The organism is Streptomyces sp. L-9-10, from assembly GCF_004151105.1.
In the GTDB taxonomy this organism is placed as follows: domain Bacteria; phylum Actinomycetota; class Actinomycetes; order Streptomycetales; family Streptomycetaceae; genus Streptomyces.
In genome coordinates, this window is sequence record NZ_PHRF01000127.1 from 1 (window position 1) to 50885 (window position 50885).

Genomic DNA, 50885 nt, shown 5'->3' on the forward strand with positions numbered 1-50885 from the left:
CAGCGTCGACAGATCGTTCCCGAACGACGCCGTCTCCGACGTGAACCGGTCACCCGTCAGCTGCATCCCATCACCCGAATCACCCGCGAAACGGATGATGACCCGGTCCAGACGACGGACTTCCTTCTCGCCTGCGCCCTCCTGGACGGACGCGGGGGCGCGATGGTCACCGACGGCGCGATCGCTTTCGCTCGCGTCGCCGGCTCCATCGGCCTGCTGGGCTGGGCTACTGACCTGGCTGGTCACTGAACTGGACCTCCCTCGGGCGGCGGCTCGGGACCGGCCGGCCGCCCGGCAGTCCCCGAGGCCACCCTACGTCGGTAAGGGTCGCCTTCCCTTGACCGATCGAATACTGGACGCCAGTTTGAGGCATCCTCGAGTATTGATTTGTCGCTATTTGCCCGCCCCTGGTCGATTCGGGCAAGTCGTTCCGCCCTCATCCTTTGGTTCTAGGGCTTTCGTCCCACGGCGCACCCCGCAGGTGCGGCTGACAGGGCGACAGACAGGGCGATAGACAGGGCGATAGACAGGTTCTTCCCCGGTCAGGACCTCAGATAGGTCAGCACGGCCAGCACCCGGCGGTGATCCCCGTCACTAGGGGAAAGCCCAAGCTTCAGAAAGATATTGCTGACGTGTTTCTCGACCGCGCCATCGCTCACGACCAGCTGCTTGGCGACCGCGGAGTTCGTCCGCCCCTCGGCCATCAGCCCGAGGACCTCGCGCTCGCGGGGCGTCAGCCCCGCCAGCACGTCCTGCTTCCGGCTCCGGCCCAGCAACTGGGCGACGACCTCGGGGTCCAGCGCGGTCCCGCCCCTGGCCACCCGTACGACCGCGTCCACGAACTCCCTGACCTCGGCCACCCGGTCCTTCAGCAGATAGCCCACGCCCCGGCTGCTGCCGGCCAGCAGCTCCGTGGCGTACTGCTCCTCGACGTACTGCGAGAGCACCAGCACCCCGACCCCCGGATGGTCCCGGCGCAGCCGCACGGCGGCTCGTACCCCCTCGTCGGTGTGGGTCGGCGGCATCCTCACGTCCGCGACCACCACATCCGGCAGCGCGCCCTGGTCCGCGAGATCATCCACGGTCTTGATGAGCGCTTCCCCGTCACCGACACCGGCGACGACATCGTGGCCGCGGTCGGTCAGCAGCCGGGTCAGGCCCTCCCGAAGCAGCACTGAGTCCTCGGCGATGACGACCCGCACTCTGTCCTCCACGATGCAGTAGCCCCCAAAGATGAGATCTGTCCCCTGTGTCCTCCAGCATCCCAGTATTCGGATCGCTCCGCGCCCACCTGCCAGGAAAAACGGGACCGGCGCCCCGCGAGAGCCTGTCCCACGCAGCCCCGCCTGTCCCGCTTCAGCCCCGCCTGCCCCGCGTCAGCCACGCCAGGGCAGCTCCGCCGTCACCGTCGTCGGCCCCCCGGCCGGGGAATCGATGACCAGGACCCCGTCCACCGCGTCCAGCCGGTCCGTCAGCCCGGCCAGACCGCTGCCCGCCGTCCTGTCCGCCCCGCCCCTGCCGTCGTCCGTGACCTGGAGCATCAGCCGGTCCCGCGTCTGCCACACCTCCACCGTCGCCCGGGTCGCCCTGGCGTGCTTGCTGATGTTCTGGAGCAGCTCGGAGACCGTGAAGTAGGCGATCCCCTCGATCGCGGCGGCCGGCCGGTACGGGAGATCGACCTCCACCTCCACCGGGACCGTGCAGCGGGAGGCGATGGCCGAGAGCGCCGCGTCCAGTCCCCGGTCGGTCAGCACGGCGGGATGGATGCCGCGTGCCAGATCGCGCAGCTCCTGGAGCGCCGTCTTCACCTCGCCGTGCGCCTCGCCGACCATGCGCGCGGCGGCCTCCGGGTCCTCCGCCAGCTTCTCCTTCGCCAGCCCCAGATCCATGGCCAGGGCCACCAGCCGGGCCTGCGCGCCGTCGTGCAGATCGCGTTCGATGCGGCGCAGGTCGGCGGCGGCCGTGTCGACCACCACCCCCCGGTCCGACTCCAGCTCCGAGACCCGGGTGGCCAGCCGGGACGGGCCGAGCAGCCCGGTCACCAGCAGCCGGTCCACGGTCGTCAGGGCCCGTATCAGCCAGGGGGAGAAGAGCACCAGCACCAGCCCCACCACGGAGGTGGCGGCGATCTCGACCGGCGAGTCCAGAAAGTAGCCCTCCCCCGTGCTGTCGCTGTAGATCGCGATACCCGACTGGTCGAGATGGCCGGCGAACACCCCGTGCCACAGCGGGTACGAGAACAGTCCCCAGCCCACGGTCCAGAACGTCAGGGACACCACGAACGCGAACAGCGCCCACGGGAAATGCAGGATCGCGTAGAGCAGATGGCGCCAGGACACCCCGCTCTTCAGCACCGCGCCGACCCAGGACATCAGCCCGCTCTTCGCGCCACGGGCCGGTGCCGGATCCGGCACATCGAGCCCCAGCAGCGCCCGCGCCCGCGCCCGCTCCAGCATGCCGAAGCCGCGGCACCCGGCCAGCCCCACCGCCAGTACGGGCACGCCGAGGAAGGTGACCAGCAGTCCCGCTCCGAGCACGATCGTCGCGATCGCGTAGCCGAACAGCACCGTGCTGATCGGCATGCTGAGCAGCAGATAGCCGAACTCGCGCCAGGCGCGTCCCTCGAACGGGGCGCGCAGGGCCGGCGGAATGAAGTGGGGCCGCGACTGCGATCCGTAATCCAGGGCCATGGGTGGGGTCCGTTCTGCGAGCGGGCTGAGGGACAGGGAGGAGGGGAGCAGGGTGCCTGCTTCCCTGTACTCCATGCTCGCGGGGCCGCGGCGCCCGCACCATGAGGGCGGTCTCAGTCTTCACCCTGGGGTTTTCCCCACCCCCGGGGTGCGGCCGCGCCCGCCCCGGGGCCCCGGTCAGCCCTTTCCGCGCCGCCGCCAGGGCAGCTCCGCCGTGACGATCGTCGGCCCGCCGGCCGGGGATTCCAGGACGAACAGACCGTCGACCGCGCCGAGCCGCTCGGACAGCCCGGACATGCCTGTACCACCGTCCAGCCGCGCGCCCCCGCGCCCGTCGTCCTGCACCTGGATCAGCAGCCGGTCGTCCCGCCGCCACACCTCCACCGACGCCGTCCGCGCCGCACTGTGCTTGCTGACGTTCTGGAGCAGCTCGGAGACCGTGAAGTACGCGATGCCCTCGATCGCCTCCGCGGGCCGCTCGGCCAGATCCACGGTCACCCTCACCGGGACCGTGCAGCGGGAGGCGATGGCCGAGAGCGCCGCGTCCAGCCCGCGGTCGGTGAGCACGGCCGGGTGGATGCCGCGCGCCAGATCGCGCAGCTCCTGCAACGCGAGCTTCACCTCGCCGTGCGCCTCGTCCACCATGCTCGCCGCCGTCGCCGGGTCCTCCAGCAGCTTCTCCTTGGCGAGGCCCAGCCCCATGGCCAGGGCCACCAGCCGGGCCTGCGCGCCGTCGTGCAGATCGCGTTCGATACGGCGCAGGTCGGCGGCGGCCGTGTCGACCACCACCCCCCGGTCCGACTCCAGCTCCGCGATCCGCCGCTCCAGCTCGTCGGAGGGCGCGAGCAGCGCCCGCACCATCGTCCGGTCGACATTGCCGAGCCCGCGCGCCACATAGGGGAGGACCGGCCAGAACGCGACGAGACCGGTCAGCGTGACGGCGAACGTCAGCACACCCCAGGGCAGCCGGATGAACTCGTACAGCACGGTCCGCCAGGCCACCGGATCCTTCAGCCCGGCCCATATCCGGCCGAGAAGCCCGTCGGGGCGCCGGCCCGGCCCGTGCAGCGGACTCGGCTCGTCGATCCGTACCCCGAGCAGCCGGCGCGCCCGCGCCCGCTCCGCCCGGCCGAGCAGCCGCGCCCCCGCGAGCCCGCAGACCAGCCACGGCAGCCCGATCACCGTCACCGAGAGCCCCGCACCGGTGGAGACCGTGACCACCACATAGACGAAACCGACCAGCGAAGCCGGAAGGTTCACCAGGAGATGCGCGATCTCCTTCCAGGTGTGCCGGTCGAAGGCGAAGCGCACGGGCGGCGGACGATCATCGTCGGGAAGGCTGCTGCTCACGGTCATAAGGACCAAGCCTGCACGGAGCGGATGGCGCGCGCCATGGGGTGGCTCGGCCAGGCGAAGTAGGGATAACCCCACTATGCGGGACGCGGCTGCTTACCAAGTCTTTAACAGGGCCTAGACTCCCGTCCGTACAGATCGTCGAAACACATCGTCGTAGAAGTCGAAGAAACTGCTACGAGTCAGGGAGCGAGGGGCGGACGTGTCGCAACCGACCGTTCTCGCGTCGGACTACTTCCAGAGCTATTCGGTGGTCGGACTGCTCGCGGTGGTCGGCGTGCTGTTCGTCGCCGTCGCCTTCGGGGCGGGCCGGCTGCTGCGGCCGGTGGTGCCGACACCGGAGAAACTGCTCACCTATGAATGCGGTGTGGACCCCGTGGGCGAGGGCTGGGCCCACACCCAGGTCCGCTACTACGTCTACGCGTTCCTCTATGTGATCTTCGCCGTCGACTCGATCTTCCTGTTCCCCTGGGCGACCGTCTTCGCCGCCCCCGGCTACGGGGCCACGACGCTGGTCGAGATGTTCATCTTCCTCGGCTTCCTGGCCGTAGGACTGCTCTACGCATGGAAGAAGGGCGTCCTGGAATGGACGTGACCCCCGCTCCCGCACCCGGACTCCTGCCGATCGTGTCCGCCGGAACCGGGAACGCGACCGAAGGCGACAACGCGACCGGAGGCGGCAAACGGCTCGGTGTGCTCTCCCGGCTGGCGCCGCAGCCCATGAAGGTCGTCCTCAACTGGGGCCGCCGCTACAGCCTCTGGGTCTTCAACTTCGGACTCGCCTGCTGCGCCATCGAGTTCATCGCCGCCTCCATGGCCCGGCACGACTTCATCCGGCTCGGAGTGATCCCCTTCGCCCCCGGGCCGCGCCAGGCCGACCTGATGGTCGTCTCCGGCACCGTCACGGACAAGATGGCGCCCGCCGTGAAGCGGCTGTACGAGCAGATGCCCGAGCCCAAGTACGTGATCTCCTTCGGCGCCTGCTCCAACTGCGGCGGCCCGTACTGGGACTCCTACTCCGTCACGAAGGGCGTCGACCAGATCATCCCGGTCGATGTCTACGTACCGGGCTGCCCGCCCCGCCCCGAGGCGCTGCTCCAGGGCATCCTGAAGCTCCAGGAGAAGATCGCCCGCGAATCGCTCGGCGAGCGCTACGCCTCGGCCGGCCGGCCCTCGGCCGCCGCACTGCGCAGCGGACTGGTCACCCCGCCACCGCCGCCGGCCCCGAAGCCGGGGGAGGGCGCTTCGTGAACGCGCACGACGACGATGCGAACGCGCACGACGGCGATATGGGCGATATGAACGCGCATGACGATGACGTGAACGCGTACGACCGGCTGCCGGACGCCGCCGCCGAGATCTTCGGCGAGGGGGCCACGGCCGAGCGGGCGTACGACCTGCTGACGGTCGATGTCCCCGCCGAGTCCTGGATCCCCGCCCTCGGAACCGCCCGCGACCGGCTGGGCTGCACCTACTTCGACTGGCTGAGCGCGGTCGACGAGCCGGGCACCGGCTTCCGCGTCTGCGCCCATGTCGTCGCCCTGGAGGGCGGTACGGTCCGCCGGCTGCTGGTCCGTACGACCGTCCCGCACGACGCGGCCGTCCTGCCCACGGCCGTCGGGGTCTACGCGGGCGCGGGCTGGCACGAGCGCGAGACGCACGAGATGTTCGGCGTCTCCTTCTCCGGCCATCCTCATCTCGTTCCCCTCCTTCTCCCCGAGGAGTTCGAGGGGTACCCGCTGCGCAAGGACTTCGTCCTGGCGGCCCGCGTCGTCAAGGCATGGCCGGGTGCGAAGGAGCCGGGGGAGTCCGAGCACGGCGGCCCCAAGCGGCGCCAGATGCTCCCGCCCGGTGTCCCCGACCCGAACGAGTGGGGCCCGCTCAAGGGGCAGTTGCCCCCGGCCCCCGCCCGACCCGCCCGCGGGGCACGCGCGGCAGGTGCCGGAGGCGCGGCTGCCCGCGGCGCGACGGGCGACCGCCCGGTCCGCCGCGCGCGCAGCGTCACGCAGGGCTCGGCGAGCCAGCAGCCGGAGGGCACGACTCCGGACGCGCCATGGCGCAAGCCCCCTCCGAGCCAGAACCCTGAGACCGAGAGCCCTGAGACCGAGAGCCCTGAGACCGAGAGTCCCGAGACCGAGAGTCCCGAGACCGAGAGTCCCGAGACCGAGAGTCCCGAGAGCGACCGCCGCCCCGAAGGAGACGCGTGAACGACGTACTCGACGTCGCCCTCCGGCTGGTCGTCGTCTTCGCCGTGTTCCTGGTCGTTCCCCTCGTCGTCGGCCAGACCGAGCACAAGGTGATGGCCCATATGCAGGGCCGTCTCGGCCCCATGCACGCGGGCGGCTTCCACGGCTGGGCCCAACTCGTCGCGGACGGGGTGAAGTTCGCGCAGAAGGAGGACGTGGTCCCGGCCAACGCCGACCGCCGTATCTTCCAACTCGCCCCGGCCGTCGCCCTTCTCCCGTATCTCCTCGTACTGGTCGCGATCCCCATCGGTCCCAGCGAGGGCGCGGTCGGCCAGGTCGTCGACGCGGGCATCTTCTTCGTGCTCGCCGTGATGGGCATCGGGGTGCTCGGCTCGCTCATGGCGGGCTGGGCCTCCGCCAACAAGTTCTCCCTTCTCGGCGGCCTGCGGACCGCCGCACAACTGCTCGCGTACGAGCTGCCGATGCTGCTCGCCGCCGCCTCCGTCGCGATGGCGGCCGGCACCGTCTCCCTGCCCGGCATCCTCAACGCCTTCGAGTGGTGGTGGCTGCCCTGGCAGATCGTCGGTGCCCTGGTCTTCTTCGTCGCGGGTCTCGCGGAACTCCAGCGACCGCCCTTCGACATGCCGGTCGCCGACTCCGAGATCATCTTCGGCGCCTACACCGAATACACGGGCCTGCGCTTCGCGCTCTTCCTGCTCGCGGAGTACGCGGGCATCGTCGTCCTCTGCGGACTGACCACCGTCCTCTTCCTGGGTGGCTGGCACGGCCCGCTCGGCGCCGAAGGACTCGGCTGGGTCTGGACGCTCCTCAAGACGGCCGTGCTCGCGTTCGTCGTCATCTGGCTGCGCGTGAGCTACCCGCGGCTGCGCGAGGACCAGTTGCAGAAGCTCGCCTGGACCGTTCTCATCCCCCTCGCCCTCGCGCAGATCGCGCTCACCGGCATCGTGAAGGTGGCGATCAACTAGTGGCCCCCTCGTTTCCCGGCTCCGGCCTGGCCAAGGGCCTGGCCGTCACCCTGCGGACGATGACCAGGAAGACCGTCACCCACCAGTACCCGGAGACGCAGCCCGAACTTCCGCCCCGCACCCGGGGCGTGATCGGACTGTTCGAGGAGAACTGCACGGTCTGCATGCTCTGCGCCCGTGAGTGCCCCGACTGGTGCATCTATATCGACTCCCACAAGGAGACGGTCCCGGCCGCCGTCCCCGGTGGCCGCGAGCGCAGCCGCAATGTCCTCGACCGGTTCGCGATCGACTTCGCGCTCTGCATGTACTGCGGTATCTGCATCGAGGTCTGTCCTTTCGACGCTCTCTTCTGGTCGCCGGAGTTCGAGTACGCGGAGACGGACATCCGTGAGCTCACCCACGAGCGGGACAAGCTCCGCGAGTGGATGTGGACGGTGCCCGCGCCGCCCGCCCTCGACCCGGCCGCCGAGGAGCCGAAGGAGCTCGGCGCCGCCCGCAAGACCGCCGAGAAGCTGGCGACGGCGGCGCAGCGGGAGCGGGAACAGGAGGCGGGCGAGTGAGCCTCGCAGCGCACGGCTTCCTGTCGCCCAGCGGGGTCGAGATCGCCTTCCTTCTCGTCGGTCTGGTCACCTTCGGCGCGGCCCTCGTGACCGTCACGACCAAACAGCTGGTGCACGCCGCCCTCTGGCTGGTCGTCACGCTCGGCGGTCTGGCCGTCGAATATCTGCTGCTCACGGCGGAGTTCATCGCCTGGGTGCAGGTCCTGATCTATCTCGGTTCCGTGGTGGTCCTCCTCCTCTTCGGGCTCATGCTCACCAAGGCGCCCATCGGCCGCTCCCCGGACGCCGATTCGGGCAACCGCCCGGTCGCCCTCGCGGTCGCCGTCGTCGCGGCCGTGTCCCTGGTCTGGGTGGTCGTCGACGCGTTCCATACGACCTGGATCGACCTGGACGGGCCGGCCCAGGGCTCCACCGAAGTGACCGGCCACTTCCTGTTCCGCAACTGGGTGCTGCCCTTCGAGGCGCTCTCCGTGCTCCTGCTGGCCGCACTCGTCGGCGCGATCGTGCTCTCCCGCAAACGCGACGCGACCGCGAAGAACAGCGCCGCGAAGGGCAGCAGCGCCACGAAGAACAGCGCCACGAAGGGCAGCAGCGCCGCCAGGAACAGCCGTAGCGGTAAGGAGCAGCGCTGATGCATCTCGCCTATCCCGCCGTGCTCGCGGCCCTCCTGTTCTGCACCGGGCTGTACGGAGTACTCGCGCGACGCAACGCGATCCTCGTCCTGATGTCCGTCGAGCTGATGCTCAACGCCGTCAACCTCAATCTGGTCGCCTTCGACGTCTGGCTCCGCGACACCCTGCACGCCGGCCAGGCGCTCACCCTCTTCGTCATCGCCATCGCCGCCGCGGAGATCGGCATCGGCCTGGCGATCGTCCTGATGGTCTACCGCAACCGCGGCACCTCGGACATCGACAGACTCCGCGACACCGCGGAAGGCCCCGACAGCCCCGGGGGTGCCGGGCCGGAAGCGACCGACACCGCCCCGGCGCAGAAGGCTGAGGCCACCGCGTGACCACCACGACCCTCGCCGTCCTCGTCCCCCTCCTGCCCTTCCTGGGCGCGGTCGCCGGGCTGCTGCTCGGCCGCGTCGCGCCCGGGTTCGTACGCCCGCTGGCCATCCTGCCGACGCTTGCCGCCGCGGCGTTCGCCATCGCCGTGGCCGTACGCCAGGGCGGCGGCGACGGTGATGGGAAGGCACCGCTGGACGCCGCGACCCAGCTCACCCCCACCGGCTCGGTCCCCATCGACCTCGCCCTGCACATCGACGGCTTCGCGGCCCTGGTCGCCGTCCTCGTCGGCGTCGTCGCGTCGTGCGTGCAGATCTACTCGACGGGCTATCTGCGCGGCGACGCGCGCTACCCCTCGTACGCGGCCCTGGTCTCGCTCTTCACCTCCGCCATGCTGCTCGTCGTCTACTCCGGCGATCTGATGGTGCTGCTGGTCGGCTGGGAGATCATGGGCATCTGCTCGTACTTCCTCGTCGGCCACTACTGGGAGACACCCGAGGCGCGCGCGGCCTCCCTCAAGGCCTTCCTCATCACCAAGCTCGGCGATGTCCCCTTCCTGATCGGGCTGTTCGCGCTCGCCTCCGACGCCGGGACGTTCCGCATCACCGGCGTGCTGAAGACCGTCGCCGACGGCGGCCTCGACCACCCCACGCTGATCGCGCTGCTGCTGCTCGCGGGCGTGGCCGGAAAGTCCGCGCAGTTCCCGCTGCACACCTGGCTGCCCGACGCGATGGCGGGCCCCACCCCCGTCTCCGCGCTGATCCACGCCGCGACGATGGTCGCCGCCGGTATCTACTTCGTGGCCCGGCTCCTCCCCGTCTTCGCCGCCTCGGCCGCCGCCCTGGTGGTGCTCGCCGTGATGGCCGCGATCACGATGGTCGGCTCGGCGCTCGCCGCCCTCGCGCAGGACGACATCAAACGCGTCCTCGCCTACTCGACCATCGGCCAACTCGGCTATATGTCGGGCGCCCTGGCCGTGGGCGACCGGGGCGCGGCCGTCTTCCACCTCATCGCGCACGGCGCGTTCAAAGCGCTCCTCTTCCTCGGCGCCGGCGTGATCATCCACGCCGCCGGCACCAACTCACTGGCCGCCATGTCCCGGATGCGCGGCCTCGCGCAGCGCATCCCGGACGCCTACTGGACGGTGACGGTCGCCCTGCTCGCGCTCGCCGCGATCCCTCCCTTCGCCGGCTTCTTCTCCAAAGAGTCCGTCCTCGTCGCCGCCGAGCACACGGCCCTCGGCGAATCCGGCGGCGCCGCCCCGGGGGCCGCCGGCTGGACCGTACTGATCGCCGGACTGCTCACCGCCCTCCTCACCGCCGCCTACGCGGCCCGCCTCTGGCTGCTGGCCTTCCGCGGCCGGGGCGCCGAAGTCCCCGACTACGGCAAGCAGCCCCTCGCCATGAACGCCGTCCTGTGGGTGCTCGCCATCCCCTCCATCGGCCTGGGCCTGGCCATCGGCTATCTCCCCGGCTGGTTCGACGGACACAGCCTCGCCCCGAACCTCACCACCTCCGTCCTGGGCACGGGCGTCGCGCTCGTCGGCGGCCTGCTCACCTACGGCTGCTGGCGGCACACCTCGGCGCTGGCCTCCCGCACGCCGATCGGGGCCGTCGTCTCCCACCCCGATACGGAGCCCGCCCTCGCGGAGAGGGAGGCCATCGAGATCCACACCCAGGTGTACGGCTCCATCGCGGGCGCCCCCGACCCCGCGGACCCCGCCCGCCTCCTGCTGGGGCCGCTCCACCGCCACGCGGCGGTCGGCTTCCACGTCGACGCCGTCTACCACCGTCTGTTCGTACGCCCCGTCCTGGCAGCCGCCCAGCTGGTCCGCTTCCTCGACCGCGAGGTCGTCGACACGTACGTACGCGCCGCGGGCACCGGCACCGGCTGGCTCGGCGCCGCCGTACGCCGCGCCCAGACCGGGAACGTGCAGACCTACCTCAGCGCCCTGCTGGCCGGCTCCGTCGTCCTGGCGATCGCCGCCGTACTCGTCGCCGCCGGAGCGTGAGCCGTGATCGATATCAGTGAGTCCGTGATGCAGTTCCTTCTCGCGTTGATCGTCGTCGGGCCGCTCATCGGGGCCGTCGCGGCGCTCCTCCCGGCCCCGCCCGGACTGCGCGGCAAGAGCCCCGACCAGGCCGTGCTGCGCCACGGCGTGACCGTGACCGGCGCGATCCTCCTCGCGACGATCGTCCTGGCACTCGGCTTCGACCATGACCAGCCGTCAAAGATGCAGGCCACCACGGACATCAGCTGGATCGCGGCACTGGACGTGCGGATCCATCTCGGCGTCGACGGCATTTCCCTCCCCCTTCTGGTCCTGACCGCGCTGCTGACCTTCCTGTGCGCGCTCTACAGCTACTTCAAGATGCCTCCGGGCCCCTCTCCCAAGGGGTTCGTGGCCCTGCTGCTCGTGCTGGAGTCCGGCACGCTCGCGACCTTCGCCGTCCTCGACCTCCTGCTCTTCTTCCTGGCCTTCGAGATGGTGCTGATCCCGATGTACTTCCTCATCGCCCGCTGGGGCGGCTCGGAAGGCGTCACCGGCGGCAGGCAGGCCGCCGCCTTCAAGTTCATCCTCTATACGCTGCTCGGCTCCGTGGTCATGCTGCTCGGCCTGCTGCTGATCGGTCTCAACGCGGGCACATTCGACATGGTGGCACTCGCCACTGACAACGGCCGCGGGCTCAGCACATCCGTGCAGCTCATCGCCGTTCTGGCGATCGGCCTCGGCCTCGCGGTCAAGACCCCGATGTGGCCGCTGCACAGCTGGCTGCCCGACGCCCACACCGCCGCCCCGACCGTCGGCTCGGTGCTCCTCGCCGGCGTTCTGCTCAAAATGGGTACGTACGGCTTCGTCCGCATCGTCCTGCCCATCGCCCCCGACGGCATGCGGACCTTCGCGCCCTACCTCGCCGCCTTCGCCGTCGTCGGCATCATCTACGGCTCCCTGGCCTGTCTCGCCCTGGCCAAACAGGGCGCGGGCGGCGACCTCAAACGGCTGATCGCGTACTCCTCCGTCGGCCACATGGGCTTCGTCCTGCTCGGCATCGCGACCATGACACCCACCGGCGTCAACGGCGCGCTCTTCGCCAACATCGCCCACGGCCTCATCACCGGCCTGCTGTTCTTCCTGGTCGGAGCGGTCAAGGAGCGGTACGGCAGCGCCGACCTCGACACCCTCGCCGGAGCGACGGGCGCCGCGCTCTACGGCCGCGCCCCCCGCCTCGGCGGGCTGCTCGCCTTCGCGGCCGTCGCCTCGCTCGGCCTGCCCGGCCTCGCCGGGTTCTGGGGCGAGATGCTCGCGATGTTCGGGGCCTTCGACCCCGCGGAGGGCCTGAGCCGCCCCGCCTTCCTCACCTTCATGGTGATCGCCGGCTTCGGCACGCTGCTCACCGCCGCGTATCTGCTGATCGTCGTACGCCGCGTCTGCATGGGCGCGCAACCGCACGAAGCGCCGCGAGAGGCCCCGCGGGAAGCTCAACAGGACGAAGCGGGGGCAGGAGCGCCGGAACCGGCGCGCTTCGCCGACGTCCGGACCTATGAGTTCGCCGCCTGGACCCCGCTCGTCGTCCTCACCGTCCTCGCCGGACTCTGGCCCGCGGTCCTGCTCGGCCTCACCGACCCCGCCGTGCAGAAGCTCCTCGCAGGAGGCAAGTCGTGAACGTGGCCGCCGAGAGCGCCGCCACCGGCGCCAGCCTCGTCCAGTCGATCGACTGGCTCGCGATCGCGCCCCCCACCCTCACGGCGGTGGCCGCCCTGATCGTGCTCGTCGCCGATCTCTTCGTACCGGAGCACCGCAAGCCGCTCCTCGGCGGTATCGCGATCGCCGGTCTCGTCGCCGCGCTCCTCACCCTCCTCCCGCTGCGCGCCGGCGACCGCTCGACGTTCTGCCTCACCACCGAGGCCGACGTGTGCAGCTACACCGCCGACCACTTCGCCCTGGTCATCCAGCTGCTGGTGCTCGGCGGCGCGCTGCTCACCGCGCTGATCTCGCTCCACGACAGCAGGAAACTCCCCGTGGGGGAGTACTGGTTCCTGCTGCTCGCCTCGGCCGCCGGCGCCGCGCTGCTGCCCGCCTCGCGTGATCTCGCCACCCTTGTCGTCGCCCTCGAAGTGGCCTCGCTGCCCGCGTTCGCCCTCGTCGGACTGCGGCGCGGCGACCGGCTCTCCTCCGAGGCCGCGCTGAAGTTCTTCCTCTCGTCGGTGACCGCGACCGCCGTGATGCTGCTGGGCGTCAGCTTCGTGTACGCCGCGACCGGCACCCTCCACCTCACCCGGATCGCCGCGGAACTGGGCCATGTCCCCGGCCAGCTGGACACCCTCGCCAAGGTGGGCGTCGCCCTCACGCTCGTCGGCTTCGCCTTCAAGACGGCCGCCGCACCGTTCCACTTCTGGGTCCCCGACACCTATGTGGGCGCGCCCCTGCCCATCGCCGCGTACCTCTCCGTCGTCGGGAAGGCGGTCGGCTTCTCCGGCCTCATCCTGGTGACCGTCATCGCGTTCCCCACGTACCGGGACGTGTGGGGCCCGGTCCTCGCGGTCATCGCCGCGCTCACCATGACCCTCGGCAATGTGGCGGCGGTACGGCAGCCGGCCACCCGCGCGCACAGCGCGGTACGGCTGCTGGCCTGGTCGTCCGTGGGCCAGGCGGGCTACCTCCTGGTACCGATCGCCGCCGCGGCGTACGAGGGCGGGGACCGGATCGGGTCCACCGTCGCGTACGCCCTGATGTACGCCGTCGTGAACCTCGGCGCGTTCGCGGTCGTCGCGCTGGTGGCCCGTACGCGGCCGCTGAACCGCCTCGCCGACTACCGGGGCCTCTACGCGCGGCGGCCCCTCGTGGCCCTCGCGATGGGCTTCTTCCTGCTCTGCCTCGCCGGGCTGCCGCCGGGCATCATCGGCCTGTTCGCCAAGGTCACGGTCTTCTCGGCGGCCGTCGACGCGGGCCTCGGCTGGCTGGCCGTCGTCATGGCCGCCAATGTGGTGATCGCGCTGTACTACTACCTCCAGTGGACGGCGGCCCTCTTCCGCGCGCCGGAGCCCGAGGCCGCGAGCGCGGGTCCGGAGGCCGGTACCGGCAGGGCGCAAGCCGGCGGCGTGACTCCTCGGACCCCCGGCGTGGCCCCGGTGGGCGGAGGGGACGAGGTGGCCGTCGGCCGGCCCCCCGCGGCCGTCACCGTCGCGATCGCGCTCACAGCCGCCGCCGGTGTCGCCCTCTCCGGGGCGCCTCAGCTCGTCCTGCGCTTCGCCGGTACCAGCCTGTTCTGAGCCCACGCCGGCCCCCTGGGCGGCCCACGCCCGCGCCCCCTCCCGCACCACCGCCACCCGGACGGCGTACGCCCCTGTCCGGCGGAACAAGGGAACCCGTGCCGCCCGCCTGGCGTTGACCAGTACGGAAGGGTCCACTGAAGAGTGGAGCAGCACCAGCAAAGGGTTCCCCTGCCGCACCACTTGGAGGGCGTACCGTGCACCGCCGGCACAACGGGCTCAGGACCGCCGTACTCCTCGGGGGACTGTCCGCACTCATCATCGCGATCGGCAGTTTCTTCGGCAGTACGGGCCTGATCGTCGCGCTCGTCGTGGCGATCGGCACGAACGCGTACGCCTACTGGAACAGCGACAAGCTGGCCCTGCGCGCCATGCGCGCGCGCCCCGTCAGCGAGTTCGAGGCACCCCAGCTCTATCGCATCGTCCGTGAGCTCTCGACCGCCGCCCGCCAGCCCATGCCACGGCTCTACATCTCGCCCACCCAGGCCCCCAACGCGTTCGCCACCGGCCGCAACCCGCGCAACGCCGCTGTCTGCTGCACGGAAGGCATCCTCCAGATCCTGGACGAGCGCGAGCTGCGCGGAGTCCTGGGCCATGAGCTGAGCCATGTCTACAACCGGGACATCCTGATCTCGTCCGTCGCCGGAGCCCTCGCCTCAGTGGTGATGTTCCTGGTGAACTTCGCCTGGCTGATTCCTTTCGGCCGGTCGGACGACGACGACGGCCCCGGGATCTTCGGAATGCTGCTGATCATGATCCTGGGCCCGCTCGCGGCCTCGGTGATCCAGCTGGCGGTGAGCCGCTCGCGGGAGTACGAAGCCGACGCGTCGGGCGCCCAGATCACCGGCGACCCGCTCGCTCTGGCCAGTGCGCTGCGTAAACTGGACGCGGGGACGAAACAGCTTCCGCTGCCTCCCGAGCCACGGATCGAGACCGCGAGCCACATGATGATCGCGAACCCCTTCCGTCCCGGGGAGGGGGTCTCGAAGCTGTTTTCCACGCACCCGCCGATGGCGGAGCGCATCGCCCGACTGGAACAGATGGCAGGTCGCCGACCATGAAGACAATCCTGAACGTCATATGGCTCGTTCTGTGCGGCTTCTGGATGTGCCTCGGGTATCTGCTGGCGGGCGCGCTGCTCTGCGTCACGATCATCGGCATCCCCTTCGGGGTGGCCGCGTTCCGTATCGGTTTCTACGCCCTGTGGCCCTTCGGCTACCGGGCGGTCGACCGCCGCGACGCGGGCGCGCCCTCCTGCGTGGGCAATGTGCTGTGGCTGGTTCTCGCGGGCTGGTGGCTCGCGCTCGGCCATATCCTCACCGGCATCGCCCTCTGCGTCACGATCATCGGAATCCCGCTGGGCCTGGCCAACTTCAAGCTGATTCCGCTCTCGCTGATGCCGCTCGGCAAGGAAATCGTCCCCACCGACGAGCCGTTCGCGGCCCGCTGACCGCCCGCTCGCCCGCCCGCTCGCCCACTCGTCCGCTTGTTGTGCGCTTGCTGTGCGTTTGCCGTGATCCGTCGGAAGTGTTCTGAACTGTCCGCCAGGTGCAACCGCCACCCGCCTGTACCGCGTCTTCCTGGGCACGACTGTTTGAAGGCGTGAAGGGCAGGTTCAAGGCATGGGTGTCATCAGCTGGATCATTCTAGGACTTCTCGCCGGGGCCGCCGCCAAGATCCTCCTCCCGGGCCGGGACCCGGGCGGACTGATCGGTACGACCCTCATAGGCATCGCGGGCGCCTTCATCGGCGGCTGGATCTCGGCCCGTTGGCTCGACCATCCCATCAGCAAGGAGTTCTACGACGGGCCGACCTGGATCTCCGCCATCGGCGGCGCTCTTGTCCTGCTCGTTCTCTACCGGCTCCTTTTCGGCCACTCCCGCTCGCGCTGACGCCGCCCCGCCCGGGTCTCGCGTCGCCCCGCCGACAGCCGCCGGCCGTCCCCCGGTCCCGCGCCGCCCGCCGGCTCCGCTACGCGAGACCGGTCTCGCGCAGGGTGATGTTCAACCGCCCGCTGTGCAGACCCGTGGCCGGGCCGGCCGTACCCGGCCAGACCTTGGGCACCCCGTGGTAAGCGAACCGCGACGGTCCCCCGAAGACGAAGAGGTCCCCGGAGGAGAGTTCGACGTCCGTGTACGGCCGCCACCGGCTCTCCGTATTGCCGAAGCGGAAGACACACCGGTCGCCGATGCTCAGGGACACCACCGGCGCCCCCGACTTCTCGTCCTTGTCCTGGTGCATCCCCATCTTCGCGGCGCCCTCATAGAAGTTGATCAGCGCCGTGTCCGGGGTGTACGCCGCACCCGCCGCCGGATCGCCGTACGCCTCGACCACCGCCTCGCGCCCCAACTCGACGAGCCAGTCCGGGAACTCCGCCACCCGCGCGCCGTTCACATCGCCCGCGGTACGGGTGTACGCGTACGGCTGCCAGTGCCAGCCCACGCAGACGGTCTGTACGGACATCACACCGCCGCTCGGCAGCACCGTGTGCCGGATCGGCACCGGCCCCCGCGCCCAGCCCCGGCAGGCGTCCACCAGCTCCCGCTGCCGCGCCTCGGACAGCCAGGAGGGCACATGCACGGCGCCGGGAGCGACGACGGCTCGCGGCCTCGGGAACAGTTCCCCGCTCATCACACGTCCCCGCTCATCCCGCCGGCGCGTCCTTCATCCCACCAGCGCGCCCTCCAGGCCGAGAAGCCGCTCCTTGCGGTCCACTCCGCCCGCGTACCCCCGCAGCGCCCCGTCCGCGCCGATCACCCGATGGCACGGCCGCACGACAAGCAGCGGATTCCGTCCGATCGCGGTCCCCACGGCCCGCACCCCGGCCCCGGCCGCGCCGACCTGACCGGCGATCTGCCCGTACGTCATGGTCGCGCCGTACGGAATGGCGTCCACCGCCTGCCAGACCCGCCGCTGGAAGTCCGTACCGCTGTCCGCGTACTCGATCCGGAACCGCGTCAGCGTGCCCTCGAAGTACGACCTGAGCTGCCCGGTGATCTCCTCGAACGCCTCGGGCGCCCGGACCCATCCGTCCTGGACGACGGCCGCGCCCTTCTGCCCCGGCAGGGAGAGCGAGGCGAGCGCGACGCCGCCCTTCGCGGTGGCGGACTCCTCGCCGACGAGCAGCAGTTCGCCCAGGGGGCTGTCCATCGTCGTGTACATGGTCCCGGTCATCACTCGTTCCTCTCCTCGCAGAGCGTTCAACCGCCCACGCGTCGCGTTCGGCGGTCGCGTTCAGCCGCTACGAGTAACGAGTCTCCGCCCCCCTGACCACCGGCGCTGGCGGAATTCGGACAGCACGCCCGGCCGGTGGCGTCCGGGGCGGGAACGGAGCGCCCGCCCCGCGCCCGTGCCTCCTACGTCACCGGTCGGTCCCACGTCACCGGTAGTTCACGAACTGCAGCGCGAAGTCGAAGTCCTGTCCCTTGAGCAGGGAGATCACGGTCTGCAGGTCATCGCGGCTCTTCGAGCTGACCCGCAGTTCGTCGCCCTGCACCTGCGCCTTGACGCCCTTGGGGCCCTCGTCGCGGATGATCTTCGCGACCTTCTTGGCGTTGTCCTGGGAGATGCCTTCCTCGATCGACGCGAAGATCTTGTACTCCTTGCCGGACAGCTGGGGCTCGCCCGCGTCCAGCGCCTTGAGCGAGATCCCGCGCTTGATCAGCTTGGACTGGAAGACGTCGAGGATCGCGCTGACCCGCTCCTCCGAGTTCGCCTGCATGAGGATCTTCTCGCCGGACCAGCCGATCGAGGCGCCGACGTTCTTGAAGTCGTAACGCTGCGAGATCTCCTTGGCGGCCTGGTTGAGGGCGTTGTCGATCTCCTGCCGCTCGACCTTCGAGACGATGTCGAAACTGGAGTCGGCCATGTCCTGTGGCTCCTTGTGATCGGTGCTGTTCGGGTGCTCATCGCATGCTCGCTGCAACGACCGGACACCGCCGGTCGCTGGCGTAAAGCCTAGTCACCCACACCCGACTCGAGTGCTGATCAATCCGGTGGCGGAGCACCCCCGCGCATCGGGTATCGTTTACGTCGTTGCCACGGAGCACCGCCCACAGCGGCCTCTCCATCAGGCGACAACATCCCATGGCGGTGTGCCCGAGTGGCCAATGGGAGCGGACTGTAAATCCGTCGGCTTAGCCTACCCAGGTTCGAATCCTGGCGCCGCCACGCGATAAAAACGGCCCCTGGTTTGCGGAAACGCGCACCAGGGGCCGTTTTCTCGTGGGGTCGGCGTGACGCGTGCGAATGGCCCTTGCCCCACGTCTCCGTTTGGCAAGGGCCACTCTCATGTCCGGCCGCCGGGCCGTACCGCTCGTCCAGGCCGCGCTACTCGCCCGGGGCCGCGTCGGCGAGCCGGAACGCCAGCTCCGTCTCCCAGTTGGCCGGGTCCGGTTCCACCCGCGGGTCGGTCTTGTACGACTCCAGCCGGCAGCCCCAGTGCTCCACCCCGTCGACGACGGTCATGTCCCACTCCAGCCCCTCGTGCTCCGCCCACTCCCGCAGCGCTCGGGTCACCGCCAACAGCCCGTCGAAATGGCCGAGGTGAGTGATCGTCGCGTAGTGGCCGGCGGGCAGCGTCCCGACGCGGATCTCGCCCTCCGGCTCCGGGGTCGACACCAGCGGGACGCCGGCCTCCACCTCCGACTCGCCGTCCATGTCGATGGTGCGGTAGCGGAAGAACGGCGCTCCGGCCATCTCGAGGCCCTGGCCGAGCACCCAGCCGATGAGCTCGGGCAGCCGGTCGGCGAGCGTCGGGAACTCGTCCATCCGCACGGATTCTCCGATGGCGACATACGGCTGCTCGCCCCGTCGGACGATCTTCGGCAGGCTCACGGGCTTGCTCCGGTCCATGTCCTCAACCACGCTCTCCACGCTCAGGTCCTCGTTCATGGGAGCAAGGACCGCCCCGGGCCACGGAACTCATCGCCCGCCCGCCGCCCGCACCGCCTCGGCCACCGGCACCGTCCCGCCGATCAGGTCCAGCGTCCGCCCCGCGGTCCCCGGGGTCCCCAGCAACTCGGCCAGTACCGCCGCCACATCGTCGCGCGGCACCGGCCCACGCTCCGTGGACTCCGCGAGCCGCACGAGGCCCGTCCCGGGGTCGTTCGTCAGCATCCCCGGCCGCAGGATCGTCCAGTCGAGCCCGGACTTGGACCGTACGTACGCGTCCGCCGCGCCCTTGGCCCGCAGATACGCGTCGAAGACCTCGTCGCCCCGGTGATCCGGGTTCGCGCCCATGGACGAGACGACGAGGTGACGGCGTACGCCCGCGCGCTCGGCGGCGTCCGCGAAGAGGACCGCCGCGCCCCGGTCCACCGTCTCCTTGCGGGCCGCTCCGCTCCCGCTGCCCGCGCCCGCGGCGAACACGGCCGCGTCCGCGTCCTTCAGTACCGCGGCCACCTCCTCGACCGAGGCCGACTCCAGGTCCAGGACGACCGGTTCGGCGCCGGCGTCGCGCAGATCCTCCGCCTGCGCCGGGTCGCGGATGATGCCCGCGGCCTCGTGTCCGCGCGCGGCGAGCAGTCGCTCCAGCCGCAGCGCGATCTGACCATGTCCTCCGGCAATCACGATTCGCATGCTCACGACCGTACGTCCGGGGGCCGTTCGCCGCTGACCCGCCATCCCGCTCAGGGACCGGGGTTGCCCAGGACGGACCGTCCCTGCCGGGGCAGTTCCAGCGCGACGGCCGCCGCCGAGTCGCAGTACTCCCGTACCGCGCTCGTCCGCGCCACCACCCGCCCGCGGTGGATGACGATCCTGCTGTACGCGAGGGACAGCGCGCCCTCGATCCGCTCCCCGCGTACCGCCAGCAACTCCGCGGGAAAGCCCGCCTCGACCCGTACCGCGGGCAGCCCCATCGCCGCCCGCGCGGCCCCGCTCACCGCGTCGTACGCGTCCGCCGCCCGCATCCCGCCCTGTGACGCGAGCAGATAGGCGGCCTCCAGCGGATCCCCGCGCCCGACCGGATTCGACACGTCCCGCAGCGCCCCGCTGCCCGCCGCGATCCGCACCCCGGCCGCCCGCAGCAGCTGCACGGGGGCGACGCCGCGCTCGGCGCCCGGCAGCCCGGAGCCCCATGGGTCCGCGCCGGGCGGTTCCGCGGCACGCCGGTCCGCGCCGCCGCGCCGGTCCGTGTCCACCCGCTCCACATCCGCGCGCTCCACGCCCCCGCAGCCGCCCTGCGGCAGACAGACCACGGTCACGCCGGCCGCCGCCAGCTGGCCCGCGGCCCGCGCGGCCGTCTCGGCGGGCAGCCTGGCCAGCCCCGCGCACGGCCCGAGCGTCACCCCGGGCCGCAGGCCGCCCGCCATCGCGGCGAGCCGGGCGAGCCGGGCCGGATCGTCACCGTCCGTATGCAGGTCGACCGGGCAGCCGTGCTCGGCCGCGATCCCCAGCACCGCTTCCGCGTACCCGGCCGGATCCGGGTCCAGGTCGGGGCAGCCGCCCACCACCCCCGCGCCCATCTTCACCGCGTCCCGCAGCATCGCGAGCCCGTCGGCGCCCGCGAGACCCGTCAGCAGGCGCGGTACGGCGACGGCGGTCAGATCGGCGAGACCGCGCAGCGAACGGCGGGCCTGGAGCACCGCCTCCATGCGGCCCAGCTCCTGCGCGTCCCCGATCCGTACGTGGGAGCGCAGCGCGGTCGCGCCGTGACCGAGCTGGAGCAGGGCGGCCTCGGTGGCGCGGCGCTGGACGTCCTCGGGCGAGTAGGAGCCCGGTCCGTCGGGGGTGAGCGCGGTGAGGGCGGTGTCACTGTGGGCGTGCGGCTCGGCCGGAGCGGGGAGCAGCAGATAGCCGGCCAGATCCAGCCGGGTGCCGTGCGCGGCGAGACTGCCCGCCGTGCCCACGGCCTCGATCCGGCCCGAGCTGAGCCGTACGTCCACGGTGCGGCCGTCGGTGAGACGGGCGCCGCACAGGACGAGCGCGGTGGTGTCGGCCGGGGCTCCGTCGGACGGCTGCGGCTGCGGCTGCGGCTGGCTGTCGGGCATCGGGCTCCTGGTGAGGGCTTTCTGGTCGGACTCCGGCGTGCAAGATCACGCAGCGTGAGTCGAGCCTAGGGGCGCCTCGGCCGGCGTTCGAGGAGGAGCGCAATAGTCGTACCGGCGAGCCCACCAGTGGCGTACGGGACACCGCGGGACGCGTGGGGTGAGGGGCGGGAAAACGGATTTGGGCGATCGGCAACCGACCGTGTAATGTCTTCATCGCTCGCCCCAATAGCTCAGTCGGTAGAGCGTCTCCATGGTAAGGAGAAGGTCTACGGTTCGATTCCGTATTGGGGCTCAGATGTTCGGTGATCCTCGCCTTCGGGCGAGGAGATCCAACATCGAAGCGGTGTAGCTCAGTCGGTAGAGCAAGCGGCTCATAATCGCTGTGTCACCGGTTCAAGTCCGGTCACCGCTACACAAAGTAGCCGATTGTGGGGTCGGTCCTTCGATCGGCTACTCTTTTCTGCGTTCATCCGTTCATCCGTTGTCCGTCCAAGGAGCACTCACGTGGCTGCCACCGACGTCCGCCCGAAGATCACGCTGGCCTGCGTGGAGTGCAAGGAGCGGAACTACATCACCAAGAAGAACCGGCGTAACAACCCGGACCGTCTTGAGATGAAGAAGCACTGCCCGCGCTGCAACTCGCACACCGCGCACCGCGAAACGCGCTGAATCAGGCTCGTATGCGAGGCCGTCCCCGGTTGGGGACGGCCTCGTGTCGTTTCCTTGTCTACATCAGGGTCTCCAGCAGGCCTGTGGTCCTTTACATCAGGAGGGAGCGAGTCAGTGGCGCTCGATCAGTCCTTCGTGGGGCGGAGCTATCCGCCCACCGCGCCGTACGAAGTCGGCCGGGAGAAGATCCGCGAGTTCGCCGAGGCGGTGGGCGACCCCAATCCGGCGTACACCGATCTGGAGGCCGCCAAGGCCCTCGGGTACTGCGATGTGATCGCGCCGCCGACCTTCGTGTTCGCGATCACCTTCAAGGCCGCGGGTGAGGTCATCGCCGATCCGCAGCTGGGTCTGGACTACAGCCGTGTGGTGCACGGCGACCAGAAGTTCGCGTACACCCGTCCCGTACGGGCGGGCGACCGGCTGAGCGTCACGTCGACCATCGAGGCGATCAAGTCCCTCGCCGGGAACGACATCATCGACGTCCGCGGTGAGGTGCGCGACGAGGCGGGCGAGCACGTCGTGACCGCGTGGACCAAGCTGGTGGCGCGCGCCGCCGAGGGGGCGTGAGGCCGGTGACCGCGAAGATCGGTTACGACGAGGTCGAGATCGGTACGGAGCTGCCGGCCCGTAGCTTCCCCCTCACGCGCGCGACGCTGGTGCGGTACGCGGGCGCCTCCGGGGACTTCAACCCGATCCACTGGAACGAGAAGTTCGCCAAGGAGGTCGGGCTGCCGGACGTCATCGCGCACGGCATGTTCACCATGGCCGAGGCGATCCAGGTGGTGACCGACTGGGTGGGCGACCCGGGAGCCGTCGTCGAGTACGGGGTCCGCTTCACCAAGCCGGTCGTGGTGCCCAATGACGACCGGGGCGCGCTGATCGAGGTCAGCGCGAAGGTCGCGGCCAAGCTGGAGGACAACCGCGTCCGGGTGGATCTGACGGCGATGAGCGCGGGGCAGAAGGTGCTGGGCATGTCCCGCGCCGTTGTCCGGCTCGCCTGAGTGATCAGACCTGTACCCGGCTGAGCGATCACTGTGTAAGGGCGCCCGCGATGAGCGGGCGCCCCTTGCGCTTGACATAGGTAGTGATTGGTCAATAACTTAATCTCCATGGTCAGGATGAGTGCGGAAGAGCGACGCGAGAGTGTGATCCGCGCGGCGGTCGCGGAGTTCGCCAGGGGCGGCTACCACGGCACCTCCACGGAGGCGATCGCCCGCCGGGTCGGGGTCTCGCAGCCGTATCTCTTCCGGCTCTTCCCGAACAAGCAGGCCATGTTCCTCGCCGCCGCCGAACGCTGTCTTGCGGACACCACGCGCGTCATGACGGAGGCGTCGGAGGGGCTGGAGGGCGAAGCGGCCCTGCATGCCATGGGGAACGCCTACCAGCGGCTCATCGCCGATGATCCCCAGAAACTGCTGATGCAGATGCAGATGTATGTCGCGGTGGCGACCGCCGAGGCCGCGGGCGACCACGAGTTCGGCGACACGGTACGGGCCGGCTGGCAGACGCTCTGGGACACGGTCCATCTGGCGCTCGGGGCGGACGTGGACGAGACCACGACGTTCCTGGCGTACGGGATGCTGATCAACACCCTCGTCTCGCTGGGCTTCCCGTCCGGTCATCGCATCTGGTCCGGCTTCCACGACGAGGCCCGGCCGTCCGAGGGCTGAACGCCCGCCGGGGGAGTGCCGGCGCTTCCGTATGTCCAGGAAAGTTAGTCATCAATAACTAATAAGTGTCATGCCCAACAGGGGGAGAACAATGAGTCAGCCACCGACCGGCGGGTCCAGAGCCATCTGGACCCTCGTCATCACCGGCGTCGCCGGCTTCATGGCGGCCCTGGACGTGCGGGGCTGGTGGCGCTCGGCGCGCTGGCGGCCCTCCTCATCCCGGGGCGTGGCGCCCGGCGGGTGCCGGTGGTCACGGAAGTGAAGAAAGAAGCGGACGAGCGCGAGCCCGCGGCCGTCTGATGTCGGGCCACTGCGATCGCAGTGGCCCGTACCCTTGTCCCGTGCAGGAACTCCACGACGCCCCCCTCGCCCCACTGACCACCTTTCGTCTCGGCGGCCCGGCGACCCGCCTGCTCACGGCGGTCACCGACGACGAAGTGACCGCCGCCGTGCGCGAGGCGGACGACGCCGGTACGCCGCTGCTGATCATCGGCGGCGGCAGCAATCTGATCATCGGGGACAAGGGCTTCGACGGCACCGCCCTGCGCATCGCGACCAAGGGCTTCTCGCTCGACGGCACCACGCTGGAGCTGGCCGCCGGGGAGATCTGGAGCGACGCCGTCGCCCGTACCGTCGAGGCGGGCCTGGCCGGCATCGAATGCCTCGCCGGGATCCCCGGCTCGGCCGGCGCCACGCCGATCCAGAACGTCGGCGCGTACGGCCAGGAGGTGTCGAGCACCCTCACCGACGTCGTCGCCTACGACCGCTCCACCGGGCGGACGGTCACGCTCACCAACGCCGACTGCGGCTTCTCGTACCGCCACAGCCGGTTCAAGCAGCACCCGGAGCGCTGGGTCGTGCTGCGTGTCCGCTTCGCCCTGGAGGACGCGCAGGGGCTCTCCGCCCCCCTCAAGTACGCCGAGACGGCCCGCGTGCTCGGGGTCGAACCCGGCGACCGCGTCCCGGCGGAGACCGCGCGGGACACCGTCCTCAAGCTGCGGGCCGGCAAGGGCATGGTGCTCGACCCCGAGGACCACGACACCTGGTCGGCCGGCTCCTTCTTCACCAACCCGATCCTGACCGACCGGGAGTACGCGGAGTTCGTCGCGCGCGTACGGGCCCGCCTCGGCGACGAGGTGACGCCGCCCGGCTTCCCGGACGGGGAGGGACGTACGAAGACCTCCGCGGCCTGGCTGATCGACCGGGCCGGTTTCACCAAGGGGTACGGCAGCGGCCCGGCCCGTATCTCCACCAAGCACACCCTGGCCCTCACCAACCGGGGCGCGGCGACCACCGAGGATCTGCTCGTGCTCGCCCGGGAGGTGGTGGCCGGGGTCCGGGAGGCGTTCGGGATCACGCTGGTCAACGAGCCGGTGACGGTCGGCGTCAGCCTCTAGTGGTCTGTCTGGCCGGATAAACCGCGCGTCAGTCGGCCAGCCAGCCGTCGATGCCCGTCAGCAGCTTCTCCCGTACCTCCCGCGGCGCCGCCGAACCCCGTACCGACTGCCGTGCCAGCTCGGCCAGTTCGGTGTCGCTGAAGCCCTGGTGCCGACGGGCCAGCTCGTACTGGGCCGCCAGCCGCGAACCGAACAGCAGCGGGTCGTCCGCGCCCAGCGCCATCGGGACCCCGGCGTCGAACAGCGTCCGCAGCGGGACGTCCTCCGGCTTCTCGTAGACGCCCAGCGCGACATTCGAGGCCGGGCAGACCTCGCAGGTCACCCCGCGCTCCGCGAGCCTGCGCAGCAGCTTCGGGTCCTCCGCCGCGCGGACGCCGTGCCCGATACGGGCCGCCCGCAGATCGTCCAGGCAGTCCCGTACGGACGCGGGCCCGGTCAGCTCACCGCCGTGCGGCGCGGCGAGCAGCCCGCCGTCCCTGGCGATCGCGAAGGCCCGGTCGAAGTCCCTGGCCATCCCGCGGCGCTCGTCGTTGGAGAGCCCGAAGCCGACGACCCCCCGGTCCGCGTACCGGACGGCGAGCCGGGCCAGGGTCCTGGCCTCCAGCGGATGCTTCATACGGTTCGCCGCCACCAGCACCCGCATCCCCAGGCCGGTGTCCCTGGACGCGGTGTCCACGGCGTCCAGGATGACTTCCAGGGCCGGGATCAGTCCGCCGAGATGGGGGGCGTACGAGGTGGGGTCGACCTGGATCTCCAGCCAGCCCGAGCCGTCCCGTACGTCCTCCTCGGCCGCCTCGCGCACGAGCCGCTGGATGTCCTCGGGCGTGCGCAGACAGGACCGGGCGATGTCGTAGAGCCGCTGGAAACGGAACCAGCCGCGTTCGTCGGTCGCGCGCAGCCTGGGCGGTTCGCCGCTGGTCAGCGCCTCGGGGAGATGAACGCCGTACTTGTCGGCGAGTTCGAGCAGCGTCGTGGGCCGCATCGAACCGGTGAAGTGCAGATGCAGATGAGCCTTGGGCAGCAGGCTGAGGTCGCGGGGGCGGGTGGTGCTCTCCATTCGTAGATCCTGCCGCATGCTCGCGCCGACCGGCAGCCACTTTCCCCGATCGAGATCTTGTCCGAACGCAAAAACGGGCCCCCGGCGGTAAGCCGGGGGCCCGCGCACCGACTCATGTGAGTCGGTGGGGGAACGTCAGTCCGTGGCCTCGCCCAGCAGCTTCTGGAGCCTGCCGACGCCCTCCGCCAGGTCCTCGTCGCCGAGCGCGTACGACAGCCGCAGATAGCCGGGCGTACCGAACGCCTCTCCGGGGACGACCGCGACCTCGGCCTCGTCCAGGATCAGCGCGGCCAGCTCGACCGACGTCCGCGGGCGCTTGCCACGGATCTCCTTGCCCAGCAGGGCCTTCACCGACGGGTACACGTAGAAGGCACCCTCCGGCTCCGGGCAGACGACGCCGTCGATCTCGTTCAGCAGCCGCACGATGGTCCGGCGGCGCCGGTCGAAGGCGGCGCGCATCTCGGCGACCGCGGTGAGGTCACCGGAGATGGCGGCGATCGCCGCGGCCTGCGAGACATTGGCGACATTGGACGTCGCGTGCGACTGGAGGTTGGTCGCGGCCTTGACGACATCCTTGGGGCCGACGATCCACCCCACACGCCAGCCGGTCATCGCATAGGTCTTGGCCACACCGTTGACCACGATGCACTTGTCGCGCAGCTCCGGCACGACGGCCGGCAGCGAGGTGAAGGCGGCGTCGCCGTACACGAGATGCTCGTAGATCTCGTCCGTCATCACCCACAGCCCGTGCTCGACGGCCCAGCGGCCGATGGCCTCGGTGTCGGCGGCGCTGTAGACGGCGCCCGTCGGGTTGGACGGGGAGACGAAGAGGACGACCTTCGTACGCTCGGTACGCGCGGCCTCCAACTGCTCGACGGAGACGCGGTAGCCGGTGGTCTCGTCGGCCACGACCTCTACCGGGACACCGCCGGCCAGCCGGATCGACTCGGGGTACGTCGTCCAGTACGGAGCCGGGACGATGACCTCGTCGCCCGGGTCCAGGACGGCCGCGAACGCCTCGTAGATCGCCTGCTTGCCGCCGTTGGTCACCAGGACCTGGGCGGGCTCGATCTCGTAGCCGGAGTCGCGCAGCGTCTTCGCGACGATCGCGGCCTTGAGCTCGGGGAGCCCCCCGGCCGGCGTGTAGCGGTGGTACCTGGGGTCGCGGCACGCCTCGACAGCGGCCTCGACGATGTAGCCGGGCGTCGGGAAGTCGGGCTCGCCGGCGCCGAAGCCGATCACCGGACGCCCGGCTGCCTTCAGTGCCTTGGCCTTGGCGTCCACGGCCAGGGTCGCGGACTCGGAGATCGCGCCGATACGGGCGGAGACCCGGCGCTCGGTCGGAGGGATTGCAGCGCTCATGGGCCCATGGTCCCAGACCCGAAACCTCCCTGGCACACAGGTTTCGCTGGGTGGACACATGGGTGGACGGAGAAGAAAGACCGCCGCGCGGGACGCGGACCGCGACCGTCGTGGGGGAAGCTGTTCGACGCGGGGGCCGCGACCACGTACACTCACTCGTCGTTGGCCCTCAGCCACCAGGTCCGTACCGGGCACTCCGTGCATCCGGTCGGATGCGGTAGGTTGGGGAAAACGCAAAGGGTCGTAGCTCAATTGGTAGAGCACTGGTCTCCAAAACCAGCGGTTGGGGGTTCAAGTCCCTCCGGCCCTGCTACACACATCTTCGCCAGGATGTGTGCGCATGTACGTACATTGAATGCATCGCCGTGCGGCTCCCCCGGGCGCGGCACGGCCACGACCCGGAATCAGGTGAGAGAGCGTGACGGACGCCGTGGGCTCCATCGACAAGCCTGATGCTGACGACGAGTCCGCCGAGTCGAAGAAGCCCCGCAAGGGCGGCAAGCGCGGCAAGAAGGGCCCTCTGGGCCGTCTCGCGCTCTTCTACCGTCAGATCGTCGCCGAGCTGCGCAAGGTCGTCTGGCCGACTCGCAACCAGCTGACTACGTACACCACCGTGGTGATTGTCTTCGTCGTCGTCATGATCGGTTTGGTGACCGTGATTGACTATGGCTTCCAGCAAGCAATCAAGTACGTCTTCGGCTGATCCCGCGAGGGCGCCCCGCGCGGCGCCCCTTTCGCGTGTTCCACCCATTGAGCCAGGAAGAAGCAGCCACCGTGTCTGACCCGAAACTGAACGACGCCAGCGAGTCGGTGGAGTCCCACGAGGACGAGACCGGCATCGTCGAGGCGGCGGACGCTGTCGAGCCAGACCAGGCCGAAGCCGCTGATGTCGCCGCGGGCGAGCCGGCCGAGGAAGCCGCGCTCCACATCGAGGACGACGAGGACGACCCCGCGGAGGACGGCACCGACGAGTCCGCCGCCGACGCGGACGAGGACGAGGCCGAAGAAGAGCCCGAGGCTCCCGCCGACCCGGTCGCCGCCCTCCGTGAGGAACTCCGAGGGCTGCCCGGCGAGTGGTACGTGATCCACACCTACGCGGGCTACGAGAAGCGCGTGAAGGCCAACCTGGAGCAGCGCGCCGTCTCGCTGAACGTCGAGGAGTTCATCTACCAGGCCGAGGTCCCCGAGGAAGAGATCGTCCAGATCAAGAACGGCGAGCGCAAGAACGTTCGCCAGAACAAGCTCCCGGGCTACGTCCTGGTGCGCATGGATCTGACGAACGAGTCCTGGGGCGTCGTCCGCAACACCCCCGGTGTCACCGGCTTCGTGGGCAACGCCTACGACCCGTACCCGCTGACCCTGGACGAGATCGTCAAGATGCTCGCGCCGGAGGCCGAGGAGAAGGCCGCCCGTGAGGCCGCGGAGGCCGAGGGCAAGCCCGCTCCGTCCCGCAAGGTCGAGGTCCAGGTGCTGGACTTCGAGGTCGGCGACTCGGTCACCGTCACCGACGGTCCGTTCGCCACGCTCCAGGCGACCATCAACGAGATCAACGCCGACTCGAAGAAGGTCAAGGGCCTGGTCGAGATCTTCGGCCGCGAGACCCCGGTCGAGCTGAGCTTCGACCAGATCCAGAAGAACTGAGCCCAGCGGGCGGTGTGCGCCTCGGCGCCCGCCCGCGACAGCAGCTTCCGACAGGTCAGACAGGCTCATACAGCTGTCTGACCTGTCGGTTTTTGGCCGCGCAGCTATACCCGTTATCGTTGTGCGGTATGCCTCCATCCGGATGACCGGACGGCTGGCTGAAAACTCTCACTAGGACCCGGAGAGAGCAATGCCTCCCAAGAAGAAGAAGGTCACGGGGCTTATCAAGCTCCAGATCAGCGCCGGCGCGGCCAACCCGGCTCCGCCGGTCGGCCCCGCGCTGGGCCAGCACGGCGTCAACATCATGGAGTTCTGCAAGGCCTACAACGCCGCGACCGAGTCGCAGCGTGGCATGGTCGTGCCGGTGGAGATCACGGTCTACGAGGACCGCTCCTTCACCTTCATCACCAAGACGCCGCCGGCCGCCAAGCTGATCCTCAAGGCCGCGGGCGTGGACAAGGGCTCAGGCGAGCCGCACGTCAAGAAGGTCGCGAAGCTCACCCGCGACCAGGTGCGCGAGATCGCCACCACCAAGATGCCCGACCTGAACGCCAACGACCTGGACGCCGCCGAGAAGATCATCGCCGGCACCGCCCGTTCCATGGGCGTCACGGTCGAGGGCTGACCCAGCCGGGCAAGCCCCAGTGGCAGGGCCATGCGCGGCCCGGACCACGACCTCCACACCTGATGAACCACCAGGAGACGAAGTGAAGCGCAGCAAGGCTCTCCGCGGCGCGGACGCCAAGATCGACCGGGAGCGTACGTACGCCCCGCTCGAGGCGGTCCGTATCGCCAAGGACACCACCACCACCAAGTTCGACGGCACCGTCGAGGTGGCCATGCGGCTGGGCGTCGACCCGCGCAAGGCCGACCAGATGGTCCGTGGCACCGTGAACCTTCCGCACGGCACCGGCAAGACCGCCCGGGTCCTGGTCTTCGCGACCGGTGACCGTGCCGAGGCCGCGCGTGCCGCGGGCGCCGACATCGTCGGCGCCGACGAACTCATCGACGAGGTTTCGAAGGGCCGTCTGGACTTCGACGCCGTCGTCGCCACCCCGGACCTCATGGGCAAGGTCGGCCGCCTCGGCCGCGTCCTCGGCCCGCGTGGTCTGATGCCGAACCCGAAGACCGGCACCGTCACCCCCGATGTCACCAAGGCTGTGAACGACATCAAGGGCGGCAAGATCGAGTTCCGCGTCGACAAGCACTCGAACCTGCACTTCATCATCGGCAAGGTCTCCTTCGACGAGACGAAGCTGGTCGAGAACTACGCCGCGGCGCTGGAGGAAGTCCTCCGTCTCAAGCCGTCCGCCGCCAAGGGCCGCTACATCAAGAAGGCGACCCTGGCCACGACGATGGGCCCCGGCATCCCGCTGGACGCCAACCGCACCCGCAACCTCCTCGTCGAGGAGGACCCGGCCTCCGTCTGACACTGACGGCGGCCCGCGGGTCTCGCGTACGAAAGCCGGTCCCCGCGCCTCTCCGGAGGCGCGGGGACCGGCTTTGTCCGTACGGTCCCGTCCGGACGATTTGGCACGCGACGTGTCCTTCCCGTAGTCTTCCCCGGAAGCCAAAGACCGCTGGTCGTTGCCGTGTGCTCGTAAGAGGGTGCGGCGGCCGAAGGATCCGCTAGCTGCGGACGACCTGCGCAGGTGACTGTGGACAGCTCCCGGATTCCATTCGGTCGAGCTACGCCCCGTGCGCCTGCGCCGGGGCGTTTCGTTTTGCCCAGCCCCTTCTGAGCGGTCCTCATCACCCGGAAGGAGGCCGACGCTCATGGCAAGGCCCGACAAGGCTGCCGCGGTAGCCGAGCTGACGGACAAGTTCCGCAGCTCGAACGCCGCCGTGCTGACCGAGTACCGGGGTCTCACCGTGGCGCAGCTCAAGGAGCTGCGTCGTTCTCTCGGTGAGAACGCCCAGTACGCCGTGGTGAAGAACACGCTGACCAAGATCGCGGCCAACGAGGCCGGGATCAACACGCTGGACGACCTCTTCGCGGGTCCGACGGCGGTTGCCTTCGTCACCGGTGACCCGGTGGAGTCGGCGAAGGGTCTTCGTGACTTCGCCAAGGACAACCCGAATCTCATCATCAAGGGCGGCGTCCTCGATGGTAAGGCGCTGAGCGCCGATGAGATCAAGAAGCTCGCGGACCTCGAGTCCCGCGAGGTTCTGCTCTCCAAGCTGGCAGGTGCCATGAAGGGCAAGCAGTCGCAGGCTGCCTCGCTCTTCCAGGCGCTTCCGTCGAAGTTCGTCCGCACCGCGGAAGCGCTTCGCGTCAAGAAGGAAGAGCAGGGCGGTGCCGGTACGCCGGCTCCCGCCGAGGCCGAATCCGAGTAATCACGCTCGCTCGGTCGCAGCGGGCCGGTACGCCCGCGGAACTGTACATACGGCACCAGCCGAATTAGTGGAAGGACCGCCATCATGGCGAAGCTCAGCCAGGAAGACCTGCTCGCGCAGTTCGAGGACATGACCCTCATCGAGCTCTCCGCGTTCGTGAAGGCGTTCGAGGAGAAGTTCGACGTCACCGCCGCCGCCGCGGTCGCCGCGCCGGTCGCCGGTGCCCCGGGCGCCCCCGCCGAGGCCGAAGAGGTCCAGGACGAGTTCGACGTCATCCTCACGGGTGCCGGCGAGAAGAAGATCCAGGTCATCAAGGTCGTGCGTGAGCTGACCTCCCTGGGCCTCAAGGAGGCCAAGGACCTCGTGGACGGCGCCCCGAAGCCCGTCCTCGAGAAGGTCGCCAAGGAGGCCGCTGACAAGGCCGCCGAGTCCCTCAAGGCCGCCGGCGCCTCCGTCGAGGTCAAGTGACCCCGTACGAGTCCGTCACCGGCCGCCTGTAGGCGTACGGAGGCAGTCTCGGCGCCGCGAGGCGCGATGTTGACGCGAAGGGCGATCACCCAGTCGGGTGGTCGCCCTTTCGCGTGCTCGTGGGGGCTGCCTTGCTCTTCGGCGCGCGGCGAGTATCGTGATCATCGCCGTGCTTCCGTACGCCCCGTGACCTTCCGCGTGGGGTGGGGGGCCTTGACGAACCGCACGCAGCGCGCAATTCTCAGGACGCGTCGTCACAATCGATCCGCATCCGAGGCATGGATCGACGGCGAAGAGGGCAGTATCGATGTGCGCCTACGGCGCGAGGCTTGACGCAGTTGAGTTGCCGCAGTTGAGACAAGGGTGTTGAGAAAAACGAGGGTGTCGGAAAACCCGGTCTGGACATCAGTGTGCCAAGTGGCTACACTGACCCTTTGCGCTGCCTGTTAGCTGCTCCCTGCCCGTCACCAGGGGCACCCCCTCGCAAGAGCATCGGTGAGTGAACGGCCCTGACCAGGGCTTTCCCCCTCCGTGCCCCGCTTGGGACCGGTACGCGCGTAGTGAGTCCGAGCCCTCGGAAGGACCCCCTCTTGGCCGCCTCGCGCAACGCCTCGACCACGAATACGAACAACGGTGCCAGCACCGCCCCGCTGCGCATCTCCTTTGCAAAGATCAAGGAGCCCCTCGAGGTTCCGAACCTCCTGGCGCTGCAGACCGAGAGCTTTGACTGGCTGCTCGGTAACGCCGCTTGGAAGGCTCGTGTCGAGGCGGCTCTGGAGAGTGGGCAGGACGTCCCCAGGAAGTCAGGTCTGGAGGAGATCTTCGAGGAGATCTCCCCGATCGAGGACTTCTCCGGGTCGATGTCGCTGACCTTCCGCGATCACCGCTTCGAGCCGTCCAAGAACTCCATCGACGAGTGCAAGGAGCGCGACTTCACGTTCGCCGCCCCGCTCTTCGTCACGGCCGAGTTCACCAACAACGAGACCGGCGAGATCAAGTCCCAGACGGTCTTCATGGGCGACTTCCCGCTCATGACCAACAAGGGCACCTTCGTCATCAACGGCACCGAGCGTGTCGTGGTGTCCCAGCTCGTCCGCTCGCCGGGTGTCTACTTCGACTCGTCGATCGACAAGACGTCCGACAAGGACATCTTCTCCGCCAAGATCATCCCGTCCCGGGGTGCCTGGCTGGAGATGGAGATCGACAAGCGCGACATGGTCGGTGTCCGCATCGACCGCAAGCGCAAGCAGTCCGTGACCGTCCTCCTCAAGGCTCTCGGCTGGACCACCGAGCAGATCCTGGAGGAGTTCGGCGAGTACGAGTCCATGCGCGCCACCCTGGAGAAGGACCACACCCAGGGCCAGGACGACGCGCTGCTCGACATCTACCGCAAGCTGCGTCCGGGCGAGCCCCCGACGCGCGAGGCCGCTCAGACGCTGCTGGAGAACCTCTACTTCAACCCGAAGCGCTACGACCTCGCGAAGGTCGGCCGCTACAAGGTGAACAAGAAGCTCGGCGCGGACGAGCCGCTGGACGCCGGCGTGCTCACCACGGACGATGTCATCGCGACCATCAAGTACCTGGTCAAGCTGCACGCCGGGGAGACCGAGACGGTCGGTGAGAACGGCACCTCGATCATGGTCGAGACCGACGACATCGACCACTTCGGCAACCGCCGTATCCGCAACGTCGGCGAGCTGATCCAGAACCAGGTCCGTACGGGTCTCGCCCGTATGGAGCGTGTCGTGCGCGAGCGCATGACCACCCAGGACGTCGAGGCGATCACGCCGCAGACCCTGATCAACATCCGGCCGGTCGTCGCCTCCATCAAGGAGTTCTTCGGCACCAGCCAGCTGTCCCAGTTCATGGACCAGAACAACCCGCTGTCGGGTCTCACCCACAAGCGCCGGCTCAACGCGCTCGGCCCGGGTGGTCTGTCCCGTGAGCGGGCCGGCTTCGAGGTCCGTGACGTTCACCCGTCGCACTACGGCCGCATGTGTCCGATCGAGACCCCTGAAGGCCCGAACATCGGTCTGATCGGCTCGCTCGCCTCGTACGGACGGATCAACCCGTTCGGCTTCATCGAGACGCCGTACCGCAAGGTCACCGGCGGCGTCGTCACCGACGAGGTCGACTACCTCACGGCCGACGAAGAGGACCGGTTCGTCATCGCGCAGGCCAACGCGCCGCTCAGTGACGAGTTCCGGTTCGAGGAGGCCCGCGTCCTGGTCCGCCGTCGTGGCGGAGAGGTCGACTACGTTCCCGGTGACGACGTCGACTACATGGACGTCTCCCCGCGCCAGATGGTGTCGGTCGCGACCGCCATGATCCCGTTCCTGGAGCACGACGACGCCAACCGTGCCCTCATGGGCGCGAACATGATGCGCCAGGCCGTTCCGCTGATCAAGTCCGAGGCGCCGCTCGTCGGCACCGGCATGGAGTACCGCTGCGCCGTCGACGCCGGTGACGTACTCAAGTCGGAGAAGGACGGTGTGGTCCAGGAGGTCTCCGCGGACTACATCACCACCGCCAACGACGACGGCACGTACACCACGTACCGCCTGCACAAGTTCTCCCGCTCGAACCAGGGCACCTCGGTCAACCAGAAGGTTGTCGTGAACGAGGGCGACCGGGTCATCGCCGACCAGGTTCTGGCCGACGGTCCGGCGACCGAGAACGGCGAGATGGCGCTCGGCAAGAACCTCCTCGTGGCGTTCATGCCGTGGGAGGGCCACAACTACGAAGACGCGATCATCCTCAGCCAGCGGCTGGTCCAGGACGACGTCCTCTCCTCGATCCACATCGAGGAGCACGAGGTCGACGCCCGTGACACCAAGCTGGGCCCCGAGGAGATCACCCGGGACATCCCGAACGTCTCGGAGGAGGTCCTCGCGGACCTCGACGAGCGCGGCATCATCCGGATCGGTGCCGAGGTCGTCGCCGGAGACATCCTGGTCGGCAAGGTCACGCCCAAGGGTGAGACCGAGCTGACCCCGGAGGAGCGGCTGCTCCGCGCGATCTTCGGTGAGAAGGCCCGTGAGGTCCGTGACACCTCGCTGAAGGTGCCGCACGGCGAGACCGGCAAGGTCATCGGCGTACGGGTCTTCGACCGCGAGGAGGGCGACGAGCTGCCGCCGGGCGTGAACCAGCTGGTTCGCGTGTACGTCGCGCAGAAGCGCAAGATCACCGACGGTGACAAGCTCGCCGGCCGTCACGGCAACAAGGGCGTCATCTCGAAGATCCTGCCGATCGAGGACATGCCGTTCCTGGAGGACGGCACCCCGGTCGACATCATCCTCAACCCGCTGGGTGTCCCGTCCCGAATGAACCCGGGTCAGGTCCTGGAGATCCACCTCGGCTGGCTCGCCAGCCAGGGCTGGAAGGTCGAGGGCAGCGAGGACTGGATGGAGCGGCTGAAGGTCATCGGCGCCGACGAGGTCGCCGCCGGCACCAACGTCGCCACCCCGGTCTTCGACGGTGCCCGTGAGGACGAGATCTCGGGTCTCTTCGAGGCGACGATCCCGAACCGCGACGGCAACCGGATGGTCCAGCCGTCCGGCAAGGCGCACCTGTTCGACGGCCGCTCCGGTGAGCCGTTCCCGGACCCGATCTCGGTCGGGTACATGTACATCCTCAAGCTCCACCACCTGGTCGACGACAAGCTGCACGCGCGTTCGACCGGCCCGTACTCGATGATCACCCAGCAGCCGCTGGGTGGTAAGGCCCAGTTCGGCGGCCAGCGCTTCGGCGAGATGGAGGTGTGGGCGCTGGAGGCTTATGGCGCCGCGTACGCCCTCCAGGAGCTGCTGACGATCAAGTCCGACGACGTGACCGGCCGCGTGAAGGTCTACGAGGCCATCGTCAAGGGCGAGAACATCCCCGAGCCCGGCATTCCCGAGTCCTTCAAGGTGCTCATCAAGGAAATGCAGTCGCTCTGCCTCAACGTGGAGGTGCTGTCCTCGGACGGTATGTCCATCGAGATGCGTGACACGGACGAGGACGTCTTCCGCGCGGCGGAGGAGCTCGGTATCGACCTGTCCCGGCGCGAGCCGAGCAGCGTCGAAGAGGTCTGACGGGTTCGCCGGCCGGATCCCGTATCCGGCCGGCTCTCCCCGGACCCGTTCAGACCATTGCTGAAGTGCCCCATCTACTCGCTGACGCGAGGGGCTCGAACCCCCGAAAGAGGGATTGACGACAAGTGCTCGACGTCAACTTCTTCGACGAGCTGCGGATCGGCCTTGCCACCGCGGACGACATCCGGACCTGGTCGCACGGCGAAGTGAAGAAGCCGGAGACCATCAACTACCGCACGCTCAAGCCCGAGAAGGACGGACTCTTCTGCGAGAAGATCTTCGGTCCGACCCGGGACTGGGAGTGCTACTGCGGCAAGTACAAGCGTGTCCGCTTCAAGGGCATCATCTGTGAGCGCTGTGGCGTGGAAGTCACGCGCGCCAAGGTGCGCCGTGAGCGGATGGGCCACATTGAGCTGGCCGCGCCCGTGACCCACATCTGGTACTTCAAGGGCGTCCCGTCACGCCTGGGGTACCTGCTCGACCTCGCGCCGAAGGACCTGGAAAAGGTCATCTACTTCGCCGCGTACATGATCACGTTCGTGGACGAGGAGCGCCGCACGCGCGACCTTCCGTCGCTGGAGGCGCATGTCTCCGTCGAGCGCCAGCAGGTCGAGAACCGGCGTGACGCCGACCTCGAAGCCCGCGCCAAGAAGCTCGAGACCGACCTGGCCGAGCTGGAGGCCGAGGGCGCCAAGGCCGACGTGCGCCGCAAGGTGCGCGAAGGCGCCGAGCGTGAGATGAAGCAGCTGCGCGACCGCGCGCAGCGCGAGATCGACCGTCTCGACGAGGTGTGGAACCGCTTCAAGAACCTCAAGGTCCAGGACCTGGAGGGCGACGAGCTGCTCTACCGCGAGCTGCGTGACCGCTTCGGCACGTACTTCGACGGTTCGATGGGTGCCGCGGCGCTGCAGAAGCGCCTGGAGTCCTTCGACCTGGACGAGGAGGCCGAGCGCCTCCGCGAGATCATCCGTACCGGCAAGGGCCAGAAGAAGACCCGCGCGCTCAAGCGCCTCAAGGTCGTCTCCGCGTTCCTCCAGACCAGCAACAGCCCCAAGGGCATGGTGCTGGACTGCGTGCCGGTCATCCCGCCGGACCTGCGTCCGATGGTGCAGCTGGACGGTGGCCGCTTCGCGACCTCCGACCTGAACGACCTGTACCGCCGTGTGATCAACCGCAACAACCGCCTCAAGCGTCTCCTTGATCTCGGTGCCCCCGAGATCATCGTGAACAACGAGAAGCGGATGCTGCAGGAGGCCGTCGACGCGCTGTTCGACAACGGCCGCCGCGGCCGTCCGGTCACCGGTCCCGGCAACCGCCCGCTGAAGTCCCTGAGCGACATGCTCAAGGGCAAGCAGGGCCGTTTCCGTCAGAACCTGCTCGGCAAGCGCGTCGACTACTCGGCCCGTTCCGTGATCGTCGTCGGCCCGCAGCTCAAGCTGCACCAGTGCGGTCTGCCGAAGGCCATGGCGCTGGAGCTCTTCAAGCCGTTCGTGATGAAGCGCCTGGTGGACCTGAACCACGCGCAGAACATCAAGTCGGCGAAGCGCATGGTCGAGCGCGGCCGTACGGTCGTGTACGACGTGCTCGAAGAGGTCATCGCCGAGCACCCGGTGCTGCTGAACCGTGCGCCGACCCTGCACCGTCTGGGCATCCAGGCCTTCGAGCCGCAGCTGGTCGAGGGCAAGGCCATCCAGATCCACCCGCTCGTCTGCACCGCGTTCAACGCGGACTTCGACGGTGACCAGATGGCCGTCCACCTGCCGCTCTCCGCGGAGGCGCAGGCCGAGGCCCGCATCCTGATGCTGTCCTCGAACAACATCCTGAAGCCGGCCGACGGTCGTCCCGTCACCATGCCGACCCAGGACATGGTGCTCGGACTCTTCTTCCTCACCACGGACGAGGAGGAGCGCGAGGTCAAGGGCGCGGGCCGGTCCTTCGGCTCCGCGGCCGAGGCGACCATGGCGTTCGACAACCGTGAGCTCTCGCTCCAGGCGAAGGTCGACATCCGCTTCCCGGTGGGCACCATCCCGCCGCGCGGCTGGACCCCGCCGGCCGCCGAGGAGGCCGACACGGACGGCACCGCGGTGCCGTGGCAGCAGGGCGACCCGTTCCGGCTGCGGACGACCCTGGGCCGCGCGCTCTTCAACGAGCTGCTGCCCGAGGACTACCCGTTCGTCGACTACACGGTGGGCAAGAAGCAGCTCTCCGAGATCGTCAACGACCTGGCCGAGCGGTACCCCAAGGTCATCGTGGCGGCGACGCTCGACAACCTGAAGGCGGCCGGCTTCTTCTGGGCGACCCGTTCCGGTGTCACCGTCGCCATCTCGGACATCATCGTGCCCGAGGCGAAGAAGGCGATCGTCCAGGGCTACGAGGCGCAGGACGACAAGGTCCAGAAGCAGTACGAGCGCGGTCTGATCACCAAGGACGAGCGCACGCAGGAGCTCATCGCGATCTGGACCAAGGCGACCAACGAGGTCGCCGAGGCGATGAACGCGAACTTCCCGAAGACCAACCCCGTCTCCATGATGGTCAACTCGGGTGCGCGCGGAAACATGATGCAGATGCGTCAGATCGCCGGTATGCGTGGTCTGGTGTCCAACGCCAAGAACGAGACGATCCCGCGTCCCATCAAGGCGTCCTTCCGTGAAGGTCTGTCCGTGCTGGAGTACTTCATCGCCACGCACGGTGCCCGAAAGGGTCTGGCCGACACCGCCCTGCGTACCGCCGACTCGGGTTACCTGACCCGTCGTCTGGTGGACGTCTCGCAGGACGTGATCATCCGCGAGGAGGACTGCGGCACCGACCGCGGTCTGAAGCTGCGGATCGCCGAGCGCGGCGCCGACGGTGTGCTGCGCAAGGCGGAGGACGTCGAGACGTCCGTGTACGCGCGGATGCTCGCCGAGGACGTCGTCGTCGACGGCAAGGTCATCGCGCCGGCAAATGTCGACCTGGGCGATGTCCTGATCGACGCCGTCGTGGCCGCCGGGGTCGAGGAGGTCAAGACCCGCTCGGTCCTGACCTGCGAGTCCGCGGTCGGCACCTGTGCCTTCTGCTACGGCCGCTCGCTGGCCACCGGCAAGCTGGTCGACATCGGTGAGGCGGTCGGCATCATCGCCGCCCAGTCCATCGGTGAGCCCGGTACCCAGCTGACGATGCGTACCTTCCACACCGGTGGTGTGGCCGGTGACGACATCACCCAGGGTCTGCCCCGAGTCGTCGAGCTCTTCGAAGCCCGTACGCCCAAGGGTGTCGCCCCGATCTCGGAGGCGGCGGGCCGCGTCCGTATCGAGGAGACCGAGAAGACCAAGAAGCTCGTCGTCACCCCGGACGACGGCAGCGACGAGACTCCGTTCCCGATCTCGAAGCGTGCCCGTCTGCTCGTGGGCGAGGGCGACCACGTCGAGGTGGGCCAGAAGCTCACCGTGGGTGCCACCAACCCGCACGACGTGCTGCGGATCCTCGGTCAGCGCGCGGTCCAGGTCCACCTGGTCGGCGAGGTCCAGAAGGTCTACAACTCGCAGGGTGTGTCGATCCACGACAAGCACATCGAGATCATCATCCGGCAGATGCTGCGCCGCGTGACGATCATCGAGTCCGGCGACGCGGAGCTGCTGCCGGGCGAGCTGGTGGAGCGCTCGAAGTTCGAGACCGAGAACCGTCGTGTGGTCACGGAAGGCGGCCACCCGGCCTCCGGCCGTCCGCAGCTGATGGGTATCACCAAGGCGTCGCTGGCCACCGAGTCGTGGCTGTCGGCGGCGTCCTTCCAGGAGACGACCAGGGTCCTCACCGACGCGGCGATCAACGCCAAGTCGGACTCCCTGATCGGCCTCAAGGAGAACGTCATCATCGGTAAGCTCATCCCGGCCGGTACGGGTCTGTCCCGCTACCGCAACATCCGGGTCGAGCCGACCGAGGAGGCCAAGGCCGCGATGTACTCGGCCGTCGGCTACGACGACATCGACTACTCGCCGTTCGGCACGGGCTCCGGCCAGGCCGTTCCGCTGGAGGACTACGACTACGGTCCGTACAACCAGTAAGGCGTGAGCGAACGGAGGGCGGCCATCCTGTACGGGGTGGCCGCCCTTCGGCGTTTCGTTTTCGGGTGCCGGGTGCCGGGTGCCGGGTGCCGGGTCCCGGGTGCCGGGTCCCGGGTGCCGGGTCCCGGGGTTCCTTCGAGTTTCCGATTCCGTTTCAGCGTGCCGTGAGCTGCCAGGCGGTGAGCGCGACCGTCGAGACCGCCGTCAGCGCGGCGATGCTGGCGAGCGGCCAGCGGGAGCGCTCCAGGGCGTCCAGCCGCTCCTCGTGGTCGGCGAGCTGTTTGTCGCTCTGGTCACTGCGCTGGACCAGGAGCGCGAGGGAGCCGTCGGCGCGGGCGAAGCCGGCCTCCATGGTGCCGCGCAGCCGCTCCAGTTCCAGCGCCACCCAGGCGGGATCGGACCGTACCGGTTCCGTCATGGGCGGTCCCGCCGGGTGGTACGCGGGACCTTCAGCGCGTCCCAGGAGACGCGGCCCGGAATGCCGTCGGCGTCGGGGCCCGCGTAGCCGAGCTTGCGCTGCCACTTCGCGTACGAGCGGCGGTCGGCGTCGGTCCAGCGTGGTCCCGGGCCCTCGGTGTACGCGGAGCAGCCCTCCGCGACCAGGCGTCTGCCCATGGCGGTGATGAGCGCGGAGGTGGGGCGCGAGACGAAGTACTGCGCGCCGGGGAACGGCTCGAAGACCGGCTTCGGCGCGGGAGCGGGGGACGGGGGAGTGGGCGCGGGGCGGCTTCCGGAGGGCGGGGAGGCGAGCCGTTTCGCGATACGGGCGCGCATCGAGGCCATGGTGAAACCACGCGGGTCGATCTTGCTGTTCGTCCATTCCTTGTGGCCGATGACGGACGGCGCCGTCCAGCCGTGGGCGCGGCAGAGCGCCGCCGAGGCGCGCTCGATGGCGTCCAGCTGCGCCGCCGGCCAGGGGTCCGCGCCGTCGCCGAGGTTGACGCATTCGAAGCCGTAGAAGCGGGCATTGCCGTCGGTGTTGTTCTCGCCGGGCGAGGGCAGGGCGCTCTCCGCGACGACGGCGCGCAGGACGTCGTCGTCGCCGAGGCCCGCGTGGTTGGCGCGGCCGTGGCCGACCAGGTGGACGGTGCCGTCCTTGTCGATCACGCCGTGGCAGAGCGGCCCCGGCAGTGCGGCGTGGCCGTCGTAGCAGAGCTGGACCGACGCGGCGCTGCCCCGGGTGACCGTGTGGTGGATCATCACACCGTGCAGCGGGCCCCAGGCGCCCTTGTGATCGCGGTTGTGGGTACGCCAGGACCGGTGCTCGATGACGCGTACGCCTTCGGCGCGCAGCGCGGCGACGAACCGGTCGGCGGTCAGGGGAGTGGCCATGGAGGATCTCCTTCCGGAGGTACGGGGACGGGAGACAGGGGGACGGGCCCCGCGCCCGCCCGTACGGACGGGCGCGGGGGCGTCGCGACGGCGGGGCGTCGCGACGGCGGGGCGTCGCGACGGCGGGGCATCGCGACGGTGGAGTGTCACGACGGCGGGGGTGTCGCGACGGTCAGGCCAGGGCGGCCCAGATCGCGTTGGAGTCGGCGACCACATTGGCGGCGGTGAAGGACGCGGGCAGGGAGGTCACGCCCGTACTCGACAGCCGTCCGTGCCGGATGAAGGCCCCGGGCATCCGGGCGCTGCCGCCCGGGGTCTTGCCCATCGCGCCGCCGACCATGAAGGCGGGGCCGTCCGTCTTCACGGCCGGGCCGTTGACGAGCAGGGCGACGTAGTAGTTGCCGGCCGCCGCCGTGTACGCCTTGTCCAGCGTGCCCATGACGGTCTGGCCCTCGGTGGCGGGGATCAGCTTGTCCAGGGTCGGGGTCACGGTGCCCACGCGCTGGCCCGCGCCGGTGTAGAGCCCGGCGAAGGAGGTGGCGCTGAGCTTGCCGCCCACGTAACCCGGGCAGTAGAAGACGACCTTGGTGATGGTGGCCGCCGCGTGCAGTGGGATGCCGATCAGATAGAGCCAGCCGTTGATGCAGTACTGGGCCACGTCGGCGGAGCTGGCCGCCGGGTCGAACGCCCAGCCGCTGAAGCCCATCGAGGCCGGTGACCATGTGCCCGCCGCCGAGACCGCGTCCACGTAGCCGCGCCTGGCGAGCTGGTTGGCGCCCGCCGGGTTGACGGCGGTGGACGGCGGGACGGCGAAGGTCTTGGCCCCTTCCACCGCCTGGTCCCCGGTGAGCAGCACCGCCTCGTCGGCGGCGGCCGCCGCGACATCCGCGGCGGCCAGGGAGATCGCTCCCGTACGCCCGTTCACGGAGGTCACGGGCGCCGCGGCGATGCCCAGATAGCGGGTGTCGGCCGCGGTCTGGGTCAGCGCGCCCACGTCGGCGGCTTCCAGGACGACCGCTCCGGTACGTCCGTTGACGGAGGCCACCGCCGCGCCGTTGCCGGTCGGCAGCTGCGTCTTCGGCACCAGTCCGTCGGTGCCGAGGGTCGCCAGGCCGCCCGGCTTGCCGACCGTATCGGCGGGTACGGCGGAGACGTCGGTCGCGGAGAGGACGATGACGCCCTCGGTGTGCCCGTTGACCGAGTGCACCGAGCCGGGCTCGCCCCGCACCCCGGGCGGTCCCGGCTCGCCCGCGGGTCCCGGCGGGCCCGTCACCGCCACATAGTTCGGCGTGCTGGGGTCGGCCGGTGCCAGATCGGCCAGATCGACCGCGGGCCGGGCGGTGGGCAGCACGATCTGGTAGGTGCGGGACGGCGAGAGGCCGGTGAGCTTCTCGACAACGGTGTACGTCCACTCGGCCGGGTTCCAGCCGGGGCCGTCGGTGGCGGGCAGGACGAGAAGCAGCCTGCCCTCCCCGTCCAGGGTGGCGACGGTGGGGCCGCCGAGGAAGAGGTCGGCGTCGGCATGGGTGAGCAGCGCGGGCGGCCGGAACTCGACCGTTCCGGTCAGCGGGCGGCCGTCCGGGGCGAGATAGCGCGCGCTGACGCGCACCGTGGGAATGGATTCGGGCAGCACGGAAGTGCCTCCTCTGGGCTCTGGGCTCTGGGCTCTGGGCCTTTGGGCCTTTGGGCCTCTGGGCCTCTGGGCTATGGGGAAGTCGAAGGGAAGTCGTCAGGACTGGATGCCGTAGAGCGCGAGCGGCTTGCACCGCACGGTGCCGCCGGCCGTCGCCACCCTGGCCTGTACCTCGAAGGTGACGGTGGAGCCGTACTCCACGTCGAGCAGTGCGGTGAACTCCAGCCCTTCGGGTCCGCCCAGCGGCCCCACCTGCGCGCCGTCGGCCAGCAGCCGCAGCTCCGCGCCCTCAGGTCCGGTGGCCGCCACCCGGCAGTGCAGCCGGGGGTGCTGGACGATGCCGGGCCCCCGGTAGAGCGTCGTGAAGTCGACCGCGCCGGTGGATTCCCAGCTGCCGGTCCCGGCCGCGACGGGCAGCGGATACGGGATGTACGGGCGGGCCAGTCCCTGGTGGGTGGCGTCGTCGGCCATCACCACATTGCCCCTGCGGTCGAGGATCTGGACGGGCTGGACGGGCAGGGTGTCGGGCGCGCCGGTCCATACGGTGAGCGCCAGCGAACCGTCGTCCCGCCGTACCACCAGGCCCTGCTGCGGTGTCCGCTCGTCGCGGTCCGGCTGCACGCGGCCGAGGTAGAGCAGATCCTCGTCGCGGGCGGTGCGCACCCGCAGCCGGCCGCCCTCCCCGATGACCACATCGCCGTTCATGATCTGGTTCATCGGCGGACTGGTGTTGGCGCTGCCCATCAGGGCACGCACCTGTCGCTCCAGGTCGCGGATGCGGTCCAGCAGATCGGTGGGGATGATCGCCACGGCGTCACACCTCTTCCAGATAGAGCGTGGCCGTCTCGGACGCGGTGCGCTGGGGCGGGGTGACGGCAAGGCCGACGATCCGGTACCGGTGGTCGGACCCCTTCGGGTGCCACAGATCGTGCAGCCGTAGCCGGATCCGCGCCCCGAGCAGGGCGGGGGTGACCCGGCCGTCCATCCGTACGGTGAGTTCCGGGATGACCTCGGGCCTGCGCTGGCGGGCCAGTTCCGCGCGGGCGAAGGAGGCGAGTACCGCCTCGTCCTGGACGGAGCTGTGGTCGGAGGTGGACTCCAGCCGGGGCCAGCCCTCCGCGATGTCCTCGGCGCTCTCCGCCCGTACGGTCAGCGGCAGGGACTCCTGGGACTGGTCGGTGTTGGCCGATTCGCCCCGGGCCACCCACACATTGGCCTGCACGGTCGAGTCGGCGGGCAGGTTGTACGAGATCACCGTGCCCGGCTGGTCCAGCACGAGATCGGTGTGGCCGGTGACGATGGCCGGGCTGCCCAGTTGCAGGCGCTTGACGCGGCGGCCCTGGGCGTCCCGGTGGCAGTGCACCCGCCATTCGAAGCCGTCGGCCAACTGAGCCAGCTGATCGATGAGTTCACGGATCCGGGCGAGGGAGGAGTAACCGTACGAGTAGTTCCGCACCACCCCGGACAGCTCGGGCCCCGCGCTGATGCCGATGTCGCCGCCCGGCTGCTCCTGGGCGTGCCCGATCAGCGTACGGACGATGTCGAACTGGTCCGTCGCCGTACCGAGCAGGTCCCCGGAGAGGATCCGGTGGTCGAGATACGAGTCGAACGTGCCGGCCTGGAACTGCACCTTCATCCGGCCCTGCTCGTCGGACTGCGGGGTACAGGTCCACAGCACCCCGCCCCACCAGATGTCACCGTCCCGCTCCAGCCAGACCGCGGTACGGCCGGGCTGGAGCGCGAGGCGGGCCCGCTGGGCGAGCGCGGGGCCGGGCAGCGGGATGGTGGCGGTCAGCGAGCCGGGCTTGCCGATGTAGTCGTCGAACTTCGTCTCGGTGAGCGGGAGGACGTCGATCACCTGGTCGGTGCGGAGATCGCAGAAGAGCGCCCGGTAGACCGGTGTGGCGGGTGTGTTCGGTGTGTTCGGTGCGTTCGGTCTGTTGGGCCTGGTCGGTGTCGTCGGTGTCGTCATCGCCCGGCTCACAGCACCGGGTCGACGCGGACGAACCGGTTGTCGAACCAGGCGTTGCTGGTGGTGGCCGAGGAGATGTGCGCGGTGGTGACGGTGTGGACGACCCCCGCCTGGAGCCCGGTCACCCGGAAGACGGTGGACACGCTCGTCGCGTTCCTGGTCGAGACCGTGGCGGAGCGGGTCTCGTCGGCGGCCAGCACCACGGCGCCGTTCTTGCGGATGACGGCGCCCATCCGGGCCCACTGGCCGTCGAGCTGGGTGTTGCCGAGGAAGCCCACCGTGACCAGGACCGCGCCCGAGACCGGCACGGTGAAGGAGGTGGTGACCACCGGTCCCGTCGTATCGGTGACCGATTCGCTCCAGGTCGTGGTCTTGCAGTAGCCGCCGTCGCTGTGGGACGCGAACGCGGAGCCGGGCACCGCCCGCTGCCACACCGCGCCGTCCCATCGTTCGAGCCGCCCGCCCTCGTCGCGGTACTGGCCGGTGTACCCGCCGGCCGCCAGCGCGCCCTGCGGGGCGATACCGCCGAGCTGCTGGGGGTAGCCGGACCAGCGGCGGCCGTCCCAGCGCTGGAACTGGCTTCCGGTGTCCCGGTACTGACCCACGTAACCGCCGTTCACCTCGCGGTTCCAGCTCTCGGCGAGGATGCCGCCGACGGCGACGGTTGTGTCGCGCAGGTCGTAGAGGGCGGTGGACCAGTCGAGGCCGCCGGTGCCGGCCGACGCACCGGCCGGGACGGTGACCCGGGCCAGCGGCAGCGCGGCGTCGGGGACGCGCGGCGCCTCGGGCGTACCGGCCGGCACGCCCTGGATCACCTCCAGGACGGCTTCCGTACGGCCCGAGGAGTCGAACTGGCCGTCCCGGACGGCCAGGACGACGAGGTCGAGGCGGGGATTGCCCGCGTCACCGTCCGCGAAGGTGACCGGGGTGTGGTCGGTGACGACGACCGGGTAGGCGCCGGCCGGGCCGTAGCTCTGGATCACGGCGCGTCCCGGGCTGACCATCGCGGTCATACCGGCCGCCGCGCCGTAGACGTACAGGGCGTCCATCAGCTCCGAGCCGCCCTGGGAGCCGGGGATGACACCGCTCTGGGAGGTGAGGGCGCCGGTGGGGGCCATGGTGCCGGTGGGGGAGAGCCGGGTGTCGGCACGGGACTGGCCGGATTCGGAGTCGGTGCGGTTGATGAGCCACGCGCTGCGTACGGGCATGGGGTCCTCCAGGGGGCGAGTTGCCTTGGGTGGTGGCGAGTTGACTCGGGTGGTGGTGCGGGCGTGGGGGCGGGTGCGCGTGCGGGGGCGCTGGCGAAGGTGCGGTGGTGCGGGCCGGAGGTGCGGGCCGGTGGTGCGGGCCGTGGACACGGGCCGGTGGTGCGGGCCGTGGCTCTCGTCCCGGCCGGGATCACCAGTGGGTGTCGCGCCACAGCACGGTGGCCGAGGCCCGCGCGTCGGAAGTGGTGTCATCGGAGCGGAACGCCAACTCCGTTTCCCCGGGGTCCAGTTGGAAGAGCTGTTCGGGGACGGAGCCGGGGGCCGCGGTGTACAGCCGGGAGGCCGTGCCGTTGAGCAGGACCGTGCCCGCGTCGGTGTCGGCGGTGAGTACGTCGCCGGCGCCGAGCACGATGTCGTACTGGAGCTGCCGCCCGTCGGACAGCCGGGTCAGGGCGGGACGCCGTACCGGGCCGCGGAACTGGACCACCGGGTGGGCCGGGGCGTCTCCCGCGTTGGCCGCGGTGAGGGCGCCCGCCACCCCGGTCGCGCCCCAGTCGAGCGGCCAGCGCAGACCGTCGCCCGAGGTGTCCCGTGTGGTGTCCTGCCAGTTCAGCCCGGGTTCGGGGGAGGGCAGTACGGTACTGGCGCGATGCTGGACCGTGCCGTAGCGGCGGGGGTCGGTGGCGGTCCACTGGAGGCTGATCTTCGAGGTGCCCGACCGCACGTAGCCGCGGTCCTGCGGGACGACGCGGCGGCTGATCCGGGCCAGGACGGCGAGGGTCTCACCGTGCAGCCGGACGGCCAGCCAGCGTTCTCCGCCGTCGGGGCCGGTGGCCGCGCGGAAGGCGGCGGCCGTGGCTCCGGCCCGCTCGATGGTCTCGGGCAGCAGCCATACGGTCGTACCGATGACCCGTGACGTGGCCCAGCGGGCACCGGGCCAGGAGCCGTGCTGGTCGGGCCGGGGGACGTCGCCGGTGTTGAGCTCGGGGAGATCGTCCCAGCCGGTGATGCCGGTGCGGTCGATCTCGTACGGTGTGCCGGGGCCCATCAGAAGGCCGGCCCACTGGATCTGCCCGTCGCGGGTGATCAGTGAGCCGGGGGACGTGTCGTCCGGGTTGGGGTTCGTGGTCTCGGCCATCAGGCCGTTCACCTCACTTCACTCTCGGGCGGCTTTCGGGCGGCGGTGGAAGGCTGTCCCGCCGCTTCGCTCATGCCGCGGTCCGGTGCAGGAAGAGCAGGTCCTCGGCGATGGCGAGCGGGCTGCTGCCCCTGGTTTCGCGGTACGCGTGCAGGTCGGTACGGCCGGGGACGCGGTACGGCGCGCTTGATCCGTACGGCTCCTTCGTCCCCTCGGCGGGCGCGAGCCGGTCGAGCGCGGACAGCGGGAGGACCGAGCCCGCGCCTCCCGGGGCCCTGGCGGGCAGGACGACGCCGCCCGCGGCCAGCTGCGGGATCTTGCCGAGATGGACGCCGAACTTCTTGCCGAGAATGCTGAAGCTGAGGCTGTTGAGGCCGTCGATGACCCAGTTGGCGAAGGCGATCAGGCCGTTCAGCGGGCCTTTGACGACGCTCAGCAGCATCTGCATCCCGGTCGTCAGGAAGTCGCCGATGCCGTGCAGGGTGCGGGACATGGCGTCCCGTACCCGGGTGAACATGTCGGGGATCTTCCGGGTGATCCAGTCCAGGACGGGCTGGATGACGGACCGGAAGCCGTTCCACGCCTTCTTGACGAGCCCGGTGACGGCCCGGGTGGCCGAGCCGATGGTCCTGCCCGCGGCGCCGAAGTTCCCGGTCACGAGCGCGCCGATGACCTTGAGCACGGTGGTGACGACGGTACGGACGGCCGAGAAGTAGGCCGAGATGACGGTCGCGTGGCCCTGGACGACCGGGCCGAGGAACTTCCCGATCTCCTGGAAGCCCTTCAGCACGCCGTCGAAGACCTGCCGCGTCACGCGCTGTCCGGTCTGGGTGGTGAGCGCGTACTCGATCAGGAATCCGGCGACCGGCACGATCAGGCCGATCAGGAACCCGATCGGGTTGGCGCGCATGGCCACGTTCACGGCGGTCGTGGCGCCGGCCGCGACGGTGAGCGCTCCGCCGAAGACGGTCATGAACGTGGAGACCGTTCCGGAGGCCTTGCCGAGCGGCCCGGCGGCCGCGCCGAAGGCGGTGGAACCGGAGGCGAGCGAGGTGAGCGGGGCGGTGACGGCGCGGGCCTTGCCGCCGCCGGTACGGATCCGGGTCGCGGCCGTGCCGGCGGAACCGCCCGCCTTGGACAGGGCCGCGGCGGTCGGCGTCGTACCCGTACCGAACTGCCGCAGCGCGGCCCCGGCCGGGTCGGCCCCGGACGTGACCCGGGCGGCGGCGGAGTCGGCCTGCTTCACCCCGCCGAGGACGGCCGCGAACGAACGGGACACCTGCTCCAGTTGGTCACGGAAACCGCGCAGCGCACGGTCCACGCCCGCGAGAGGATTCAGCGAACCTGGCGTGAGCGAACCGGGCGTGAGCGAACCTGGCGTGGCGGTCGCGGCACTCATCCGCGGGCCTTGGACAGGAACATCAGCGCCGCGGCGGTCGACTGGAGGTCGCTGGTGGGCGCCTCGTAGTAGTTCTCGATGCTGAAGCCGGCGCCCCCGCCGCCGCCGGCGAGGGAGGCGGTACGGCCCTGCCGGGCGGTGTGGCGCAGCAGCCGGTCCAGCTTGGACAGCGGAAGCACAGCCTCCGCCTCGCCCGCCTCGGCGACGATGGCATGCACGCCGCCGCTGCGGGGCTGGACGATGCCGCCCTGGGCGAGGCGCGGGATGGTCGGCAGACGGATGCCGAAGGTCTTGCCGCCGACGAGGGGGACCCAGCCGGGGACCGAGACCTTGATGCCGTTGAGCCTGCCGATGGCGGAGTTGATGAGATCGATGACGGCGTTGACCGGCCCGCGTACCGCGCCCTTGATCTTGTCGAACGCCCTGCCCGCGATGTCCTTGAGCCCGCCCCAGACGCTGGACAGCTTGTCCTTGACGGCGCTGAAGGCCCTGGGGACCACATCCCGGATCCAGTTCACGACCGGGGTGATGACGCTCTTGATGCCGTTCCAGACGCTGGAGACGACGCTTTTGACGCCGTTCATGATCGTCGTGATGGTCTTCTTGATCGCGTTGAACGTCGTGGAGATGACGGAGCTGACGGCCTTGACGACGGTCGAGACGGCCTTCTTGACGCCGTCCCAGACCTTCTTGATGAGAGCGCCGGCCTTCTGCATGATCGGCCCGACGGCCTTCATGACCGTACTGATGACCTTCTTGATCGCGTCGAAGGCGACGTTGAGGACCTTCTGCATGGTCTTGGACTTGGTCGCCATGTCGACGACCTTCTCGATGAGGGGCGCGAGCAGGCTGAGCAGGGTGCCGATGAAGTTGCCCTTCATGGACTTGTTCAGGCCGCCCATGCCCTTGGAGGCGTTGTCGGCCCCGGTCTTGAACCGCCCGATCTGCGTCCCACCGGTCTGCCCCGCCTTGCCCGCGCCGCTCACCGATTTCTCGGCCCGGTCGGCGGCGGTCTTGAGGCTGTTCAGCTCCCGGGTGGCGCTCTGGGACGAGTCCTTGAGCTGCTTCAGTCCCCGCTGACCGGCACTGGCGCCGCCCTGCAGGCTTCCGGCGGCGCGGCCGGCGTTCTGGGCCTTGCTCTGAAAGTCCTTCAGAGATGACGAGGCTCTCCCGAGAGAGCTCACTAGAGACATGGCTCACCAGATTCCATTGATGGCGGATGGGTGTGTCAACCGAGGTTGCGGTCCAGGTCGTTCACCGCGGCAGTGACGCGGCGCACCCCGTCGGCCGCGGGGCGCGCCGCGGCATCCATGCGGCTCATCGCGTCACGGGTCCGGCGAGCCTGGTCCTCCTGCTGCCGCAACTGTGCGGTTGTCGGGCCCGGTGTTCGCCCGCCACTGCTTCGCCCGCCACTGCTTCGGGAGCCGGTACCTCGGGAGCCGGTGCCCCGAGCAGCGGGCTCGCTTGAGACCCGGGTCGGGGCGGGGGTGCCTTGTTGAGTGCTCCCTTGGGGGGACGGATCATTCGTGGGGGGTGCGGGAAGCGCGGGGGGAGGGGTGGCCCCACTGGCGGGTTCGCCCGTTCCGCCCGGCGCGGTCGGGTCGTCCGCGCCGGGCTGGAGCGCACGCCTTCGCAAGAAGCCAGAATCACCGTATTCGAGGTCAAGTTTATTCTTGACCAGTTCTTCAAGGCTGAAGAATGACGGAAGAGTGGCGTTGAACGGGACGAACTCCGCCTTCAGTGCGGTGATTTCGCTCTTGATCGCATTGAACTCTGTTGGAACCCAGTTTTTCCAGTCCGAGAACCATTTGAATTCATCCTCCTCTTTCTTTTTCTCCTTTTCGTATCCTTCGATCGCTCCTTTGATGGCTTCGGACGTCTCGGCGTGTGTGGCGTAGCCCCCTGCGGCGTTGGCCACATCCTTCTGTGCGAGACGGGCTTCCAGGGCACGCTCTGTCACGTACTCCTCGGGCATCTGATGCCTCCAGGATGTGGAGTTTCCGTGTATGCTGTGTGATCAAAACTCGACATCGAGTGTGGGGGGTTTTCGTGCTGTCAATTCCGGACATTTCGGGATTCTCGAACCTGATTCTCGTGCTCGCCTTTTTCGTGGGGTTATATGCGCTGCTCGCATACCCCCTGCAGCGAAAGGGGAGATCCCTTCGCGCAACAGGGGTGGAAGCGACCGCGGTATGTGAAGAACGCCTGTACCGGGGAGGCGCCACGGTTATCCGCGTCAACTGCTTGTTTCAACCCTGGCCGGGCGAACACGTCCGTGTTCAGGTGAGGGCGCCGAAGCCGCCGCCGAGGGTCGGGCAGCAGTTGCAGATCATATTTGACCCCGAAAATCCGCAACGGGCGGAGGGTGTGCAGTATCTGCACTCGCGGCAATCGCGGTACATGGGGATTGTCGCTCAGTGCCTGTTTGTCGTCATGCTGGTGTC

At 69.6% G+C, this 50885-nt stretch carries 47 protein-coding genes, 4 tRNA genes and 2 pseudogenes; 31 read left to right on the forward strand and 22 right to left on the reverse strand.

Going from position 1 to position 50885, the window contains the following annotated elements:
* The 4 genes and pseudogenes from CU044_RS29250 to CU044_RS29265 all read right to left on the reverse strand — a co-directional run.
* Nucleotides 1–246 (reverse strand): annotated as a pseudogene (locus CU044_RS29250) (2-oxoglutarate ferredoxin oxidoreductase subunit alpha); the annotation flags it as partial.
* A gap of 296 nt (nucleotides 247–542) precedes the next feature.
* The gene (locus CU044_RS29255) at nucleotides 543–1202 is read right to left on the reverse strand and encodes a response regulator transcription factor (protein WP_129771774.1); all 660 of its coding nucleotides are present in this window, start codon (nucleotides 1200–1202) and stop codon (nucleotides 543–545) included.
* A gap of 174 nt (nucleotides 1203–1376) precedes the next feature.
* On the reverse strand, nucleotides 1377–2690 hold the full coding sequence (locus tag CU044_RS29260; RefSeq protein ID WP_129771775.1) for a sensor histidine kinase: 1314 nt from the start codon (nucleotides 2688–2690) through the stop codon (nucleotides 1377–1379).
* 177 nt (nucleotides 2691–2867) lie between these two features.
* Nucleotides 2868–4046, reverse strand: a complete 1179-nt coding sequence (locus tag CU044_RS29265) for a sensor histidine kinase (RefSeq protein WP_129771776.1) — start codon at nucleotides 4044–4046, stop codon at nucleotides 2868–2870.
* A gap of 199 nt (nucleotides 4047–4245) precedes the next feature.
* Here CU044_RS29265 and CU044_RS29270 point away from each other — a divergent pair, with 199 nt between their 5' ends.
* The 13 genes and pseudogenes from CU044_RS29270 (at nucleotide 4246) to CU044_RS29330 (ending at nucleotide 15945) form a co-directional block, all read left to right on the forward strand.
* Nucleotides 4246–4638 (forward strand): NADH-quinone oxidoreductase subunit A, encoded by a 393-nt coding sequence (locus tag CU044_RS29270; RefSeq protein WP_240045916.1) that lies wholly within the window; start codon nucleotides 4246–4248, stop codon nucleotides 4636–4638.
* On the forward strand, nucleotides 4629–5294 hold the full coding sequence (locus tag CU044_RS29275; protein ID WP_240045917.1) for an NADH-quinone oxidoreductase subunit B: 666 nt from the start codon (nucleotides 4629–4631) through the stop codon (nucleotides 5292–5294). The genes CU044_RS29270 and CU044_RS29275 overlap by 10 nt, the downstream gene beginning before the upstream one ends.
* Nucleotides 5295–5341: 47 nt before the next feature.
* Nucleotides 5342–6070, forward strand: a pseudogene (locus tag CU044_RS29280) (NADH-quinone oxidoreductase subunit C); the annotation flags it as partial.
* A 176-nt stretch (nucleotides 6071–6246) separates the two neighbouring features.
* Entirely contained in the window at nucleotides 6247–7215 is a 969-nt protein-coding gene (locus CU044_RS29285; RefSeq protein ID WP_129771777.1) for a complex I subunit 1 family protein, read from the forward strand.
* Entirely contained in the window at nucleotides 7215–7775 is a 561-nt protein-coding gene (locus CU044_RS29290) for an NADH-quinone oxidoreductase subunit I (RefSeq protein ID WP_129771778.1), read from the forward strand. The genes CU044_RS29285 and CU044_RS29290 overlap by 1 nt, the downstream gene beginning before the upstream one ends.
* Nucleotides 7772–8407: an NADH-quinone oxidoreductase subunit J gene (locus CU044_RS29295; RefSeq protein ID WP_129771779.1), complete on the forward strand. Its 636-nt coding sequence runs from the start codon at nucleotides 7772–7774 to the stop codon at nucleotides 8405–8407. The genes CU044_RS29290 and CU044_RS29295 overlap by 4 nt, the downstream gene beginning before the upstream one ends.
* Nucleotides 8407–8787: an NADH-quinone oxidoreductase subunit NuoK gene (gene nuoK / locus CU044_RS29300; RefSeq protein WP_129771780.1), complete on the forward strand. Its 381-nt coding sequence runs from the start codon at nucleotides 8407–8409 to the stop codon at nucleotides 8785–8787. Before CU044_RS29295 ends, nuoK begins: the two co-directional genes overlap by 1 nt.
* Nucleotides 8784–10793 carry an NADH-quinone oxidoreductase subunit L gene (locus tag CU044_RS29305; protein ID WP_129771781.1) on the forward strand — a complete coding sequence of 670 codons (2010 nt, stop codon included), beginning with the start codon at nucleotides 8784–8786 and terminating at the stop codon, nucleotides 10791–10793. Before nuoK ends, CU044_RS29305 begins: the two co-directional genes overlap by 4 nt.
* Before the next feature lie 27 nt (nucleotides 10794–10820).
* A complete protein-coding gene (locus CU044_RS29310; protein ID WP_129771813.1) occupies nucleotides 10821–12446 on the forward strand; it encodes an NADH-quinone oxidoreductase subunit M in 1626 nt (541 codons plus the stop codon).
* On the forward strand, nucleotides 12443–14053 hold the full coding sequence (locus CU044_RS29315; RefSeq protein ID WP_129771782.1) for an NADH-quinone oxidoreductase subunit N: 1611 nt from the start codon (nucleotides 12443–12445) through the stop codon (nucleotides 14051–14053). Before CU044_RS29310 ends, CU044_RS29315 begins: the two co-directional genes overlap by 4 nt.
* A 197-nt stretch (nucleotides 14054–14250) precedes the next feature.
* Entirely contained in the window at nucleotides 14251–15114 is an 864-nt protein-coding gene (htpX, locus tag CU044_RS29320) for a zinc metalloprotease HtpX (protein WP_129771783.1), read from the forward strand.
* Nucleotides 15111–15503 (forward strand): YccF domain-containing protein, encoded by a 393-nt coding sequence (locus CU044_RS29325; protein ID WP_129771784.1) that lies wholly within the window; start codon nucleotides 15111–15113, stop codon nucleotides 15501–15503. Before htpX ends, CU044_RS29325 begins: the two co-directional genes overlap by 4 nt.
* Nucleotides 15504–15675: 172 nt before the next feature.
* Nucleotides 15676–15945 (forward strand): GlsB/YeaQ/YmgE family stress response membrane protein, encoded by a 270-nt coding sequence (locus CU044_RS29330; RefSeq protein ID WP_129771785.1) that lies wholly within the window; start codon nucleotides 15676–15678, stop codon nucleotides 15943–15945.
* 79 nt (nucleotides 15946–16024) lie between these two features.
* On the opposite strand, the gene CU044_RS29335 is transcribed toward CU044_RS29330, so the two are convergent.
* From CU044_RS29335 to CU044_RS29345, 3 genes are all read right to left on the reverse strand, one after another.
* A complete protein-coding gene (locus CU044_RS29335; RefSeq protein WP_129771786.1) occupies nucleotides 16025–16684 on the reverse strand; it encodes an alpha-ketoglutarate-dependent dioxygenase AlkB in 660 nt (219 codons plus the stop codon).
* 33 nt (nucleotides 16685–16717) lie between these two features.
* Complete coding sequence (locus tag CU044_RS29340; RefSeq protein ID WP_129771787.1) at nucleotides 16718–17227, reverse strand: methylated-DNA--[protein]-cysteine S-methyltransferase; 510 nt, start codon at nucleotides 17225–17227, stop codon at nucleotides 16718–16720.
* 205 nt (nucleotides 17228–17432) lie between these two features.
* Complete coding sequence (locus tag CU044_RS29345) at nucleotides 17433–17921, reverse strand: YajQ family cyclic di-GMP-binding protein (RefSeq protein WP_129771788.1); 489 nt, start codon at nucleotides 17919–17921, stop codon at nucleotides 17433–17435.
* 220 nt (nucleotides 17922–18141) lie between these two features.
* Here CU044_RS29345 and CU044_RS29350 point away from each other — a divergent pair.
* Nucleotides 18142–18223: transfer RNA gene (locus tag CU044_RS29350), tRNA-Tyr, on the forward strand.
* A 159-nt stretch (nucleotides 18224–18382) separates the two neighbouring features.
* Here the strand turns inward: CU044_RS29350 and CU044_RS29355 are convergent.
* The 3 genes from CU044_RS29355 to CU044_RS29365 are packed head-to-tail and all read right to left on the reverse strand — an operon-like array spanning nucleotide 18383 to nucleotide 21045.
* Nucleotides 18383–18946, reverse strand: a complete 564-nt coding sequence (locus tag CU044_RS29355) for a GyrI-like domain-containing protein (protein WP_240045918.1) — start codon at nucleotides 18944–18946, stop codon at nucleotides 18383–18385.
* 30 nt (nucleotides 18947–18976) lie between these two features.
* Entirely contained in the window at nucleotides 18977–19633 is a 657-nt protein-coding gene (locus CU044_RS29360; RefSeq protein ID WP_129771789.1) for an SDR family oxidoreductase, read from the reverse strand.
* 50 nt (nucleotides 19634–19683) lie between these two features.
* Nucleotides 19684–21045, reverse strand: a complete 1362-nt coding sequence (locus CU044_RS29365; protein ID WP_129771790.1) for a hydrolase — start codon at nucleotides 21043–21045, stop codon at nucleotides 19684–19686.
* Nucleotides 21046–21264: 219 nt separating this feature from the next.
* Between CU044_RS29365 and CU044_RS29370 the strand changes: the two genes are divergently transcribed.
* The 7 genes from CU044_RS29370 (at nucleotide 21265) to CU044_RS29400 (ending at nucleotide 24781) form a co-directional block, all read left to right on the forward strand.
* A tRNA-Thr gene (locus CU044_RS29370) sits at nucleotides 21265–21337 on the forward strand.
* A gap of 47 nt (nucleotides 21338–21384) precedes the next feature.
* Nucleotides 21385–21457: transfer RNA gene (locus tag CU044_RS29375), tRNA-Met, on the forward strand.
* A gap of 92 nt (nucleotides 21458–21549) precedes the next feature.
* Entirely contained in the window at nucleotides 21550–21714 is a 165-nt protein-coding gene (gene rpmG / locus CU044_RS29380; RefSeq protein WP_003956487.1) for a 50S ribosomal protein L33, read from the forward strand.
* Between the two features lie 114 nt (nucleotides 21715–21828).
* Nucleotides 21829–22281, forward strand: a complete 453-nt coding sequence (locus tag CU044_RS29385) for a MaoC family dehydratase N-terminal domain-containing protein (protein ID WP_129771791.1) — start codon at nucleotides 21829–21831, stop codon at nucleotides 22279–22281.
* A gap of 5 nt (nucleotides 22282–22286) precedes the next feature.
* A complete protein-coding gene (locus tag CU044_RS29390; RefSeq protein ID WP_129771792.1) occupies nucleotides 22287–22715 on the forward strand; it encodes a MaoC family dehydratase in 429 nt (142 codons plus the stop codon).
* Between the two features lie 108 nt (nucleotides 22716–22823).
* Entirely contained in the window at nucleotides 22824–23384 is a 561-nt protein-coding gene (locus tag CU044_RS29395) for a TetR/AcrR family transcriptional regulator (RefSeq protein WP_129771793.1), read from the forward strand.
* 341 nt (nucleotides 23385–23725) lie between these two features.
* Nucleotides 23726–24781: a UDP-N-acetylmuramate dehydrogenase gene (locus tag CU044_RS29400; protein WP_129771794.1), complete on the forward strand. Its 1056-nt coding sequence runs from the start codon at nucleotides 23726–23728 to the stop codon at nucleotides 24779–24781.
* A gap of 28 nt (nucleotides 24782–24809) precedes the next feature.
* Here CU044_RS29400 and CU044_RS29405 read toward each other — a convergent pair whose 3' ends face one another.
* Both CU044_RS29405 and CU044_RS29410 read right to left on the reverse strand, forming a co-directional pair.
* Nucleotides 24810–25856, reverse strand: a complete 1047-nt coding sequence (locus CU044_RS29405; protein WP_129771795.1) for an adenosine deaminase — start codon at nucleotides 25854–25856, stop codon at nucleotides 24810–24812.
* A 117-nt stretch (nucleotides 25857–25973) separates the two neighbouring features.
* Nucleotides 25974–27200: a pyridoxal phosphate-dependent aminotransferase gene (locus CU044_RS29410; protein WP_129771796.1), complete on the reverse strand. Its 1227-nt coding sequence runs from the start codon at nucleotides 27198–27200 to the stop codon at nucleotides 25974–25976.
* A gap of 237 nt (nucleotides 27201–27437) precedes the next feature.
* Between CU044_RS29410 and CU044_RS29415 the strand changes: the two genes are divergently transcribed.
* The 9 genes from CU044_RS29415 to CU044_RS29460 all read left to right on the forward strand — a co-directional run bounded on the left by CU044_RS29415 (nucleotide 27438) and on the right by CU044_RS29460 (nucleotide 39759).
* A tRNA-Trp gene (locus CU044_RS29415) sits at nucleotides 27438–27510 on the forward strand.
* 108 nt (nucleotides 27511–27618) lie between these two features.
* Nucleotides 27619–27903, forward strand: coding sequence for a preprotein translocase subunit SecE (gene secE / locus CU044_RS29420; protein ID WP_030351417.1), 285 nt, complete (start codon nucleotides 27619–27621; stop codon nucleotides 27901–27903).
* A 71-nt stretch (nucleotides 27904–27974) separates the two neighbouring features.
* On the forward strand, nucleotides 27975–28841 hold the full coding sequence (gene nusG, locus CU044_RS29425; protein WP_129771797.1) for a transcription termination/antitermination protein NusG: 867 nt from the start codon (nucleotides 27975–27977) through the stop codon (nucleotides 28839–28841).
* Nucleotides 28842–29031: 190 nt separating this feature from the next.
* Nucleotides 29032–29466, forward strand: coding sequence for a 50S ribosomal protein L11 (gene rplK, locus CU044_RS29430; protein WP_030351419.1), 435 nt, complete (start codon nucleotides 29032–29034; stop codon nucleotides 29464–29466).
* A gap of 82 nt (nucleotides 29467–29548) precedes the next feature.
* Nucleotides 29549–30271 (forward strand): 50S ribosomal protein L1, encoded by a 723-nt coding sequence (gene rplA / locus CU044_RS29435; RefSeq protein ID WP_129771798.1) that lies wholly within the window; start codon nucleotides 29549–29551, stop codon nucleotides 30269–30271.
* 346 nt (nucleotides 30272–30617) lie between these two features.
* Nucleotides 30618–31178: a 50S ribosomal protein L10 gene (gene rplJ / locus CU044_RS29440; RefSeq protein WP_129771799.1), complete on the forward strand. Its 561-nt coding sequence runs from the start codon at nucleotides 30618–30620 to the stop codon at nucleotides 31176–31178.
* An 84-nt stretch (nucleotides 31179–31262) separates the two neighbouring features.
* Complete coding sequence (gene rplL / locus CU044_RS29445; protein WP_030351422.1) at nucleotides 31263–31646, forward strand: 50S ribosomal protein L7/L12; 384 nt, start codon at nucleotides 31263–31265, stop codon at nucleotides 31644–31646.
* A gap of 590 nt (nucleotides 31647–32236) precedes the next feature.
* Nucleotides 32237–35719, forward strand: coding sequence for a DNA-directed RNA polymerase subunit beta (rpoB, locus tag CU044_RS29455; RefSeq protein WP_129771800.1), 3483 nt, complete (start codon nucleotides 32237–32239; stop codon nucleotides 35717–35719).
* A 125-nt stretch (nucleotides 35720–35844) separates the two neighbouring features.
* Nucleotides 35845–39759 carry a DNA-directed RNA polymerase subunit beta' gene (locus CU044_RS29460; protein WP_129771801.1) on the forward strand — a complete coding sequence of 1305 codons (3915 nt, stop codon included), beginning with the start codon at nucleotides 35845–35847 and terminating at the stop codon, nucleotides 39757–39759.
* A 154-nt stretch (nucleotides 39760–39913) separates the two neighbouring features.
* Here the strand turns inward: CU044_RS29460 and CU044_RS29465 are convergent, their stop codons facing one another.
* From CU044_RS29465 to CU044_RS29510, 10 genes are all read right to left on the reverse strand, one after another.
* On the reverse strand, nucleotides 39914–40177 hold the full coding sequence (locus tag CU044_RS29465; RefSeq protein ID WP_129771802.1) for a hypothetical protein: 264 nt from the start codon (nucleotides 40175–40177) through the stop codon (nucleotides 39914–39916).
* Nucleotides 40174–41091, reverse strand: a complete 918-nt coding sequence (locus tag CU044_RS29470; RefSeq protein WP_129771803.1) for a peptidoglycan-binding protein — start codon at nucleotides 41089–41091, stop codon at nucleotides 40174–40176. Before CU044_RS29470 ends, CU044_RS29465 begins: the two co-directional genes overlap by 4 nt.
* A 172-nt stretch (nucleotides 41092–41263) precedes the next feature.
* The gene (locus tag CU044_RS29475) at nucleotides 41264–42724 is read right to left on the reverse strand and encodes a phage tail protein (protein ID WP_129771804.1); all 1461 of its coding nucleotides are present in this window, start codon (nucleotides 42722–42724) and stop codon (nucleotides 41264–41266) included.
* Nucleotides 42725–42820: 96 nt separating this feature from the next.
* Nucleotides 42821–43534 (reverse strand): hypothetical protein, encoded by a 714-nt coding sequence (locus CU044_RS29480; RefSeq protein ID WP_129771805.1) that lies wholly within the window; start codon nucleotides 43532–43534, stop codon nucleotides 42821–42823.
* A 4-nt stretch (nucleotides 43535–43538) separates the two neighbouring features.
* Nucleotides 43539–44696, reverse strand: coding sequence for a hypothetical protein (locus tag CU044_RS29485; protein ID WP_129771806.1), 1158 nt, complete (start codon nucleotides 44694–44696; stop codon nucleotides 43539–43541).
* 8 nt (nucleotides 44697–44704) lie between these two features.
* A complete protein-coding gene (locus CU044_RS29490) occupies nucleotides 44705–45904 on the reverse strand; it encodes a hypothetical protein (RefSeq protein ID WP_129771807.1) in 1200 nt (399 codons plus the stop codon).
* A gap of 190 nt (nucleotides 45905–46094) precedes the next feature.
* Nucleotides 46095–47042: a phage tail domain-containing protein gene (locus tag CU044_RS29495; RefSeq protein ID WP_129771808.1), complete on the reverse strand. Its 948-nt coding sequence runs from the start codon at nucleotides 47040–47042 to the stop codon at nucleotides 46095–46097.
* A 70-nt stretch (nucleotides 47043–47112) separates the two neighbouring features.
* Nucleotides 47113–48441, reverse strand: a complete 1329-nt coding sequence (locus CU044_RS29500) for a tape-measure protein (protein ID WP_193564107.1) — start codon at nucleotides 48439–48441, stop codon at nucleotides 47113–47115.
* Nucleotides 48438–49634, reverse strand: coding sequence for a phage tail protein (locus CU044_RS29505; protein WP_129771809.1), 1197 nt, complete (start codon nucleotides 49632–49634; stop codon nucleotides 48438–48440). The genes CU044_RS29500 and CU044_RS29505 overlap by 4 nt, the downstream gene beginning before the upstream one ends.
* Nucleotides 49635–49669: 35 nt before the next feature.
* A complete protein-coding gene (locus tag CU044_RS29510) occupies nucleotides 49670–50416 on the reverse strand; it encodes a hypothetical protein (RefSeq protein ID WP_129771810.1) in 747 nt (248 codons plus the stop codon).
* 74 nt (nucleotides 50417–50490) lie between these two features.
* On the opposite strand from CU044_RS29510, the gene CU044_RS39245 reads away from it, so the two are divergent.
* A partial coding sequence (locus CU044_RS39245) for a hypothetical protein (protein ID WP_205124118.1) occupies nucleotides 50491–50885 on the forward strand: 395 nt, incomplete at its 3' end.

What these genes read in the sequence shown, in the direction of transcription:
- CU044_RS29260 (WP_129771775.1), bottom strand. Translation starts at nt 2,690, where the DNA reads ATGGCCCTGGATTACGGATCGCAGTCGCGGCCCCACTTCATTCCGCCG.
- CU044_RS29265 (WP_129771776.1), bottom strand. Translation starts at nt 4,046, where the DNA reads ATGACCGTGAGCAGCAGCCTTCCCGACGATGATCGTCCGCCGCCCGTG.
- CU044_RS29275 (WP_240045917.1), top strand. Translation starts at nt 4,629, where the DNA reads ATGGACGTGACCCCCGCTCCCGCACCCGGACTCCTGCCGATCGTGTCC.
- nuoK (WP_129771780.1), top strand. Translation starts at nt 8,407, where the DNA reads ATGCATCTCGCCTATCCCGCCGTGCTCGCGGCCCTCCTGTTCTGCACC.
- CU044_RS29310 (WP_129771813.1), top strand. Translation starts at nt 10,821, where the DNA reads ATGCAGTTCCTTCTCGCGTTGATCGTCGTCGGGCCGCTCATCGGGGCC.
- CU044_RS29325 (WP_129771784.1), top strand. Translation starts at nt 15,111, where the DNA reads ATGAAGACAATCCTGAACGTCATATGGCTCGTTCTGTGCGGCTTCTGG.
- CU044_RS29330 (WP_129771785.1), top strand. Translation starts at nt 15,676, where the DNA reads ATGGGTGTCATCAGCTGGATCATTCTAGGACTTCTCGCCGGGGCCGCC.
- CU044_RS29335 (WP_129771786.1), bottom strand. Translation starts at nt 16,684, where the DNA reads ATGAGCGGGGAACTGTTCCCGAGGCCGCGAGCCGTCGTCGCTCCCGGC.
- CU044_RS29340 (WP_129771787.1), bottom strand. Translation starts at nt 17,227, where the DNA reads ATGACCGGGACCATGTACACGACGATGGACAGCCCCCTGGGCGAACTG.
- CU044_RS29345 (WP_129771788.1), bottom strand. Translation starts at nt 17,921, where the DNA reads ATGGCCGACTCCAGTTTCGACATCGTCTCGAAGGTCGAGCGGCAGGAG.
- CU044_RS29355 (WP_240045918.1), bottom strand. Translation starts at nt 18,946, where the DNA reads ATGAACGAGGACCTGAGCGTGGAGAGCGTGGTTGAGGACATGGACCGG.
- CU044_RS29360 (WP_129771789.1), bottom strand. Translation starts at nt 19,633, where the DNA reads ATGCGAATCGTGATTGCCGGAGGACATGGTCAGATCGCGCTGCGGCTG.
- CU044_RS29365 (WP_129771790.1), bottom strand. Translation starts at nt 21,045, where the DNA reads ATGCCCGACAGCCAGCCGCAGCCGCAGCCGCAGCCGTCCGACGGAGCC.
- CU044_RS29395 (WP_129771793.1), top strand. Translation starts at nt 22,824, where the DNA reads ATGGTCAGGATGAGTGCGGAAGAGCGACGCGAGAGTGTGATCCGCGCG.
- CU044_RS29405 (WP_129771795.1), bottom strand. Translation starts at nt 25,856, where the DNA reads ATGCGGCAGGATCTACGAATGGAGAGCACCACCCGCCCCCGCGACCTC.
- CU044_RS29410 (WP_129771796.1), bottom strand. Translation starts at nt 27,200, where the DNA reads ATGAGCGCTGCAATCCCTCCGACCGAGCGCCGGGTCTCCGCCCGTATC.
- rplK (WP_030351419.1), top strand. Translation starts at nt 29,032, where the DNA reads ATGCCTCCCAAGAAGAAGAAGGTCACGGGGCTTATCAAGCTCCAGATC.
- rplJ (WP_129771799.1), top strand. Translation starts at nt 30,618, where the DNA reads ATGGCAAGGCCCGACAAGGCTGCCGCGGTAGCCGAGCTGACGGACAAG.
- rplL (WP_030351422.1), top strand. Translation starts at nt 31,263, where the DNA reads ATGGCGAAGCTCAGCCAGGAAGACCTGCTCGCGCAGTTCGAGGACATG.
- CU044_RS29465 (WP_129771802.1), bottom strand. Translation starts at nt 40,177, where the DNA reads ATGACGGAACCGGTACGGTCCGATCCCGCCTGGGTGGCGCTGGAACTG.
- CU044_RS29470 (WP_129771803.1), bottom strand. Translation starts at nt 41,091, where the DNA reads ATGGCCACTCCCCTGACCGCCGACCGGTTCGTCGCCGCGCTGCGCGCC.
- CU044_RS29485 (WP_129771806.1), bottom strand. Translation starts at nt 44,696, where the DNA reads ATGACGACACCGACGACACCGACCAGGCCCAACAGACCGAACGCACCG.
- CU044_RS29490 (WP_129771807.1), bottom strand. Translation starts at nt 45,904, where the DNA reads ATGCCCGTACGCAGCGCGTGGCTCATCAACCGCACCGACTCCGAATCC.
- CU044_RS29495 (WP_129771808.1), bottom strand. Translation starts at nt 47,042, where the DNA reads ATGGCCGAGACCACGAACCCCAACCCGGACGACACGTCCCCCGGCTCA.
- CU044_RS29500 (WP_193564107.1), bottom strand. Translation starts at nt 48,441, where the DNA reads ATGAGTGCCGCGACCGCCACGCCAGGTTCGCTCACGCCCGGTTCGCTC.
- CU044_RS29505 (WP_129771809.1), bottom strand. Translation starts at nt 49,634, where the DNA reads ATGTCTCTAGTGAGCTCTCTCGGGAGAGCCTCGTCATCTCTGAAGGAC.
- CU044_RS29510 (WP_129771810.1), bottom strand. Translation starts at nt 50,416, where the DNA reads ATGCCCGAGGAGTACGTGACAGAGCGTGCCCTGGAAGCCCGTCTCGCA.